Below are 45,899 nucleotides of genomic sequence, written 5' to 3' on the forward strand. Positions count from 1 at the left end.
CGTCGGCGACCTCTTCAACGTCGCCCCGCAGCTCACCGAGGCCGTGAAGGCTCACAAGGGCTGAAACCCCCTCGGCGAGTAGCTGTTACGAACGACCCCGGCTGGAAACAGCCGGGGTCGTTCGCGTTTCGCTGCGGTGTTGGTGCGGGCTCCGCGATGCGCTACCGTGTGCCGGTCCGGTTCGGCGGGTGCAGGGGGTGCACGGCAATCGATGACAATGGCGGTCTGCCGACCGCGTTCATGACTGAAATGCCCGACGACGGCGGGCTTCCGGTCAACGCCCGGCAGGAACAGTTCAGTCTCGCATTCGTGCGTATGATCGCCGCTGCCGCAGGGTGTTCGATCAAAAGCCACGAAACCGACTACGACGGTGTCGATATCACGATCGTGGCCTCGCGGGAGTATGAGAGATTCTATTGCCCTGAGTTCGAGCTGCAACTGAAGTGCACTACGCAACACAGCCGGCTCAAGGCAGATCATTTGGCTTGGCCTCTGGAAAAAGGTCCGTTCCTGAAACTGGTGAGCCCGAAGCGGTTCGTTCCTGCCCTGCTCGGCGTCCTGCTCATACCGGAGGAGCCTGACGAACTGCTCGATCTGTCCGAGGCTGGCTTGACCAGCTCGAGCCGCATGTATTGGGAGTACGCGGCGAAGCTGGGCGGTATAGCGGACGGCAAGTCCAGCACGACAGTCCACCTACCCAGAAGTAACCTGTTCGATGTAGCCGGGCTCCAAGAGATCATGCACAGAATCGGCGAAGGAGGTCAGTGGTGAAGGAGATTCCTGTCGGCGACCTTCGCGACATCGCGCTCGCCTTGTCGCCGCCAGCGGTATCGCAATACCTTGCCGCGCACGATTGGGAACTCGAGGCTCGCGTTCAGGATGTGAAAGAGATCTGGCGGCTGCCGGGCGAAGACGGTCCACTGGGTCGAATAATGTTGCCGCTCGCCACTGATTACGTGGACTTTCCCAGGCGCTTCCGAGAAACGATGCAAACACTCGCGACCATCTACGACTGGGACCCGGCGCAACTGGTCGAACGCATCGCCGCCGCACGTGCCGACCTGTTCTTCGTGCGACTCGACCAGGAAATGATCGACGGCACGATTCCCTTCCGGCAGGCGGAAACAACCTTGGAAGCTTTGTTCCGGATGATGAAGGCGGCCGCGACCACCGCGGACGATCCGACCCATTCGCACCGAGGTCGTCGATCGGCCACCGTGACGGAATTCCTCGAGGAGAATATTCGTCTGGGGCATACCAAACGGGGCAGCTTCGTGTTCACGGTCGTCTCCCGCCTCGGTGATGGGATGTCCACGGAGACAGATGGAAAGCCGCAGGTGTCATTCCCCCGGGCGGCGATGGCGACGCTCGCCAAGGGCTTGCAATCGACGCGCACGCTGGCGTTGCAGTGGGACGATCGCGCTCTGGAGCGCTCCGGCGAGTTGGGATTGAGTGCCAACTTGGTGGAGTCGGTCTGGGACCTCACTCAGTCGCCGGACTTACGGGCGTTGGACCTGTCGTTCGATTGGGCAGCGGGCGAGCCGGCGCCGACGCTGGAAAGTTCACGGATCGTCATCGATCGTGACGCGATGGCTGGATTGCCGCGGGTGCGTGAGCGCTTGGTTCGCAGTGAGGAACCGCCGCGGTACGAATCATTACTGGGTATCGTCCGAACGTTGAACCGTGACGACCTTGGGGACGGGGGCGAGGAGGCCACCAGCATTGTCCTGTCCACACACGTAGACGGACGCTCGCGGAAGGTCCATGTTCCGCTGGCCGGTACCGACTACGAATGGGCGATCGCCGCACACCAGTCCAAGAGGCCGCTCGTGGTTTCCGGGAATCTGTCGTTCGAACGGGGGGCTTGGCGTCTGACCGGCGATATCACTGTGGACCGCAGGCTTTCGGAGCGTTCCAGCTGACACCTCACCGCATTCGGTCAGCTGCTGTGCAACGTGGTGAGCAAGGTGGTGAGGATGGGGGAGCGGCGGGTGTCGTCGCGGAGGACGGCGCAGACGGGGATGCGGAGGCGGTGTTCGGCGAGTTGGAGGACGACGAGTCCTTCGGTGGGGCTCTGGGCGTAGAGGACGGTCCACGCTTCGGGGCGGTTGATCAGTTCCATGGTCGCGGTGTGGTCGGGCGGGATCGGCGGGCCGAAGGTGGGGCCGACGGGCAGGTCGGCGAAGGCGCTGCGAATGATGTTGTGCAGCAGCACCTGTTCCTGTTCGGGCGGCAGCAGCAGCGGGTAGGAACTGAGGTCGTTGAGGGTGACGGTGTCGCGGGTGGCCAGCGGATGATTGCTCGAGGTGGCGATCACGAGATCCTCGACCCAGAGCTGTTCCACCATCAGCCCCGGCTGGTCGACGCGCCCGCGGATCAGCGCGAGATCGCAGTCTCCGTCCGCGACGGCCGTGATGCGTTGGCGGAAGGGCTTGATCACGAACTCGATCTCCGCGTCCGGGTGCGCGGCGCGCGCGGCCGCGATGGCGGACAGCGAGCGGCTCGCGAAGGACATGTTGGCCGCCAGCCGGATTCGCGGCCCGGAGGCCCGAACCGCCGCGCGGATGGCGGATTCCAGGCTCAGCATCTGCTTAGCGAGGGGAAGTAGCCGGGTGGTCGCGTCGGTGGGGACGACGGCCCTGGTAGAGCGCTCGAACAGCGGCACGCCGAGGTCGCGTTCGAGCCGGGCGATCTGATGACTGATCGCCGACTGCGAGATGAAACATCGGGCCGCGGCCCTGCTGAAGCTCAGTTCTTCGCAGACCGCGACGAAGTACGCCAGCTGCCGAAGCTCCACGACTAGCTCCTACTCATGAGCAATCCAGATAAGAGTCATCTTCATTATGCGCCGTAACGGCTGAAATATCTGCGTTCCCGATGACGGTTGGTAATGAGAGAAGGAGGCTGTCATGGAACACGCAGATGTGGTCGTCGTCGGATCGGGATTCGGGGGGCTGGCCGCCGCCAAGCAACTCGCCAAGTCGGGAATCGACTTCGTACTCATTTCGAGCACGCCGGAGCACCTGTTCCAGCCGTTGCTCTACCAGGTCGCGACGGGTGTGCTGGCATCGCACGAGATCGCGCCGCCGATCAAGTCGGTGCTGCGCAGGCACAAGGAAGCCGATGTGCGCCTCGGCAAGGTCGTCGCCATCGATCCGGACCAGGCGATCATCACCTACGAGAACGATGGTGTGCCGCATCACATTCGGTACGGCTCGCTGATCGCGGCCACCGGCGCCTCGCAGTCCTATTTCGGCCGTGACGATTTCGCCGAGAAGACCTTCGCCCTCAAGACCATCGACGACGCGAAACTGCTTCGCGCCCAGATCGAACGCGTCTTCGCCGAGGCCGCGACCGCGGACCCCGAGACCAAGAACAGGCTGCTCAGCTTCGTGGTGGTCGGCGCGGGCGCGACCGGTGTCGAGGTGGCGGGCCAGCTGAAGGAGCTCGCGAAAAGGTACTACCACCAGGAGGTTTCGGTCACCCTGGTGGAGGGTGCAGGAGAGGTGTTGCCGCCCTTCGGTGGTGGGCTCTCGGAGTACGCGAAGAAGTCGTTGACCGGAAGCGGCGTCGAGGTGCTCGTCGACACGTTCGTCACCGACATCGAACCGGGCAAGGTCACCGTCAAGGACAAGGCGGGCGTGGAGCGCAAGATCGGCGCCGAGACCGTGGTCTGGTCGGCGGGTGTGCAGGCGGGCGGGTTCGCGAAGATCCTGGCCGAGGCCACCGGCGTCGAGACCGACCGCGCCGGACGGCTGCTGGTCAACCCCGACCTCACCGTCGCGGGCTACGCCGACATCTACGCCATCGGCGACATGACCTCGCTCAACGGCTACCCCGGCCAGTCGCCGGTGGCCATGCAGGAGGGCAGGCACGCCGCCGACATCATCCGCCGCAAGAAGCAGCCCGGCACCCCGTTCAAGTACTGGGACAAGGGCAGCATGGCGGTGATCAGCCGGTTCAGCGCGGTGGTGAAGCTCAACGAGAAGATCACCTTCCGCGGCGTGATCGCCTGGGTCATGTGGCTCGCGGTGCACCTGCTCTACCTGGTCGGCTTCCGCAACCGCTTCGCGGCGGTGGCCTCGTGGCTGGTCGCCTTCATCGGCAGCGGCCGCCCCGGTTTCGACGAGGTGGAATCGAGCCCGACGCAGGCCCGCGCACCGGAACGCGTCGCAGCCTGAGCGCACCCGAACCGATCGCACCGATGCGCGCGCATCGGTGCGATCGCCGTTTCCGGGCGCTGAAAGGTTGCGTAAGCAGGGGAAAGGCGACTCCACGACGCGTCGATGCTAACGCTGTGCGTCGGGTCGGTGAACCTTGGGTGTGACCGGCGTCTCGTTAACCTAGCCTGCATCGCCACGCAACTTCGAGGTTGCCCCGACGCAGTGTCGGACTGGCTTCATCACGGATATGACTATTTCGTCCGTGCTGACAGCCCCGGCTCCGACGGACTCGGGGGTGGAACGGTCGCGCTATTCGCTGGTCGTCTCGTCCGACGCCGAGCACAGGGAGGCGGCGCAGCGTCTGCGCTACGGCGTGTTCGCCAACGAGCCGGGCTTCCGCATCCCCGACAACGGCACCGGACTCGACGCCGACCGCTTCGACGAGCACTGCGACCACCTGCTGGTTCGCGACGACGTCACCGAGCAGTTCGTCGGCTGCTACCGGATGCTGCCGCCGGACAAGGTCGCCGCGGCGGGCGGGTACTACACGGCCACCGAATTCGACCTCGCCCAGCTCGATCCCGAGGGTCAGCGGATCGTCGAGATGGGCCGGGCGTGTGTGGTGCCCGACCACCGCAACGGCTCGGTGCTCACCCTCATGTGGGCGGGCATCCTGCACTACATCCAGCTCACCGGATACGAGTGGGTGATGGGCTGCGTGTCGGTGCCGATGCAGGACTCCCCTGCGGATCCGGCGGGCGTCAACGTGCGCGGCGTGCGGGACATGCTGCTCGGACGGCACGCCTCCGACCCGGAGCGACGGGTGCACCCGCACCGTCCGGTGGTCGTCGACGGCAAGACGCTCGACGAGCTCACCCCGCCCTCGCGGCCCAAGCTCCCGCCACTGCTGCGCGGCTACCTGCGCCTCGGCGCGGAGATCTGCGGCGAGCCCGCGCACGATCCCGATTTCGCGGTCGCCGACTTCGTCGCGCTGCTCGGCCTGGACACCATCAACACGCGATACCTGGACCGACTACAGGGCGCTGCCGCGGCCTTCGACGGGGGGCGGTGAGGACCGTGGTCTTCGAGGCGCCGCCCGCACAGGCCGTGCACGCGTGGATGCCGTCGAGCCCCTGCGGGCCCGGCTGCATCGAGCCGATCGGTGAGATCGGCACGGCGCGGGTGGTCGCCCGCGCGCTCGGCGTCGCCGGGCTGCTGCTGACCTATCCGATGTGCCACCTCGCGACACCCGCGGGACGGCGCGAAAACCTACAGCGCGAATACGCGCGGATGCTGCTGCGCTGTCTCGGGATGCGACTGCGCGTGGTGGACAAGCGGATTCCCACCGATCCGGTGCCCGCCGAGCGCGCTATCGCCTCCCGCGTCGGCGCCGAACGCGCCGCGTCCGCGGCCGCCACCGCCGACGTCCGCTACGCCGATCGCGGCACCGGCGTGCTCGTGGTGACCGGGCACATCGGCTGGACCGACGTCGTCGCGCTGGCCGCCGTGCAGCCGCTCGGATTCGTCGCGCGCGCCGATCTGATCGACTGGCCGCTGCTCGGCGGGTTGGCGAAGCTGATGCGCGTCATCCCGATCGAACGCGAGCGGCTGCGCCAGCTGCCCGGCATCGTCGCCCAGCTCGGCGAGCGCCTCGCCGCGGGCGAGCGCGTCGCCGTCTTCCCGGAGGGCACCACCTGGTGCGGCCGCGCCTACGGCACCATGCGGCCCGCCCTCTTCCAGGCCGCGATCGACACCGGCACTTTCGTGCAGCCCGTGCGCCTGCGCTACCTGGACGGGCACGGCGACCGCTGCACCGTCCCCGGCTTCGTCGGCGAGGACTCCTTCGGTGACTCGGCGATGCGCGTCTTGCGTTCCCGCGGCATGATCGCCGAGATCGTCCTCGAGCCGCCGGAGTACCCGGGCCTTGACCGCAAGGATCTGGCCCGCCGTTGCGAGCTGGCCGTGCGCGGCGACGAATTGTCCTGCCACGGAATGAACGACACCCGGTGGATCGAGGCCACCGCGACCCGGGTGGAGGACCCGGCGCCCGCCGAACCGACGGCGCCCGCGGTCACGCACAGCGGCGTGGACCGGCGCGGACTGCGCAGCCGCGCGGTCGCGGTCTTCCGCGGTCGGGGTCGTGCACCGGAGCACGCGCCGCGCACCGAGGCGGCATCCGACAGCGCCCGCGCCTAACGCGGTCGACCGCCGCTACGACCTCGGTGGGACTACCGAAAGGCGGCAAACGGCATGCGGATCGTCGGCGAAACATAGCGGCCCGGCTGCCCTGCTGCCAGAGTCGATCAGCGATTCCGGCAACCCAGCGCACACCTCGGCGGCGCTGCCGGAGCTGGCCACCCGCATCTCGGGCCGACCGTCGGTGTGGAGGGTCGGCGGCACGCTCGCCACCGTCGATCGAGCCAGCCCACGCGCCACACTCGATGACGATGAGCCGCCGACCCGGGGTAAGCCGTGTGTCAGTGTTCGTCCGGCACGGCGGCAAGCGCTGCTCGTGCCGCCTGCTCGAAGGGAGCCGTGTCGGCGCTGGCACGGCACAGCACTTGCGCGCCTTCGAGGAGCGCGATCAGCAACTGGGCCAGCTCGGCCGCCTTGTCCGAGCGCATTCCGGCACCCTCGAGAGCTGCGGTGAGCCGGGCGTTCCAGGAGGCGAAGACCGTTGCGGCGATATGGTGCAGCTCCTTGCCCTCGTCGCTGTTCGCAACCGTGATCGCCGCGATCGCACAACCGCAGCCGCGGGCGGCGTCCTCGACAACGGGCTGCGCGAATCCCAGGAATGCTTCGACCACCGCACGAGGGGTGGCGCCGGACAGGTTCGCGAGCCGGTCGGTCACTTCTTGCCCGTGCAGACGCGCGGCCTCGGCCACGAGTTCGGTTTTTCCCGCCGGAAAGTGGTGATATATCGCTCCGCGCGCGGCACCGCTGTGAGCAAGTACCTCGGTGAAGGACAGTGCCGCCATGCCATGCCTGCGCAGGCCGTCCACGGCGGCATCGATCATGCGGGCACGAGTGGGTTTGGTCATCGATTGGGGCTCCTCCACTTGACTAGTACGACCATCCTAGTAGATGATCCTCTCGCTAGTACGTACATACTAGTGGCCGTATCCGCCGTAGAGACAAGGACACATCTGCCGTGCCTTTCACCGTCATCGCCCCTCGTGGAGTACTCACCGAAACCGGTGAGACACAACTCCTGCCACAACTCGTCGAGGCCCTGATCGAGACCAGCGGGCTGACCGGCAACACCTTCTTCACTCCCGTGGTCGGTGCTCATCTGCACATCCTCGAGCCCGACCACGTCTACACCGGCGGGAAGAATCGCCCTGTCCTGCTGATCGAACTCAAATTGCCCGGCATCGGACTGCCCACCGTGTCCGACCGCGCGAGCTTCATCACCACGGTCACCGCGATCGCGGCCGAGCACACCGTGCCGGGCCACCCTCTCGACGACATCTGGGTCAACATCAGCTATGCCGCCGACGGCGGCTGGGGTATCGCAGGCGTCGCCTATACCAACGACGCCCTCGTCACCGCCATCACCTCCGCTGAAACCGCTTCGGCTTCCTGACCGATCCGCCCTTCGTGCCGTCTGCCGACCCTGGGGGCGGCACGAAGGGTTTCGACACGAAAGAAAGCTTGTGACAACAACTCTCGACGGACGGTCGGTCGCCTTTCTCGTCGCCAACGAAGGGGTGGAACAGGACGAACTCGTTCACCCGTGGAACGCCCTGCGCGCTTTGGGGGCCCATGTGGTCCTGATCGCACCCGAACTCGGATTCGTGCAGGCATTTCATCACCTCGACCGCGCCGATCGATTCACCGTGGATCTGCGCACCCTCGACGCCACCGCCGCCGCCTACGATGCTTTCGTCCTGCCCGGCGGTGTGGCCAATCCCGACATCCTGCGCCGCGACAAGGCAACTCATCGAATCCTGCGCGCCGCTGATCGTGCGGGATTGCCCATCGCCGCGATATGCCACGGCCCGTGGACACTCATCGACGCAGAACTGGTCGCCGGCCGTACGCTGGCCGCCTGGCCGAGCCTGGCTACCGACCTCGTCAACGCGGGCGCACGGTGGACACCCGACCGCGTCCATGTCGACGGCACGCTCATCACCGCCCAAGGACTCGACGACGTCGAGCAATTCACCCGGCGGCTGGTCGAGTCACTCACCCGCACGACCTCGCCGACATCGACGGAGCTCGCCCCTGAACCCTGAACGGCAGAACTCTGTTGGGTCGTGTTGTCCAGCGAAACGGATTCGGCGGCGTTGCGCCCGGCCGTGCCGTAGCCGATCAAAATGATGCGCGCGCTCAGCGGCGCTCTCCTGGTCACGTGGCGATAGGTGTTCCTACGCCGACCAGGCTTTCCGGCACTCGGCGCGCAACAGTAACAGCCGAGTCGGTGCCGAAGCTCGATCTCCAGCGGTCGTCGTGGCGTTGATTGCTTGGATGCGGCTTTCGCAGTAGTTTCCGGCGAGTTGTCCAACCAGGCACGTTTGGGCAGCATGCGACGATCGACCGCCACGCCCAAAGACAGGAACCGCACGTGACCGATGCCCTGGCGAGACGTAAGCGGTGGAATACCGTTGCCTCGAGGCTGACTCCCAATCCTCGCCACCCGGCGCGGCTGGTTGTCATGGGTTTCGGGGCCGCAACTATCGTCGGGACGCTGTTGCTGATGCTGCCGATCGCTGCGGAGTCGCGGGTGGCCACCGGCCCGGTGGACGCCCTGTTCACGGCGGTGTCGGCGGTATGCGTCACCGGCCTTGTGGTCGTCGACACCGAAAGTCATTGGTCGCTGTTCGGGGAGTTGGTCATCCTGGGCCTGATCCAGGTCGGTGGCCTGGGGATCATGACGCTGGCGTCGTTGTTCGGGCTGCTGGTGGCACGCCGGATGGGTTTGCGGATGCAGTTGATCGCGCAGTCGGAAACCAAAACCCTGCGACTGGGCGAGAGTCGCCGAGTGGTGATCGGCGTAATCCGGATGAGTCTGGCGGTCGAGCTCGTCACCGCGATCGCGTTGTCAGCGCGTTTTCTGGTCGGCTACGACCAAGGTGGTTGGCGCAGCGTCTATTTGGGAATTTTTCACGCGGTCTCGGCATACAACAATGCCGGCTTCGCGTTATATGCGGACAGCCTGATGGGTTATGCGAGCGACCCGTGGATCATCGTGCCCATCTCGATGGCATTCGTCATCGGTGGGCTCGGCTTCCCGGTGGTCTTCGAGGTCTCGAAATCGCTGCGCCGAGCGTGGTTTCGGCATTCTCCGGTGCGCAGGTTGTCACTGCACACCAGAATTACGCTGATTACGTACTCCGCGCTGGCAGCGGTGGGAGTGGTGGCGGTGGTCGCGCTCGAATGGACAAATCCGGGAACCCTGGGTCCGATGAATGTTGTGCACAAGCTGCTGGCGGGTGGTTTCCACGGTCTGTCACCGCGCACCGCGGGGTTCAACTCCGTCGATGTCGGTGCGATGAATTCCTCGACCCTGCTGATCAATGACACCTTGATGTTCATCGGAGGCGGAAGCGCGGGAACCGCGGGCGGGATCAAGGTCACGACCTTCGCGCTGTTGGCCTTCGTGATCATGGCCGAGGTGCGCGGTGAACCGACCGTCCATGTGATGGGACGCCGCTTGGCGGCGCCGGTGCAGCGGCAGGCTTTGACAGTCGCGTTGCTCAGTGTCGGTGCCGTGGTGACCGGGACGATCACCTTGCTGACCATCACCGGTATGGACTTGGACGCGGTCCTGTTCGAAGTGGTGTCGGCGTTCGGCACGGTCGGTCTGTCGACGGGGATCACCGCAGACATCCCCGATCTTGGGCTTATCGTTTTGATCGTGCTGATGTTCATCGGACGATTGGGTCCGATCACGCTGGCCACCGCCTTGGCTTTGCGTGATCGAGGCCGTCGTTACGAACTGCCAGAGGAGCGACCCATTGTCGGCTAGGAAATCACGCAGGCTCGGCACCCGAGTGGTGGTCATCGGGCTGGGTCGCTTCGGTAGCGCCTTGGCTCGTGAGCTGGTCACGCACGGTTCAGAGGTGCTGGCGATTGATTCGAATCCGCATCTGGTTCAGCAGTATTCCGACGAGTTCACCCATGTGGCGGTTGCCGACACCACCGATATGGAGGTCCTTCGGCAGCTTGGTGTGCCGGACTTCCCGCATGCAGTTGTCGGGATCGGGAGCAATATGGAGGCGAGCATTCTCACCACCTCGCTGCTCGCCGATTTCGAGATCCCGAGGATTTGGGCAAAGGCGACCAGTCGGCGCCACGGCCAGATTCTTGAACGTGTCGGTGCCCACCACGTCGTCCTTCCCGAACACGATATGGGCGAGCGGGTGGCTCACCTGGTGACTGGGCGAATGATCGATTACATCGAGTTCGACGCCGACTACGCCATGGCCAAGACTGCCGCGCCCACCTCGAGTATCGGCAAGACGCTCACGGCCAGTGGATTGCGCCAGCACTACGACATCACCGTCGTCGCCATCAAACACCGTGGTGCCGAATTCACCTACGCCACCGCCGATACGGTCGTCGCCGAGGGAGATGTGCTGATCGTGTCGGGACGCATCGAAGAGGTCGAGCGGTTCGCCGAGTTGACCTGAGGTCCGGACCAAGACGCCGGTCGGGCGCACGGGCTAGACCTGGGCGGACGACATGTCGATGGAATCGTGCCCGTGCCTTCGTCGTCCGGCCATCACGGCCGACCCGCTGGCGCTTCCGATGCGAGTCGACCGCGGCGACACCGGCCGATCGAGCCGCCACCTGTCAGCCCAAGGGCCATGCATGTGCGCCTTGACGCTGCAGGAGGCTGATCAACGCATCGCGTGGTGCGCGATTTCCGCTCAAATGATCAACCGACGGCACCGCGACATGGTGGGCGTTGGCGCGGCGCAGCTCGGCCGGCATGGCGAAGAACGCTCCGCCGTCTGGCCCGGTCTCATGGAACACGGCAGCGAGATCGAAACCGTGTTCGTGTGCGAACTGCTGGAAGCGTTCATCCGAAAAGCCGGGACGCTCATCTATGAGGTGCAGTCGAAGGTACCCATACAACAACGGATGCAGAGCACTAGACATCAGCAGAGGTCTCCTGGTGCCCCTCGATGGTGCCGCTCAATAGTTCCCGCGTGAGTCGAGCCGAATTTCCGCTTCGGTCTGGTGCGCGCAGGGCGGTACGGCGGCCGTGCGCGATCCGGCACGCAGAAACTCCCCACCGATGCCGGGTCGTGTCTGAGTTGTGTCGTTCCGGTCGTTGCGGTCCAGGACGCCGAAGCGGAGACGACCGCGAGGCGTCAGGCGGCCCATAGGATTGCTGGTGCTGCGTTGAAACGAGGACTGCCGTACTCCGAAACGGACTGCCGCACAGCAGTTTTGGCGTGTCGTCCGCGCGGCTCAGTGATGGTCGCGAGTTGCCCAGTCGGATGACCGTTCGGAGCGCCGGACTCGCCGTATCAGCGCCGATCAAGAGCTACATGTAGAATCATGTATTACATGTATTTCATTCAGAGATAGGGGCGAGTGGTGGCAACGGACGAGACAGCCTCATACGGCCCTGCAGGGCGCGGGTTCTACGGAGCGGTGACAGTCGGCGCGCGAGGCCAGATTGCGATTCCAGCCCAGGCACGTCGTGATCACGGCATTTCACCCGGTGACAAACTGTTGGTACTCGGCGATCCCGAGCAAGGGCTGGCACTGATGAAGCTCGAGGTGCTGCTGCGGAATCTCCAAGGTTCCTCCGAACTGCTCCAGCAGATCCTCGACCATTCGAGAAGCGACTCGACCGGCGATGAGGGCGGCAATGCGTGAGACCGCGCCTGGCACACGGCACTCGGCGCCCTGGCATCTCTGGGTCGTCGGCACCCTGTTCGTCCTGCTGAATCTCGGCGGCGTCTACGACTACGTCATGGCGCTCAGCGAGAACGCCGACTACTTCCGATCCCAGAACTACAACGGCGAACAGATCCAGTACTTCACCGACTATCCAGTCCTACCGGCCATCTTCTGGACCATCGGTGTCTGGGGCGGACTGCTCGCTGCGATCCTGCTGTTCCTGCGGACCCGGTGGGCGCTGCTGGCCGCCCTCGCCGGGCTGCTGGGCCAAGTGATCCTCGACATCCTCACCTTCGGTTTCCGCGACCGATGGCAGGTCCTTGGACCGCGCCTGGCTCTGTTCGATCTCGGGGTTCTCCTGCTGACAGCAGGGTTCGTCATCTACTGCCGGACGCTCGTGTCCAGAGGGATGATGGCGAGGCGCTGACGGAGTCCGCCCTGCTTCCACAACCATCACGCGTCACCGCCGTCACCTTCGCGTCGGCGCTTTCGAGCACGGTCACCCCGAGTGTGGCCAGCCGCTTGGCCACCGAGCGCCGACCCGAGGGTGCAGGTACGGCCAAGCACCGCACCACACACCAGGGTGACCCGGCGGCCCTGCTCCGCCAGCTCGGCAGCGACCTCGATGCCGGTCGGACCGGCACCGACCACCGTCACCGCGGCGTTGGCGGGCGCGGCGTCGAAGCCGACACAGGATGCCGCGAACGGCATCGTCCGGCAGCCCGTCGGCGACGAGCGGCTCGGCCGAAATCGTGGACGAGCCCGACTCGCGCTGCGGCCGCCTTCGTGGCCTTGGGCCGCTTCGGCCCCGAGTCCTTCACCGGCTGATGCTCATCGGTCAACTCAATCCCTCGCACCACAACGCGACATCAAAGCAGACCAACACCAGCCACAAAGCAGATCAGCCACAACAACTTTGAGCACGCACCCTAGGGCCGCGTAGGTTCGTTCGAAATACTGGATGGTCGGCGTTTCGGGGGCATTCGGTTCTGTGGCACTGGTTTTCGAGGTTGTCGGCGCGGATGTGTCGTCAGTGGTTGGTCAGGAACTTCAGGCGGCCGTCGGTTTGGCCCACGGTGAGCTCGATGATGTCGGCGGCGACGACGTCGGCGGCGACGAAGGGGTCTTCGGCGACGCGCTGCTGGAGGTCTTCGGCGGTGGTGTTGTGTGCGAGAACGGCCCCGCCCACACCGGGTTCGATGCTGCCGACCAGGAGAAACACGTCGTCGTCGAAACCGCGTTGGATCCATTGCTGGTGGCCGGCCATGTGCTGCGGGGCTGCGGCCTTGTTGCTGGAGAATTGGAGCTGGACTACGAACACTGTTGTCTCGCTTCTGTTTTCGTTAGCGTTGTTCGATGGTGGCGTCGAGCCATTCGTGCAGTCGCCCGACTTCGCGGCGGATGAACGCTTCGTCGCGGAAGGCGTTGGCCAGGGTGGCCACGCCTTGGCTGGCGGCGAGTACGTGCATGGCCAATTCGTCGGCGTCATCTCGATGCCCGAGGTGGGCGAATTGCGTGCCCAGCCAGTCCCGGAACAGTGTGAACAGGCCGCTGGCGGCGTCGAGGGCGCTGTGGTCGAGTTTGGCCAGCTCGGTGGTGAGGGTGCCGACGGGACAGCCGTGGTCTTGAATGTCGGCTCGGTTGACCAGCAGGATGTCGATGAACTTTCGAATCCGCGCGACGGGGTCCGGCGCCTCGGATTCCCACTGGGTCAGCATCTCCCGGGTGCGCGCGCGGCGGGCGGTAATGACGGCGTCGAGAAGGTCGTCTTTGGCCTTGAAGTGGTAGTAGAAGTTGCCGCGTGAGAGCCGCACGGCCTCGGCGATGGACGCGAACGAGGTGTGCTCGAATCCATGGTGGTAGAACAGTTCGTCCGCGGCGGCGACGATGTGTTCACGAGTTGCCTTGCCGCTCGACGTGTTACCGCGTGCGTCTGGTCGAGCGATTCGTGGATCAGGCACTGAGCGCCTCCTCGTACGGATGGAACGGATAGTCGATGTAGCCGGTGTCGCCGCCGGTGTAGAAGGTGTCCCGATCGGGTAGCGCTAGCGGCAGACCTTCGCGATAGCGGCGCACCAGGTCCGGATTGGCCACGAACGGCGTCCCGAAGGCGACCAGATCGGCGTGTCCGGCACGGATGGCGTGCTGGGCGCGTTCGAGGTCGTAGCCGTTGTTGGCGATGTAGGTTCCGGCGAACGCCGCGCGCAGCGCGTGATAATCGACGGTGCGTGCCGTAGTCGTCATGTCGCCCTCGAGGACGTGGAGGTAGGCCAGCCCCCGTGGATTCAGCTGGTCGGCAATGTATTCGAAGTGTCGCTGCGGGTCGGAGTCCGACATGGAATTAAAGCCGTTCTCCGGTGTCAATCGCACACCCACTCGCCTCGCCGGCCAGACGGTGCACACGGCGTCGAGGATCTCGTTCAGCAGCCGCATCCGGTTGCCTGCACTGCCTCCGTAGGAGTCGGTGCGGTGATTGGTCCCGTCTCGCAGAAACTGATCGATGAGATAGCCATTGCCCGCGTGCACCTCGATGCCGTCGAACCCGGCCCGCTTCGCCTGCTGCGCGGCGTCGCGGAACTGCGCCACAATCGCCGGAATTTCCTCGATATCCAGCGGCCAGGGCGTCACGAAGTCCTGCATCCCGGCGTAGGTCACCGCCTGCCCGTCCGGCCGCACCGGCGACGGGGCGACCGGCAGAGCCCCGCCGGGTTGCAGGCTTGGATGTGAGACGCGCCCACAGTGCTGCAACTGCGCGAACATGCGCCCCTGTCCGGCGTGAACCAGATCGGTCACCCGCCGCCAGCTCGCCGCCTGCGCATCGGTGTACACCCCAGGCGTGAACGGATAGCCCACACCTTGCGCTGACACCGGGACCGATTCCGACACAATCAATCCCGCGCTCGCCCGCTGCCCGTAGTGGACCACCATCGCAGATGGCACCACGCCGTCGGCATCGGCGCGGTTGCGCGTCATCGGTGCCATCACCATCCGATTCGCCAATGTCAGCTCACCCAAACGAAACGGGCCGAACAAATCAGCAGACACGCCATCCTCCGGAACTCAGCTCACACACACCATATAGGTCATGCGTCCTAGACGGTAGGCTAGGACACCCGACCTAGAGGGTCAAGGTGTGCAGCTCCACGGATGGCGACATGGCCCTTGGAACGTCCCCGGCGGAGCAGGGCCTACATCGGCGCGAAGATCGCCAAGCTCGACGCCGCCGAGATCGAGGCCAGCCGCCACGGCGAACCCGCCGACGCGAAAGCGGCTGCGGTGCCGACATTCGCGACCGCGATGGTACGCACGCGCGGTGGCGTCGAGGAGGCCGGCATCAAGACCGCCCAGGCAGTCGGCCTGACGGACGGTGAGAGCACCGAGGTCATTGCCAACGTCGCGCTCGATGTGTTCACCAACTACCTGAACAAGGCCGTCGACACCGACACCGACTGGCCGGTCGTACGCCACCATGAGCACTGACCTTGCGCGAAAGGCGATGAACCATCGCTGGTTTCGCGAAACTGACGGAATCCGCGCCACCATCGCCTACCACCGCCACTGGCTGACCGGACTGTTCCCCTCGATCCTGGGCGAGCGCTGCGATCGCGACCTCACCGCGGCACTGGTGCAACTCATCGACGGCGCCGTCAGCGCCGCCCACCTCGACCGCGACCGCGTCGCCGCCCGCCGCGCCCGCGCGACCGCCGACCTGCTCCTGGAAACCATCGAACTCGAAGCACCGCAAAGGAACTCGCGCAGATCCACACAGAATTGACCTGTCCGCTACCGAACATGAAGCCCTCGTTCACGCCGTCACGCCGTTGCGATTCGAGGCGCGCCGCACCGCCACCGATCGCGCTGACCGCAACCGGTCGCATGGGAGTGGAAGTACGGTCGCCGTCACGCAGCGGGCGGTAGGCATAGGCGGAAGGGATGCCCAGCCGGATCGAAGAGAACCCGGCACTGGCTGGGCGCAGGCTGATGATCGGCAAGTCGGCCACCAGTCCGATGGCCTGCAGTTGCGCCTCATCGAGGTCGGTAGCCACGAGGTCGAGATGAATTTGCTTGGGAATTCCCTCATCCGGCCAGGACAGTGCCCGGTGGTTTGGCACGCGAATCGCCGTGAGAATCAGATGCGAAAGCTTGACACTCACGAATTGCTCTGTGCGCGTTGCGATCACACCACCCAGCAACTCTGCCCAGAAGGACGCCGGGGTGGTCGGATCGTCGCAGCGCTGCTGTCAAGCGGCGAACATGGCTGCGACGGCCGACTCGTCGCCATCGATCTCGACCAGCCCGTAGCGGCGTGCATCGCTGAGGGTCAAAGCCCCGGCGGCGAGCCCGAGCACATAGGCGGGTTCGGCGCGGACGGTGGCGTCGAGATCGCGGCCGTCGGGCGCGCCGACCTCGAACCCGGCGCTGGTCGCCCGGAGCTGGAAGCGTGGGCCGCCGATCTCGAGGCCGATCGTCGCCGAGGGGCGAGCCTCGACCCGGGTGGCGAGCAGTGCGGGAACCGCGAGGGCGAGCCACTCCGGGCGGAAGGCGTCGCCGCCGGGGCCGGAGACCATCAACGGGGTGGACCAGCGGATCAGGCTCTCGATCGGCTCGCGCAATTCGGCACCCCACGGTGTGAGGGCGTATTCGACCACGCTGCCCTGCCCTGTCAGCCGCCGCTCGACCACGCCTGAAGTTTCCAAGTCACGGAGGCGATCGGCGAGCAGGTTGGTCGCGATACCGGGCAGACCCTCGAGTAGCTCCCGGTAGCGCGCTGGTGTGATGAGCAGCTGGCGGATGATGAGCAGATTCCACCGGTCGCCCACCACTTCGAGGGACCGGGCGAGCCCGCAGTACTGGCCGTAGCTCCGCATCATTTCCTTCGATCGCTTGAGAAATACAAGTGCGCTTGAGAAGATCAATCATATCTTGATGCCGAGCCGAAGAGGGGGCCGCCATGGCCGAGATCACCGAGAGTGTGCGACCCGGCTGGGTCGACGACAATCAGTTCCCGTTCCAGTGTCGCTTCGTCGAAATCGACGGGCACACAGTGCATTACGTCGATGAGGGTTCAGGTCCCACGCTTTTGTTCCTGCACGGCAACCCGACTTGGTCGTTTCTCTGGCGCGACGTGATCCGGGCGCTGCGTGACGACTTCCGCTGTATCGCACTGGACTATCCGGGTTTCGGGCTCTCGACTCCGAAACCCGGCTACCGCTACCTGCCCGAGGAACACGCCGACGTGGTCACCGGGTTCGTCGACGCGCTCGGCCTGCAAAGAGCCACCCTGGTGGGCCAGGATTGGGGTGGCCTGATCGGCCTGGCGGCCGCGCAGCGGCGACCGGGTGTGTTCGAGCGGCTGGTGCTCGCCAATACGTGGGCCTGGCCGGTCAACGGCGTCCTGCACTTCGAAGCCTTCGGCCACATCGTCGGCAACCCGGCAAGTCGCTTCCTGGTCCGACGGTTCAACCTGCTCGTCAACGCGTTCATCCCCACCGGCCATCGCAGGCGCAAGCCCACCGAGGCCGAGATGGACCACTACCGCCGGGCGTTGGACACCCCCGAACGGCGTCAAGCCTCGGCGGTGTTGCCCGGACGGGTCCTCGCCAGCCGCGACTTCTTCGCCGAGGTCGAGGCCGGCCTGCCCGAAATAGCCCAGCTCCCAACACTGATCGTGTGGGGCGATGCCGACATCGCCTTCCGTCCACAAGAACGCAAGCGACTGGAAGCAACCTTCGCCAATCACAAGACGGTCATCGTCGAAGGTGCCGGCACCTACGTGGAATCCGATGCACCCGAGGAGTTCGTCGCCGCGATCCGCGACTGGACGGCGACACCCGATGGAGTCACCACCTAACGCGCGCAATTGCCGCTGATCGAGCGGTCCGGACTGAGTACACCCTCCGGAAAGATGCTCTGAGCTGGGGTGCTGGCTGTCAGCAACCCCGCAGGGTTAGAACCTGCGACACGCGACCTGCGGTTTCTTGGTCGCGCAGGTCTACCTGCGAATCTGAACCATCACCTGACCTGGGCGAATGATGGTCCGGGAGCGCCTTCGGCAGGGCACACCGAACATGGGAACGGGGACGGCCTGCGGCTATCGAGTGGGCAGTGGTGATCCAAGCCGATTACGCGTTGAGCGGACATCCAGGCCAGGTGATCACGAATTCTGTTCTCGGCCACTGAGACCGACCCGCACAGCACCGCTGGGCATGCCACTGCGATCAGCCGGTTCGCGGTGTCGAACTCGGCGCGGTCGGGCGCAGGGCTGTTGTGCCGCGTGGTCGTCTCGAGGACCCAGGTCCGGTTCAACTTGGACCGGACCCGGTTTGCTCGTTTCAGGGGCCTCGACCTCGCCGTCCCTGCGCAGGTCGACGACGACGCGGGCATCAGCGCAGCCTTCGCCGAGAGGGCGTCGTTCCACCGGTAGGACTCACCCGAGGCCGTGGTCGCATCGGGTTCCGCGGTCACTCCGCGTTGAAACATCGGCGAGAGCGGCCTGTTGGAAAGCAGGGTCGCCGCGCCGGAACCGGTCGTGGCGAGCAATCGGTCGAAGACCTCGCGGGTGTCGGCTGGTTGCAGAGGGTAGGCCTCGGGGTCGGTGGAGACCTTCACCTGCACCCGGTCGACCTCGGCACCGTCGACGGAGATTGAGAAGTCGACGATGTCGTCACCCTTGCCTGTCGCGGTGGTGCGAGCGACAGGCTCGATCGACAACGCGACGCGGGCGGTGATCAGCGCCGAGGTTGTTTGGGGGTCGTGATCATGTGGCTTCTCCTATGGGGTGGTCCCGGCATCGTCATAGCGAGGTGCGCGACCGGTTCGGATTGCTCATGGCGATCAGGAAGCTGGGTCACGCGAAGGGCTCGATGCCGAAACGGCCCCAGGCGACGAAGACGGCCATGGCCAGGTAGAGCACCTCGGCAACGGCTGTCGCCCACAACCCGCGCCGGATCCGCACGACGATCGCCCCGGCGAAAAGCAGGGCAGTGCCGGTCGCGGCCACCGGCACCAGGATCGGCGCGATGCCGAGCACGGCGGGCAGGATCAGCCCCGCCGCACCCAGGAGATCTACGACCCCAAGCGCTTTCAGGGCTGTCGGGCTGAAATCCTCGGCCCATGAAGCGTATTCACCTGCGGCCAGAATCTTCTCTTTCGGGATCACCAGCTTGGCGCTGCTGGCCAGGAGCACGGCCGCCAGCACTCCGGCGATGATCCACAGAGCGACGTTCATGATTGACTACCTCCACATACTCGTGTCGGAACGGCTTCCTGCTTCTCTGACGGGTGACGGCGAGGAAACCAGACACATGAACGGAAACGAACTGCTCGCGAAGCACTTCGAAGAACATCGGAGCCATTTGCGGGCGGTGGCCTACCGGATGCTGGGGTCGCTCAGCGAGGCCGACGACGCCGTCCAGGTGACCTGGCTCAAGGCCGCCGGGGCCGACACCGGCGGCGTCGCGAACATGGCGGGTTGGCTGACGACCGTGGTGAGCCGGGTCTGCCTGGACATGCTCAGGTCCCGTGAGTCGCGTCGCGAGGACTTCCTCGACGAACACGGCGCAGCCCCCGGCGCGCGGCTTCGAACCGATCCCGAGGAGGAGGCCCTGCTGGCGGACTCCGTCGGCCTGGCGCTGCTCGTGGTGCTGGACAAGCTCGCGCCGACCGAACGTATCGCCTTCGTCCTGCACGACCTGTTCGCCGTGCCGTTCGCCGACATCGCCCCGATCCTCGACCGCAGCCCCGAGACGACGCAGCGGATCGCCAGCCGGGCGCGGCGTCGGGTGCGAGGTCGGTCCGGATCGGGCAGCGACGACCGGACGCGGCGATACCGCGCTGTAGAGGCGTTTCTGCGGGCCGCGCAGAACGGCGAATTCGAGGCGCTGCTGGCGATGCTCGACCCGGATGTGACCTACCGCCCGGACGAGGTCGCACGCCTGCTGGGAGCAGGGACCGACCTCGACGGAGGCCGAGTCCTCGCCGAAGCGTTCTGCGGAAGGGCGCAGCCGGCCCGCGCGATCATGCTCGACGGCGAGCCGGGCATGGTGCTTGCGCCACGCGGCACGCTGATGCTGGTCATGACCTTCCGATTCACCGGAGAGCGCATCGCCGAGATCGATGCGGTCGCCGACGACGACCGGTTGTCGAAAATGGAACTCACGGTGCCCTGGTCCGAGCTCGAACCTGCCCCGTGAGTGGTCACTGTCCGCAGCCGAAGTCGGCACGGTGGACAGGCCGCCCCCATCAGCGGTTGGACGAGACCACTCGATTCGGGTGAGCGTACGTTCGTGGGACAGGCCCAAGCCGCCGGATGAGCTTATCGACGGCGTCAGATTTCACCGATGCCAGCAGATCTCGGCCGCGCCATTCGACGTCGGAGTTCACCGATAACCGCCGTCAGGCTTCACCAGCGTAGCCATCGTGATCGATTACGGGTATCGGTGAGCTACGCCGGTTCGTGGACGGTGCTGGCGGCGGGGACGTGGTCGACGAGGGATTTCAGATCACGAAGCCGCGCATCGAACCCTTATGTGGCACACATCACGCCGTTGTCGTGTCACAAGAGCCGAGTAAGTGGCGTCTCGTGTCAGCCCAGGGAATTCGACGCTGGTTCGAGAAGGGACGCGATTGATGACGACGGAGCAGGGAATCGTTTCGCTCGCAGGGAAGGTGGCGGTCGTGACCGGGGCCGGGTCCGGCATCGGTGCGGCGACCGCAACCGCGCTCGCGGCGCTGGGAGCGCGGGTGTGCTGCGCCGGACACAACGTCGAGAATGTCGAGCGGACGGCCGCGGAGATCAGGGCCGCTGGTGGAGAAGCGTTCGGCCTGCGGGTCGATGTCGCATCCCCTGAGGACAACGATGAAATGGTCAGCGAGACCGTTGCCCGTTACGGCGCTGTGCACATCGCGCATCTCAATGCTGGAACCGGACATTGGGCCGGTGTTCTGGAATACCCACTAGAGGAGTGGGACAGGACAATGGCGGTGAACCTGCGCGGTGTCCTGCTCGGTCTGCAGGCCGCGGGCCGGGCGATGCGCGACGTCGGTGGCGGCTCAGTGGTGGTCACCGCGTCGGCGGCCGGGCTCACCGGCGGCCGGATGTCATCGGCGTACTCCGCGTCCAAGCACGGTGTGCTCGGTTTGGTCAAATCCGCTGCCCTGGAGCTGGGTCCGATCGGCATCCGAGTCAACGCCATCTGCCCGGGGTTTATCGCCAGTAACGACCTCATGCAGCAGATGGGGCAGGAACTCGACCTTGCCAGCCGATTTCCATTGCGCCGACCAGGGCGTCGTGAGGAGGTCGCCGACCTGGTCACGTTTCTGGCAAGTGATCGCGCGTCGTTCATCACCGGAAGTGTGTTCACCATCGATGGCGGCTGGCTGGCCGGCGGCATCGACCTCCGAGACGATTCCGTGGATCAAGCGACCAGCGACGCCCGGGTCACCGCCCTTGCCAACACGCACTCCCCGAACGGTGACGTCCGGAGCCCGGTGTAGATCGGTGGGTGCAGGTCCCGGTTTCGCTGGGTGATGCTATGCGGAGCGAGTTCCTAGGTCGAGCACGGCCGCCCAGGTGTGCAGGTCGTAATAGAAGCTGCGGAGACCGATGAGGATCACGTCCTGGCCGGTTCTGGGTTTGCCGTCCTCGCGGGTTTGATCGCCTCCCGCCACCGGGTGGAGGTGTCGGTGCTGATGCGCAAGTCGGCCTGGCCGGGGTTGATCTATTCGATCGGGCCCAGAAGTGGTGCGCGATCATGAGAATCAGATTCTTCAGGCTCGAATAGTCGGTGTCGGCGGTGCGCCGGCGGAAGTACTCCATCAGCTGGTCACGGACAGAGAGACGAGGCGCCGAGCGGGTCGCGGGAATACCGATTGGTGATCCACGTGTTGAGAATCCTGGGTAAATCGTAGAAAAATCGTAGAAAGCAGGGGTGGACCCGAAAAATGCCCAGGTCAGCGGTGGTATAGGCTTTGTCGGTCATGAAGTCGGCTTTTTCGGGTCCGGTCACCGGTGCTGCGCCCCAGACGGTCTACCTCGATCACGCGGCGACCACACCGATGCTGCCCGCGGCGATCGAGGCGATGACGGCTGCCATGGCACGGCCGGGGAACGCCTCGTCGGTGCACGGATCGGGGCGGGCTGCGCGCCGGTTGCTGGAGGAGGCGCGGGAGTCGATCGCCGCGAATCTGGGCGCCCGGCCGTCCGAGGTGATCTTCACTTCTGGCGGAACCGAGAGCGACAATCTCGCTGTCAAGGGCATCTACTGGGCGCGCAGGGACGCCGAGCCGCGCCGCACCAGGATCATCGCCAGCTCGATCGAGCACCACGCGGTCATCGACACGGTGGAATGGCTCGAGCAGCACGAGGGCGCGCGGGCCACCTGGCTGCCGGTGGACGCCGACGGCGTGGTGTCGCCGCGCTCGCTGCGTGCGGCGCTGGCCGAGAACCCCGACGAGGTCGCCCTCGTCACCGTCATGTGGGCGAACAACGAGGTCGGCGCGATCCAGCCGATCGCCGAATTGGCGGCGGTGGCACAGGAATTCGGTGTGCCCATGCACAGCGACGCGATCCAGGCCGCGGCCCAGCTGCCCATCGATTTCGCCGCGAGTGGTCTGTCCGCGGCGAGCTTCGCGGGTCACAAGGTCGGCGGACCGCACGGTGCCGGCGTGCTGCTGCTCGGCAGGCAGGTCGGGTGCGTGCCGCTGCTGCACGGCGGCGGACATGAGCGCGATCTGCGCTCCGGCACCTCGGACACCGCGGCCGCGGTCGGCCTTGCCACCGCGCTCGACGCGACGGTCGCCGAATTGCCCACGCGCACGGCCGAGTTGGTCGCGCTGCGGGACGCGCTCATCGCGGGCGTGACGGCGGCGGTGCCGGAGGCCGTGCTGAACGGCCCGGTCGGCGCGCAGCGCTTGCCGGGCAACGCGCACTTCACGTTCCCCGGCTGCGAAGGCGATTCGCTGCTGATGCTGCTGGACGCCGCGGGGATCGAATGCTCGACCGGCTCCGCCTGCAACGCGGGCGTGGCCACGCCGAGCCACGTGCTGATCGCCATGGGCGTCGAACCATGGGTGGCGCGCGGCTCGCTGCGATTCTCCCTCGGGCACACGTCGACCCGCGCCGACGTGGACGCCCTCCTCGATGTCTTGCCCCAAGTGGTGGAGCGGGCCAGGGCCGCTGGTCTTGCCGGTGCGAAAGGTGGTGTGTGATGCGGGTACTCGCGGCGATGAGCGGTGGTGTCGACTCCGCCGTTGCGGCGGCGCGCGCCGTCGACGCCGGGCACGAGGTGGTCGGCGTGCACCTCGCGCTCTCGGCCACACCCGGCACGCTGCGCACCGGTTCGCGCGGCTGCTGCTCGAAGGAGGACGCGGGCGATGCCCGCCGCGCGGCGGACGTGCTCGGAATCCCCTTCTACGTCTGGGATTTCGCGGACCGCTTCAAGGAAGATGTGATCGACGACTTCGTCGCGGCCTACGCGGCGGGCGAGACGCCCAACCCGTGCCTGCGCTGCAACGAGAAGATCAAGTTCTCGGCGCTGGCCGACCGCGCGGTGGCGCTCGGCTTCGACGCCGTCGTCACCGGCCACTACGCCCGGCTCGAGGACGGCGTGCTGCGCCGCGCGGTGGACGCGGACAAGGACCAGTCCTACGTCCTCGCCGTGCTCACCGCCGAGCAGCTCTCGCGCGCCATGTTCCCGGTCGGTGACACCCCGAAGCCACAGATCAGGGCCGAGGCCGCCGAGCGTGGACTCGCCGTGGCGAACAAGCCCGACAGCCACGACATCTGCTTCATCCCCTCCGGCGACACCCGCGCCTTCCTCGGCGCGAAGATCGGCGTCCGGCCGGGCGCGGTCGTGGACGCCGACGGCCAGGTGCTCGCGAAGCACGAGGGCGTGCACGGCTTCACCATCGGCCAGCGCAAGGGCCTCGGACTCGCGGGACCCGCGGCCGACGGCAAGCCGCGCTACGTCACCGGCATCGATCCCGACTCCGGCACCGTGCGCGTCGGCTCGGCCGAGGACCTGCGGGTCTGGACGGTGCGCGCCGAGCGCGCGATCTGGACTTCCGGCACGACGCCGGAAGGGCCGATCGAGTGCGTCGCGCAGGTGCGCGCGCACGGCGGCACCGCGCCCGCGATCGCCGAGGCGGTCGGGGACGGCCTCGAGGTGCGGTTGCGCGAACCGCTGACCGGCGTCGCCCGCGGACAGGCCGTCGTGCTGTACCGGCCCGACGCCCAGGGCGACGAGGTGATCGGCAGCGGCACCATCAGCGACACCTCGCGCGAGCCGCACGCCGCCGACGACGCGGCGCGGGTCGAGGCGCGGTAGCGAAGCCGATCGCCCGTCCCGAGTGGCCACGTACCCGCCGCCGTGCCGAGGCGCGGTGGCGGAGCCGACCGTCGTCCCACCGACCGACGTACCCGCCGCACCGCGCAGCCCCGACAGCCATACGCCGTGATCGCCCCGGCTTCGGTGCGGGGTAATGTCACGATGCCGCGGCCGGGCGGGACAGGACGGATCTCGGCATCAGGCGTCGAGCCACCGGTGCACGCGGCGGCATCCATCACACATCGACATGGGTAGGACGTGGTGAGCGAAACCGGTACTGACGCTGCGGATTCCGTCGAACCCGGCGCGTCCGAGCCGCTGCCCGGCGGTATCGCGACGGCCGTCGGCTCCTGGCCGGGCGCCGATCCGCGCGAAGCGGCGAACACCGTGCTCGGCGAGCTGGCCGAGCTGACCCACCTGCCCGAGTTGCCGGGCCGCGGCCTCGGTGCCGACATGATCGGCCGCGTCTCGGCCCTGCTGGTGGACATGCGCTTCGACACGAGCACCCGTGGCTACCGGCTCGCCGCGCGTCCCGGCGCGGTCTCCCGCCGCGCCCGCGATCTGCTGCGCGCCGACCTGGACGCGCTCGAAGAGGCATGGGAGACATCGGGTTCGGCGGGCACCGGACGGGTCGTCAAGGTGCAGGCCGCCGGTCCGCTCACGCTGGCCGCCGAGGTCGAGCTGCCCGGCGGGCACCGCGCGCTCACCGATTCCGGTGCGCTGCGCGATCTTTCGGAGTCTTTGGCGGAGGGCCTCGCCGAGCACGTCGCCGAAGTGGGCAAACGGCTCGGCGCGCGGGTCGTGCTGCAACTCGACGAGCCGTCGCTGACCGACGTGCTGAACGGTTCGCTGCGCGGTGTCAGCGTGCTGGACACCGTGCGCGCGATGCCCGACCCGGAGGCGCTCGCGGTGCTCGACGCCGTCATCGAGGCGCAAGCCGCGCCGGTGCTGGTGCACAGCTGCGCCGAGCCGCCCGCGCTGGACTTTCTGCGTCGTAGCGCGGCCGCCGCGGTCGGCTTCGACGTCGCGACGATCCGCACCCGCGATCTCGACAGCATCGGCGAGACGCTCGACGCCGGGAAGCGGCTGGTGCTCGGATTGGTGCCGACCACCGACCCGGTGAGCAGAACCGCCGCGCAGGCGACCATGCCGCAGGCGCCGGTCACCTGGCGCGATATCGCGGAACCGGGCGTGCGTCTCGTCGACCGCCTCGGCTTCCCGCGCGCCGCGCTCGCCGACCGCGTGCTCGTCGCACCGGCGTGCGGGCTCGCGGGCGCGCCGATGTCCTGGGCCCGGCGCGCGCTGAAACTGGCGAACGAGGTGGCCCGCGCCTTCGCCGAGGACCCGGAGTCGCTGACCTTCTCCTGACCGGTCCCGGCCCGGCGACAGGGCGTCGACGTGCGGGAATGTGTCGGTGTCCTCGACTATCGTGCCTTTCGTGAGTGAGAGCGAGAGTGTGGCGGTTCCGGCGACGGCAGAGCAGCGGGTGGAGTGGCAGCGGCTCGCGGACGAGGTTCGCGAACACCAGTTCCGCTACTACGTGCGCGACGCGCCGATCATCTCCGACGGTGAGTTCGACGTGCTGCTGCGGCGGCTCGAAGCCATGGAAGAGGAGCATCCGGATCTGCGGACGCCCGATTCCCCGACCCAGCTGGTCGGCGGCGGCTTCGCGACCGACTTCACCGCGGTCGACCACCTGGAGCGGATGCTCTCGCTGGACAACGTGTTCAGCTACGACGAGCTGCGCGCCTGGGCCGCGCGGGTGGAGGCCGAGACCGGCCCGAACCTGCACTACTTGTGCGAGGTGAAGATCGACGGCGTCGCGCTCAACCTGGTCTACGAGAAGGGCAGGCTGGTGCGCGCCGCGACCCGCGGCGACGGTCGCACCGGTGAGGACGTCACGCTCAACGCGCGCACCATCGACGACGTTCCGGCCGTGCTGACCGCCACCGACGAGTTCCCCATCCCCGACCTGCTCGAGGTGCGCGGCGAGGTGTACATGCGGCTGGAGGACTTCGAGACCCTCAACGCGTCCATCGTCGCCGAGGGCAAGCCGCCCTACGCCAACCCGCGCAACACCGCGGCCGGTTCGCTGCGGCAGAAGGACCCGTCGGTCACCGCGCGCAGGCGGCTGCGGATGATCTGTCACGGCTTCGGCCGCATCGAGGGCTATACGCCGACCTCGCAACACGACGCCTACCTCGCGCTGGCGGCCTGGGGGCTGCCGGTCTCCGAGCACACCAGGCGGGTGCAGGGCATCGACGCGGTGATCGAGCGGGTGGCCTACTGGGGCGAGCACCGCCACGACATCGAGCACGAGATCGACGGCCAGGTCATCAAGATCGACGAGATGTCGTTGCAGCGTCGCCTCGGTTCCACCTCCCGCGCGCCGCGCTGGGCGATCGCCTACAAGTACCCGCCCGAGGAGGCCACGACCAAGCTGCGCGACATCCAGGTCAACGTGGGCCGCACCGGGCGCGTCACGCCGTTCGCGGTGATGGAGCCGGTGTCCGTCGCGGGCTCGACCGTCGCGATGGCGACGCTGCACAACGCCTCGGAGGTCAAGCGCAAGGGCGTGCTCATCGGCGACACCGTCACCATCCGCAAGGCGGGCGACGTGATTCCCGAGGTACTCGGCCCGGTGGTGGACGCGCGCACCGGCGAGGAACGCGAGTTCGTCATGCCGACGCGCTGTCCGGAGTGCGGCACCGAGCTGGCGCCCGAGAAGGAGGGCGACGCGGACATCCGCTGCCCGAACCAGCGTTCCTGCCCCGCGCAGCTGCGGGAGCGGGTGTATCACGTGGCCAGCCGCAACGCCTTCGACATCGAGGCGCTCGGCTACGAGGCCGCCATCGACCTGCTCAAGTCCGGCGCCATCGCCGACGAGGGCGATCTGTTCGACCTCGACGAGCCGCGCCTGCTCACCACCTCGCTGTTCGCCAACAAGAACGGCACCCTCTCGGCGAACGGCAAACGGCTGCTCGACAACCTCGACTCCGCCAAGGACCGTCCGCTGTGGCGGGTGCTGGTCGGCCTGTCGATCCGGCACGTCGGCCCGACCGCGGCCAGGGCGCTGGCCGCCGAGTTCGGCAGCATGGAGCGGATCGAGTCGGCCACCGCCGAGGAGCTCGGCGCCGCCGACGGCGTCGGCCCGACCATCGCCGCCGCGGCGGCCGAGTGGTTCACCGTCGACTGGCACCGCGCGATCGTCGACAAATGGCGGGCGGCCGGTGTGCGGATGGAAGACGAGCGCGACGAGTCGATCCAGCGCACGCTCGAGGGCCTGTCGATCGTCGTCACCGGTTCGCTGCAAGGCTTTTCGCGCGACGGCGCCAAAGAGGCCATCCTGATGCGCGGCGGCAAGGCGGCGGGCTCGGTCTCCAAGAAGACGGCGTTCGTCGTGATCGGCGAGTCGCCCGGTTCCAAGGCGGCCAAGGCCGAAGAGCTCGGTGTGCCGATTCTGGACGAGGACGGATTCCGATTGCTGTTGGCGGGTGGGCCGGAGGCGGTGAATCCGGCGGCGTCCGACGCCGAGGAGTAGAACCGGCGGCGGTGATTTGCCCGCGAGGGTGAACGGCACTTGACCTGAACCTTGCTTCAGGTATGACGATCGGTGGGGTAGGCGTACCTCCGCATTCGCTCCGGCCATGCGCGGCGTACCTCCGCATTCGCTGCGGCCGTGAGCGGTATGCGGACGAACCGAGTCCGACAGCGCCTACTAGGCAACTAGCAGGAGGCCGTCATGACCCACCGTCCCACCGCCCTCATCACCGGCGCTTCGGCCGGGCTCGGTCGCGCGCTGGCACGCGCGTTGGTCGAGCGCGGCTGGCGGGTGATCGGTACCGCCCGCCGTGGCGACCGGCTCGACGCGGTGCGCGCCGAGCTGGGCGCCGCGTTCGTCGCCGTCACCGGCGATGTCACCGATCCGGCGCACCGCGCGCGGCTGGCCGAAATCGCCGATGGCGCAGGACCTCTCGACCTCGTGGTGAACAACGCCAGCACGCTCGGGCCGAGCCCGATGCCCCGGCTGGCCGACTTCCCGCTCGACGAGCTCGAGGCCGTGTATCGCACGAACGTGGTAGCGCCGCTGGCCGTCCTGCAAGCGACGCTGCCCCTGCTCGGCCCCGACGGGGTGATCGTCGACATCAGTTCCGACGCCGCCGTGGAGCCGTACCCGGGGTGGGGTGGATACGGTCCGGCCAAGGCGGCGCTGGACCAGCTCACCGCGATCCTCGCTGCCGAGCATCCGGAGCTGGCCGTCTACTCCTTCGATCCGGGCGATATGCGCACCGAGATGCACCAGGCCGCGTTCCCCGGCGAGGACATCTCCGATCGGCCGGAGCCGGAGAGCGTGGTGCCCGCGCTGCTGCGGATGCTCGACGAACGTCCGAAGAGCGGCCGCTACACCGCGGCGGATTTCGCGGTGGCGCGATGAGTACCGGGGCGTCGAGCGCTAGCGAGGTGCGGGCGTGAGTGGCGGGGCGTCGCGCAGGTCCGCGAAAGACAGATCCTCGGGAAGCGCGGTGCCGTTCCTTGACGGGTCGCGGCATCGCTCGTTGTCGAAGCACGGGAATGTCAGGGCGGCAACGGAATCCGCCGGGTGGGCGCGATCCTTCGAGCTTCCGGATCGACACAACGCCGATTCGCCGCCGGAGGCGCGCGGGTTGGCGCGAGACGAAGTCCGGCTGTTGGTTGCCGGAGACCGGTTGACACACGCGCGGTTTCGGGAGCTGCCACGGTACCTACGGCCGGGCGATCTAGTGGTGGTGAACAATTCGGCGACGACCTCCGCGGCCGTCGACGCCACCCTCGTCGATCTGCCGATCACCCTGCACTTCGCCACCTGGTTGGACGACGGCGGTTGGGTGGTCGAGGCGCGCACCCGCGACCGCACGCCGCTGCCCGACCGCGAACTGCGCGGCGGCACCGTGTTCGAGCTGACGGGCGGAGCGCGCGCGACGCTGCGCGAGCCGTGGCTGCCGGCGGCGCGCAGGTTGTGGATCGCCGACGTCACCGTGGATCCGCGCGTTCTGATGAGTGAGCACGGACGGCCCATCACCTACTCCTACGTGCCGCGGCGATGGTCGCCGTCGTACTACACGACGGTGTTCGGACGGATTCCGGGCAGCGCGGAAATGCCCAGTGCCGCACGACCGTTCACGCAGGACGTGGTGCTGGACCTGGTGACCTCGGGCGTCTCCCTCGCGCCGATCACGTTGCACACCGGCGTTTCGTCACCGGAAGCCGGGGAGCCGCCGAGCCCTGAGCGTTTCGCGGTGCCCGCCGCGACGGCCCGGCTGGTGAACGACACCAAAAACGCGGGAGGGCGGGTCGTCGCGGTCGGCACCACGGTCACTCGGGCGCTGGAATCCGCCGCCGACGAGGACGGCCGGGTACGGCCCGCCGGCGGGTGGACCGAATTGGTCCTCGGCGCGAACCGTCCGGCGCGCGTGGTCGACGGCCTGATCACCGGCTGGCACGCCCCCGGCGCCTCCCACCTCGATCTGCTCGTCGCGGTCGCGGGGGAGACCACCGTGCGCCGCGCCTACGCCGAGGCGCTCGACACCGGATATCTATGGCACGAATTCGGCGACAGCGCACTGCTTTTCCGCGACGAAGGCCACGACTAGACGCACCTCCGCCTTCACTCCGGCCGGGCGCAGTCTTCGGAGGGACTTCGTCCGGCGGCGTTTATGTACCTTCGCGTCGGCCGTGCGCAGTCTTCGGCGGGACTTCGTCCGGCGGCGTTTATGTACCTTCGCGTCGGCCGTGCGCAGTCTTCGGCGGGACTCCGTCCGGCTGCGTCTAGGCGTACCTTCGCTCCGGCGCCCGTGCGCGGCTTATGGAGGGATCTCCGTCCGGGCTGTGCCTATCTGGCGTACCTCCGACCCCGGCCATGGGCGGTCCCACGGAGGGATCTCCGTCCGACTGCGCCCACTGGGCGGGAGGAGTCGGACTATGCGAAACCGTCGAACGCGAACCTCGCCCAGCGGCAGCGCGGGTCAGGCGGGGGTGACCGTGACGGTCGCGCTCTCCTGGCCCTCGATCTCGAAGCGCGCGCAGTGCCCGCCCGGCTCGAGTTCGACGTGGCGCCGGTTGACGCGGCGCGGGCCGGTGGTGTCCACGACGACCTTGGTGCCGCTCGTCGAGCACACCTTCGAGATCGCGGGGCGCGCGTTGTACGTCGCGGTGCCGCTCTGGCACAGGTTGGTGGCGTTGTTCAAGAACACCCGCGCGGTACCGTCCTGGCACGGCGCCTCGGCGATCGCCGTCTGCGGCACCGCGACCACCGCTCCCGCGGCGATCGCCCCGATCACCGCACCGCGAATCGCGAGCCGACGAAGCATCCGTGTCATCGCTGCACCTCATCCCTGGGAGACGTTCCGAAAAGCCATGCCCCCACAGGGCCTAGCGCCAGCATGCTAACCCTGATCGTCCCCGCTGTCCGCGCGTTCGTTGGTGCGGTCCCGGCACCGATGGCTAGTCCGGGTACAGCAGATCGTCCACAGCCAAGGCCGTATCGGCGTAGTGGACTGGGATGAGCTCGCCCGGGCGAAACTCTCGTTTGGTTTCGTAACCGCCCGGAGTCGGATCGGTGTGCTCGTAGATCGCGTCCCCGGTGACCACCCAATAGACCGGATATCCGGCGCTCCCGTACAGCTTGGCCTTGATGCGCAGGTCATGCATGACGGTCTCGTCGGAGACCTCGACGATCAGGGCGACGTCCTCGGGATCCCATATGAACAGCTTGGCGCCGACCTCGGCGATCGGCTGGGCATCTGCTCGCCGCGCCCAACAGTCGGGATCGGGCAGGGACTCACCGGTCGGTAACGTGGCCGTGGAGATCCTGAAACCGTCGCGTGGCAGCAGGCGCACTATCTGGCCCACTGTCTCACCGTGCCAGTTCCCGATGACCACCGGCCAGACCTCCCCCTCCACGAGTTCGACTCGGCGATCGAACGCGCCGGCGGCCCACGCGCGCAGAAATTCGTCGCGGGTCCATCGCTCGGCGTTCGAAGCCTCGGTCATAGCGACAGGCTACCTTGTCATCGCGGTCGCGGTCTCCGCGATCAGTGGTATTTCCACAGGTGGCAATGCCTTTCGTGGAGTTATCCACAGGCTGCTGGCGCGTATTGGCGCTGTCGTCCCCGAGGACGGCACGTCGGGTCACGATGCGGGTTGGTGTCGCCTCCCGGCGGGCGGGACGGAAGTATGGCGGCATGCTGCGGAGTTTTCAGGTGACGAACCACAGATCGCTGGCCGAACGGCAGGAGTTGCGGCTGACCAAGGGGAGCGGGCCGGTGGCGGTGCCGGTGACCGCGGTGCACGGGGGAACGGCGGCGGGGAAGACGAGCCTGATCGACGCGCTCGGGCACATGCGCGAGGCGGTGCTGCATTCGGTCACGGGGTGGGATCCGTACGCGGGTCCGGTTCGCGCGCCGCACTTGGGTTTTCCGGATCGGCCGTCGGAGTTCGTCGCGGGCTTCGTCGCGGAGGGCTGCCCGTTCACCTACGGCTTCCGGTTGGACAACGCCGAGGTGACCGCCGAATGGCTGTACAGCCATCCGCGCTCACGCAAGCGAATCGTGTTCGAGCGCAACGGCGAACAGATCAAGATCGGGCCCATGTTCGAGGCCGCACGCTACGGCATCGCCGCGCTGGTGCCATTGGTGCGCCCGAACGCGTTGCTGCTCAGCCTCGCCGGGCAGATGTACGCCGAGGCGCTGGTGCCCGCGTACCGCTGGTTCTCCTCGATGCTGGAGGTACAGCGCGGCGCCGCCGAGCCGAACGAGATCGCGCACCGGCTCGGCGGCCACATCTCCCGCTCCCCGGACAACGCGGCCCGGCTGCTGCTGTTGCTGCGCGCCGCGGAACTGGGCATCTCGGATCTGCTGATCGCCGAGAACGACCCGCTCTACGCCGACTACCTGCGCGAACTCGACGCCGACATCGAGGGCGCCGCCAAGCAGGTCGAGTTGTGCGCCACCTCGCCAGCGCACGCCGACCGACTACTACAGGACACCGGCCTCACACCGCTGCTGCTGGAACGCGAGCTGACCAACCTGCGCGCCGCCCGTGACGCGCTCTACACCCGCATGGTTGCCCGGCGCGGGGTCGGTCTGAGCCTCGTGCACGCGGGCATCGACGCCCCGTTCGACATCACCGACGAATCCGCCGCGACCCTCTCGCTGCTTCGCGTGCTGCCCACCATGCTCGACGCGCTCGACAACGGCAGGGTGCTCGCGGTCGACGACATCGGCGCGCAACTGCCCGCCGAACAGGCCGACCGGCTGATCCAGCTGTTCCAGAACCCGGAGACCAATGCCCATGGCGCCCAACTGGTTTTCACCACGGACAACCGCTCGCTGATCGATCGGGGCAACGGGCGATCGCAACGCACCCGCACGGCGGTCTGGCAGGTCCGCCGCACAGACCGTGGAACAAGCGAACTAGCCGCGCTCTGACCCCCGCGAACACCTACCGCCAACCCGTCCTCGCAGGTCGTTCGTACGCTTCGCAGGCCAAGCAACCTTGGCGAAGCGGGTGGACGGTCCGCGAGGACGGAGCTGGCGGGGACGCGCGGGGCGGAGGGTGTGCTCGTGTGGGCCATACGATGGGCTCATGCTGGAAATCGCGATGCTGCTGATCATGGTCACCCTGCTCGTGGCACTGCTGGTCTCCTACCGCCGGGGACGGCGCGGCTTCCAGCTGGCCGAACCGGAGTCCGGCACGCTGTACGTGACCGGTGTGAGCCCGCGCCCGGACGCCGAGGGCGAGCAGTACGTCACGATCACCGGCAATGTGACCGGCCCTTCGGTGCCGGGCACCGTGGTCTACGGCCGCTTCGCCTGGGACGTGAACCGGTGGCCCGCGATCGGCGACTACATCCCCGTGGTCTACCCCCCGGGGAAGCCCGAGCGGTGGCAGATCGCTCACCCGGGGAGCCGTCCGGGGCTGGGTTCCTGAACTGGTCAAATGTCAAGGTCGCTCTCGGCGGTGGCAGGATGCCGGTATGGGCGCGAGCGAGCTGATCATCCGGACGGCGACCCCGGAGGAATACGCCGCGGTCGGTGAGCTGACCGTCGACGTGTACGTGGGCGAGGGTTATGTCCATCCGGACAGTCCGTACGTCGCCGAGCTGGCAGGCACCGAGCGCAGGGCCGCCGCGGCGCAGGTCTTGGTCGCGGTGCACGACGACCGCGTGATCGGCTCGCTCACCGTCGCCCGCTACGGCACGCCCTACGCGGAGATCGCGCGCCCCGGCGAACTGGAGTTCCGCATGCTCGCGGTCGCCAAGCGGGCAAGGGGCCTCGGCGCGGGAACGGCGTTGGTGCGCACCGTGATCGAGATGGCGACCAAGGAGTCGTGCGAGGCGGTCGCGCTGACCACCATGTCCGCGATGGCCGACGCCCGCCGCATCTACGACCGTTTCGGTTTCGTCGCTGTGCCGGAACGGGATTGGACGACGCAGGCGGGGGAGCTGCTCACCGTCCTGCGCTTACCGCTGATTGCGCACTGACGCCGTTCGCGTACGCGGCAAGGGACGGGCCGGAGCTCGCCTCCGCCATGCCGGAAAGCGTCGCTGTGCCGGGAAACCCTCGGCGAGCTTCAGCCGAGCACGGTGGCGACGATGCCCGCCAGATACCCGAGCCGCGCCACCTCCGACGGCCGGAAGTCCGGCCCGCCCGGCCTGCCGAGCAGCAGCACCTTGCCGGTGTTGCCCAGCGGCGCCGCCGCCAGCTTGGTGTCCATGTCGCGCCAGATCTGCGGCACCCACTCGGCCTCCGGATCGAGCACCGCGGGCTTCTCCAGCGGCATCCACGGCGCCGAACCGGCCTGGGTCTGCGGCGCGCTCTGGCTGCCGACGAGCCGGTAGGCGCCGTGCGGACCGAGATCGATCACGGTGCTCCAGCCGACGCGCAGCACCCGGGGGACGCCGTCGACGAGCACTTGCAGCCGGTCGTCGCGGGCGCTGGCCACCTGGTCGATGAGCTCGAGCTCGCGGTGCGTGTCCAGCACGCCCGAATAGGGGCGGATCGAGTCCACGTGCACGTCGCCGATCGACTCCGCCGCGGTGATCAGCGTGTCGGGGAGTGCGTTGGGTGGAACTTCCACGACGAGATCGTCCACGGCGAAGCCTGCCCCTCGTTCCACCACATCCAGCGAGAGGATGTCGGCGCCGACGGAACCCAATGCGAGCGCGAGTGCGCCGAGGCTTCCCGGGCGATCCGGAAGTTGCACGCGGAGCAGGTAAGACACGCGCGTTCCTTTCCTCTGGCCGGCCGAGCCTGGTGGTCGGATACCCGGGTCTGGCAATACTTACACCCCTTGCGGCCCGTTATCGACTCGAAGCGCGGCCAGTGACGAACGCCACACGGCAATTTCGCGCCACTCCGGCGTGTCGCCCTAGATTCGGTGGTGTGTCGTCGGAGTTCTTGCTGTCGGAGGGGCGGTGAGTCGCTCGGCGTAGTGTCTATCTGTCCACCGCAGCCCCGGCAGCGACCGGGTGGGCGGAGCGATCCCGGTCGCGGACTAACATCTGCCGTGCACGATGTGAGCCGAGCGCCAGCGCGGTCGTCGTGCACGGCCACCCATGCACAACCATGCCGAAAGGGGTCCCGCGGTGCCCGCCATCTCCCGCGACGAGGTCGCACACCTCGCCCGGCTGTCCCGGCTCGCGCTGACCGACGCCGAACTGGATCAGTTCGCCGGTCAGCTGGATTCGATCCTGAGCCACGTGCGGACCATCTCCGAGGTCGCCGCCGCCGACGTCCCGGCTACGGCCTCGCCGAATCCGGCGACCAATGTGACGCGCCCCGACGAGCTCGTGCCCGGCCTGACGCCGCACGAGGCGCTGGCGGCCGCACCGGCGGTCGAGGAGCAGCGGTTCATGGTGCCGCAGATTCTGGGAGAGGGCGAATGAGTACAGCATCGCAGGGCGATTCCATGAGGGGCGGCGGCCGGGAGACGGGTGGGCCCGACCTGACCACCCTGAGTGCGGCCGAGCTGGCCGCGAAGATCCACGCCCGCGAGGTGTCCTCGGCCGAGGTCACCCAGGCGCATCTGGATCGGATCGCCGAGGTGGACGGCGAGCTCAACGCGTTCCTGCACGTCGCGGGCGAGCAGGCGCTCGCGGCGGCGAACGCGGTGGACGCGGCGCTGGCCGACGGCCAGGCGCCCGCCTCGCCGCTTGCCGGAGTTCCGTTGGCGCTCAAGGACGTGTTCACCACCACGGACATGCCGACCACCTGCGCCTCGAAGATCCTCGAGGGCTGGATGTCGCCGTACGACGCGACGCTGACCACCAAGCTGCGCGCGGCGGGCATCCCGATCCTCGGCAAGACCAACATGGACGAGTTCGCCATGGGCTCGTCCACCGAGAACTCCGCCTACGGCCCGACCCGCAACCCGTGGGACACCAGCCGAATCCCGGGCGGCTCCGGCGGCGGCTCGGCGGCCGCGCTGGCGTCGTACCAGGCGCCGCTGGCCATCGGCACCGACACCGGCGGCTCGATCCGGCAGCCCGCCGCGGTGACCGCGACCGTCGGCACCAAGCCCACCTACGGCACGGTCTCCCGTTTCGGCCTCGTCGCCTGCGCGTCCTCGCTGGACCAGGGCGGCCCCTGCGGCCGCACGGTGCTCGACACCGCGCTGCTGCACGAGGTGATCGCCGGGTACGACCCGCGCGACTCCACCTCCCGCGACGTGCCGGTGCCGCCGGTGGTGGCCGCCGCGCGCGCGGGCGCCGAGGGCGATCTGCGCGGCGTGAAGATCGGCGTGGTCAAGGAGCTGCACTCCGACAGCTACCAGCCGGGCGTGCTCGCCTCCTTCGACGCCGCGGTCGGCGTGCTGAAGGAGCTGGGCGCGGAGGTCGTCGAGGTGTCGTGCCCGCACTTCGAGTACGGCCTGCCGTCCTACTACCTGGTGATGCCGTCGGAGGTGTCGTCGAACCTGGCGCGCTTCGACGCCATGCGCTACGGCCTGCGCGTCGGCGACGACGGCACGCACAGCGCCGAACAGGTCATGGCGCTGACCCGCGCCGCGGGTTTCGGTCCGGAGGTCAAGCGCCGCATCATGATCGGCACCTACGCGCTCTCGGCGGGCTACTACGACGAGTACTACGGTCAGGCGCTCAAGGTCCGCACTCTGATCGCGCGCGATTTCGACGCCGCCTACGAGAAGGTCGACGTGCTCGTCTCGCCGACCAGCCCGTTCACCCCGTGGAAGCTGGGCGAGAAGGTCGACGACCCGCTGGCCATGTACCTGTCGGACCTGTGCACGCTGCCGACCAACCTGGCGGGCCACCCGGCCATGTCGGTGCCGTCCGGGCTGAGCAAGGACGACGGCATGCCGGTCGGCTTGCAGATCATGGCGCCCGCGCTGGCCGACGACCGCCTGTACCGGGTCGGCGCGGCCTATGAGGCCGCCCGCGGACCCGTCGCCTGACGGACCGGACAACGGCGAGCGGGCCGGGGCGCGATGCCCCGGCCCGCTCGCCGTTTCGGTGCGTGAGTTCTCAGCGCAGATCGGCGAGATTCACGGCCTGCGCCATCGCGCGGAAGCCCGCGTCGTTGGGGTGTAAGCGATCTCCGCTGTCGAAGGCCGGGTTCAACCGGCTCGGGTTCGCAGGATCGGCGAGCACGGCGGCGGTGTCGACGACCGCGTCGTATTCGCCGGAGGTGCGAATCCACTCGTTGACGGCCGTGCGCTTGGCCTCGCCTTCCGGCGTGTCGTACGGCGAACCGCCGAACGGCAGGATGGTCGCCCCGATGACGCGCAGTCCGGCGGCCCTGGCCCGGCCGATCAGCTCGCGGTGCGCGGCGATCAGCTGCTCCGCGGAGACCGGCGTCGGCGGCTCGCTCAGGTTGGCAGCGCCAGCGCTGAGACCGATGTCGTTCGCGCCCTCCAGGATGATCACCGTGCCGACGCCGGGCTGGTCGAGGACGTCGCGCTGGAAGCGGTGCAGCGCGCTCTCACCGAGCCAGTCGGAGTCGACGGTCACCCGGTTGCCGCCGATGCCCTGGTTCAGCACCGCGCGCGGGGTGCCCGCCGCGGCGAGGCGTTCGGCGAGTTCGTCGGGGAAGCGGTTGTCCGCGTCGGTGGTCGATCCGACGCCGTCGGTGATGGAGTCGCCGAAGGCCACGATGGCGGGCGGGTTCGGCAGGAGATCGGCCACCTCGACGCCCGCCAGGTAGTACCAGGTCGGGGTGGTCGCGGTGAACGCGGCGGCGGTCGGGTCGGCGCGGTGATCGCCCGCGGCGCGGTAGGTGGTGGCGATGGACTGCGCGTGCTGCGTCGCGGGGCCGGTCGGTTCGGCGAAGTACAGCGTGATGCTGATGGTGTCGAAGGCGTTGAGCGGCAAGGCGACCGGATCGGTGACGAGGTCGGCGCCCGGCGCGATGACGAATGCCGGCGACAGGCCGACGGTCAAGTGCGACAGGCTCTCCGGCTGGATGCCGCCCGCTCCCTCGGTGCGGGCGATGGTCGCGCCCGCGATCTTCAGCGGTGTCGCGCCGTAGCGGTTGGTCAGCCGGACACGTGTGGAGAGTCCGCCTTCGCTGACCCGAATCTCTTGGCGCAGTGTCTGATTCGCGAACCCTTCCAGCGCCCAGTTGGACACGAAGGCGCGGCTCGGTTGGTGCGGAGACGTCGCCCACGCCGCGGTCCACCCCGGCGGATCCGCTGGACGGGCCGCCGCGCCCGCGGCGGTGAACGGTAGCAGGATCAGCAGCAGCGCCAGCAGGGCGCGGAGGATGCGCACGACGGAATCCGTTCTCTCGTGGTCGAACTCGGCGAAGCGCCGAACAGGACGGCACAACCACGAAAGCCGCGCGACGATTCCCGGCGCGAAATCAGCCGGTGCGCAACATCTCGGCGCGGCGCTGAACGCCCGCGGTCATGCCCTCGAAACCGCGGCGCAGATTCGCGCCGAGCGCCGCGGCCACCACGGGGTGGAACCAGCCGCCGAGCTCGAAATGCGATTCGTAGCGTGTGCGTTCGGGACTCACCGCGGTGACGGTGTGCGAGCGCAGGCTGTGCAGCGCGCCGAGCGGCACCGGCTTCATCGAGTAGCTCAGCTCACGGCCCGGGGTGTGGCTGCGAATCCATTCGCGCTGCCGCCGCGGGGTGGAGCCGTAGACCTGCACGAGCATGTCGATCGGGTCGCCGGGCGTGAGCGTGCTCTCGCATTCGGTGACGAAGGGATTCCACTCGCCGTAGCGGGGGAGGTCCGTGATCACTTGCCACACCAGATCGGCCGGTGCGTCGATGTACACGGCCACGTCGATGACAAAGCCCATGCGAGCAAACTAGAACAAGTTCTACTGCCGCGTCAACGGAAACCCCAGCCGGGAACCCCGCGGTACCGGGGGCCTCGCAGACCTTCTCTACCCTTCGCAGAGGTTTTGTTTAAGCCCTGCGAGGCGTGCGAAGCCTCTGCGAGGTCACCGGTCTCGGGGTGGGGGTCAGCAGGAGCCGAGGGCTGTGCCCTGGTCGGTGCCGTAGCGGTGGCCGTGGCCAGGGGGCGCGTCGAGGGCGGCGAGCAGGTCCGCGGTGGTTTGCAGGAAGGTGACCACCGGAAGCCAGCGCGGAATCGGGGCATCGACTCGCACGCCGGTCAGGTCGGGCGCGCGCCACAGCAGGGCGGGCGACCAGTGCACGACCGGATCGGAGCTGTTGGCCAGCACGGTCGCGCCCGCGCGGTGCACGTCGCCCGCGGGCGGACCGGCCCAGAGCGCGGCGCAGGTGCGGCGGTCCTGCTCGGCGTCGTCGGCGAAGATCGCGCTGCCGCCGAGGGCGCCGAGGCTCTGGCCGTAGACGAACAGCCGGGGCGGTCGGTCCATGGCGCTCAGGCGACGCTCCACGGCGTCGAAGAGGGCGCGGGCGGCCCGCACCGCCTCGGCGCGGCCGAAGACGAACGTCACCCAGCTCGGCGCGTAGGAGTACTGGAGACCGACCACCGCGACGTCACCGCCGAAGCGTTCGGCGAACCCGGTCACCGCGTTGGCGTCGATCCAGCCGGAGCCCGTCGGCAGGGCGACGACGAGATTGGACCGGTACAGCCCGCCCGAGCGCTCCAGCTCCCGGATGGCCAGTGCCACACGGGAATCCAGATCCGGCGCGGAATCCACCCCGACGTACACCCGGACCGGTCCCTCGGGCGTTCCGCTGACGAACTTGCGGCCCTGAGCGCCGAGCGACGGCCAGCTGACCGCGGATCCGGCGCTGCCCGATCTGGTGTGCGAAACGGGTTGTGTCAGCGCGGGATCCATCGCGACGTTGGCCGCCGCGTACACCTGCTGCCGCCACCCCACCACCGCGGGCGCCAGCACGACGTAGCCCACCGCCGCTGTGACCAGGCCCAGCACGAGTCCGCGGAGCAAGCCGAGTTTGCGCAGCGCCCAGCCGAGCGCCTTGGTGATCCCGATGACGATGCCGGTGAGCAGTGCGGTGGCGAGCGCGCAGTGCAGCCAGTAGCCGGGGCCGATGGCCGGGGTTCCCATGGCGGCACGCAGATCGTTCTGCCAGTGCCCGGCGCGCCAAGCGGCGACCGTCACGGCCAGGGCCACCACCACCAACAGCGGTCGGCGGTAGCGAGCGAAGCGCCGATCGCCGTCGAAGTCCCACCGGCCGAACAAGAAACGCAATACGCCCGCGAACCCGAGTGCACAGCAGATCAGCAGTGCGGTGAGCACGGCTTGGGCACCGGGCGTGCGGGGTAGTAGACCCGGCGCGAGCGAGAGGAGTGTTCCCGCACCGACCGCCGCCGTCGTCCCGATGCGCGGTGCGGTCCGCGAGGCGGCGATGGCGGCCCAGCTCCGGTGGTCCGGGAGCGGTGTTTCCGGGTCCGTGCGAGGGCTTTCGGGGAATCGCCGCGTCGTCGTGGTCATGCCGAAACCTCTGCCGCGACGGCGTTGTACCGGATCGGCACCGACCCGGCCAACGTCGTCACGCTGCGGCTCGAAGTTCTCGGCGTGCCAGGACTTCGGGTCGCTGACGCATCGGTGATGCCGCTGGGCGCGGCATCCTCGGATCGACCGCCGGACGCTCGACGCAGCGCGCCGAGAAGGAGAGCGAGCAGCGTACCGAGCCCGAGCGCGCCGAGTCCGGCGAGACCAACCTGCCAGCCACTCCATCCGGTCGCCGCGCCGCCCGCGCCCAGCATCGTCTCGACGACGGGAGCGCCGTAGTGCTGGCGGCGCGAGTTCAGATCCACCACGGTGTCGGCGATATCGGCCATCGCGTAGCACCTGGCCCGACCCCACGGCTCGGTGCGTGCGTCGCACGCCTCCCGCATCCGGCGGTCCAGGGCCGCGTCCACGGCCTGGCGAGCCCACGGGCCGAGCGGTTCGCCGCGCCGATCCGCGTAGCGCAGCAGGTCGTAGCCGAGATCGTGTGCCTTGCATGCGGTTTCGAACTCGGTGGGCAGCGGGACGGGGGAGGAACAGTCGCCGCCGGGGTTGGTCAGCAGGCCGTGCACCGGGACCGGTCGATAACCGAGCACCGTGGCGAAGTCGTCGGGAAGCGCTGCGGCCGAGACGGTTTCGTTCGCGGTCAGCGCGGCGACCGCGGTGGCGGCCGCGACATTCTCGACGACGGGTGGTGCGACGGTGGCCGCCTGCGCGGCGGGGGCCATGGCGACGGTGGCCGACATCGTGGTCAGCGCCGCGGCCGTCAGCGCGGCGACCCGGCGCAGCCCGAGCGGTGCGGTCGGGTGACGGTCGGTGGCGGCGGTGGTCTCGGTCCTCATGGGCCTTGACGCTAGGAACGGCGCACACTCACCGACCTCCCGCCGAGGTGGGGTTTGCGCCGCCGTGCTGCCGGGGGATCGGGCGGGTCGGCTCACCCCGGAGTACGGGGTAGGAATTCACCCGTGGGTATGAGGCACGTGCCGGGCCCGGGTTTCTAGGGTCGTAGCCATGAAGGAGAAGACCCGTGACCTGGCGAAGCGGCTGGACGCGCGTGGCTGGTTCGACGTGTCCGTCGTGCTGACCTCGCTGATCCTCTACGCGGTCGCGTGGCCGACGCTGCACCTGACGCACGCCGTGTCGCCGGGGGCACAGCCGTTCATCGCCGCGTTCGCCGCGTTCCCGATCCTGCTCGTGCGGGTCAACCCGGCGCTGGGCTGGTCCATCTCCGCCGGCTCGGCGCTGCTCATCGCGCTGGCCATCCCGCATCAGCCGAACAACGATCTGCCGTTCCAGGTGGTGCAGGTGATCGCGCTGATCGCGCTGCTGTTCGCCGTGGGATTGCGGGCGCCGGTGCAGATCGTCGCCGTCGCGTGGGGCGCGACCTCGTTGCTGTTCGGCACGACCATGCCGGGCGAGGGCGAGGCGTTCGCCAACGCGGCGTGGGGCTGGCCCATCGCGCTGGCGGCGGTGGTGCTGTTCGCCCTGCTGGTCCGGTGGCTGGTGCTTTCGCGCCGGGCACTGGTGCGCCAAGAGGAGGAGAACGAGCTCGAACGGGCCCGCCGCGCGATCCTCGAGGAGAAGGCGCGCATCGCCCGAGACCTGCACGACGTGGTGGCCCACCACATGTCCCTCGTGGTGGTGCAGGCGCAGACCGCGCCCTACCGGGTCGAGGGCGGACCCCGGCCGCCCGCGCCGAGTTCGAATCGATCGGCGCCACCGCGCGCGAGGCGCTCAACGAGATCCGCGGCATGCTCGGCGTCCTGCGCAGCGACGGCCAGCTGCCCGAACACGCGCCCCAGCCGAAGGCCGAGGACGTGCTCGCGCTGTTCGACGGCGCCCGGCGCGCAGGCGTCACGATCGACTGGACCATCGAGGGCGACCTGGGATCGGTGCCCGAGACCACCGGGCTCGCGTTGTACCGGATCGCGCAGGAATCGCTGTCGAACGCGTCACGGCACGCGCCGGGTGCGCCGGTGCGGGTGGAGATCGTCCGCGGGTTGGAGCTGCACCTGCGGGTGGTCAACGGTCCGGGGGCGACGCCCGCGCGGCCGGTCGGCAACGGCGGACACGGCATCGCGGGAATGCGGGCAAGGGCGTTGGCCGCGGGCGGCGAGGTGACGGCCGGTCCGAGCGACGACGGCGGGTTCGAGGTGAAGGCCCGGCTCCCGCTGGGCCCGGTGCTCGCGACGACTGCGGCGGTGCCGATCGCGACGCCGACAGTGCAATAAGGCGTACCTCCGCATGCGCTGCGGCCGTGCGCAGGCTTCGTACGGCAGCGTCTGTTGTGCGTACCTCCGCATCAGGTCTGGCCATGCTCGGGACTTGGTCCGGCGGCGTCCATCGAGGCATACCTCCGCGGTCGAACCGGTGCGGGGGGCGGCAATTAGGGTGGGCGCGTGGCAATAACGGTTTTGATCGCCGACGACCAGGCGATGGTGCGCCAGGGTTTCGGCGCGCTGCTCGCCGCCCAACCGGACATCAGCGTCGTCGGCGACGCCCCCGACGGCAAGGTCGCGGTGGCCGAGGCCAAGCGGCTGCGCCCGGATGTCGTGCTGATGGACGTGCGCATGCCCGAGATGAACGGGCTCGACGCGGCGCGCGCCATCCTCGCTGCGGGCTTCGACCCGCCGGTGCGGGTGCTGATGCTGACCACCTTCGACATCGACGACTACGTGTACGAGGCGCTGAGCCTCGGCGCCAGCGGGTTCCTGCTCAAGGACGCGCCCGCCGAGGAGTTGGTGCGCGCGGTGCGGGTGGTCGCCGAGGGGCAGGCGCTGCTCGCGCCGACCGTCACCCGCAGGCTCATCGCCGACGTCACCAGCCGCCGCGCCGCCGCCCGCGCCAAACCCGCGCCGCAACTGGCCGCCCTCACCCCACGGGAACGGGAAGTGCTGGAGCTGATCGCGAAGGGCATGTCCAACACTGAGATCGCCGAGGCGCTGTTCGTGGCCGAGCAGACCGTGAAAACCCACGTCTCCAAGGTCTTCTCGAAGCTGAACCTGCGCGACCGCGCGCAGGCCGTCGTGCTCGCCTACGAATCCGGGCTTGTCACGCCCGGCTGATCAGGCCGGGCACTTGCCGCCGCGCAGCTCGTCGACGTGGCGGCCGAGCAGCGCGGCCAAGCTGTCCAGCAGCGCGGTCGCGTCCGTGAAGGTTCCCGAATCCGCCTGTGCCGCAAGGGCGACCGCGACCAGGCCGGAGCGGGACGGCAGCAGACCGAATTGGCGCACCGTGTAGATGCCGGTCTCGTCGTCCGGGCCCCAGCCGCCCTTGAACTCGGCGCCCTCCAGCGTGCCGAGTCCCCAACCCTGGTCGGGGGTGATCTCACCCATCAGCCGGGTCACCGTCTCGGTCTGCGGCAGGCACGGCAGGCGCGAGGCGAAGCGGACCTGATCGGTCAGCGACCACTCGGTCGCGCCGAACGCCTTGTAGTCCAGCCGGGTACGCGGGCCCGCCACGCCGGTGACCGCGTCGCCCGCCTCGTCGAGCACCTGCTGCACGGCCTGCGCCGCCTCCAGCCCGTCTCCGAGCGAATTCCACAGCGCGTCGGCGGCGTCGTTGTCGGACCACGTGATGGCCGCCTCCGCGTCGTGCATGGCGCCCTCGGGGTCGTGGCGCAGCGCGGCGATGGCCAGCGGAACCTTGATCGTGGACCACGCGATGCCGGTGGTCCAGTCCCCGAAGACGGTGATCCGGTTGCCGCCGACCGGCATGATCGCCAGGCCGACCTGGCCGTGCAGGCCGGGCTGCAACTGGGTGAAATCGGCGGCGAGCGAATCAGGCAGGCTCACCGTGCGCCCCGCCTTCCAGGTACCCACTGTCTGCGCCGTCACCGTCGCCGCGGCGGGCCGCTCCGCCCGCTCGGGAATCAGACCGCACGAAACCATGGCCAGCATCGTCGCCGCGACGGCTCCGCGCAGCACCGGACGACACGCGGAAGCGATTCGAGCCGACTTCACCACCGTCAACCTCCCCACCGCCCCGCGCATGTCGCGGCCCTCGGCGGTGCCATCTACCCGTCCAACCCGTCCGGGTGATTCACCGGCCGAGAACCCACCACCGTGCTCGCTCGTGGGAAGTGACGCGATGATGATGTGCTGTACATAGTTTGCCGATCCCGGCGCGGAACGCGAAACCACGGAGATCTCGGCGATGTAGCTGCGCATTCGCTGCGGCCCGTGGCGGGCTTCCGGCGCACCGTGTCGATTACGCTTGCTGTCCTGGACCGGAAGGGGGTCGCCTTTGCTCACCAGCGGTGAGGTGTTCGCGGGATTCACCGTGGAACGGCTGCTCGGGCAGGGCGGTATGGGCTCGGTCTACCTGGCCCGCCATCCGAGGTTGTCCCGGCTCACCGCGCTCAAGCTGCTCAACCGCGATCTGTTCCTGGACAACGAGGTGCGGGCCCGCTTCGAGCGCGAGGCCGACCTGGCCGCGCAGCTGGATCACCCGAGCATCGTGGCGGTCTACGATCGCGGCTCCGAGGACGGTCAGCTGTGGATCTCCATGCAGTACGTCGACGGCGTCGACGCGGCCGCGGTGAACCCGATGACGTTGCCGCCCGAGCGGGCCGTGCAGATCGTCGAAGGGGTCGCGGACGCACTGGATTACGCGCACGGCATGGGTGTGCTGCACCGTGATGTCAAGCCCGCCAACATCATGCTGGCCAGGTCGAGCGGCGGCCAGGGGGAGCGGGTCTTCCTGACCGACTTCGGCATCGCGCGCCTGCGCGAGGACTCCACCCACCTGACCCAGACCGGCATGTTCACCGCCACCCTTGCCTACGCCTCGCCGGAACAGATGACCGGCGCGCCGCTGGGCAACCGCTCCGACCAGTACTCGCTGGCCTGCGCGCTGTATTGGTTGCTGGCCGGGGTCGGGCCGTTCGACTCCGCCAACCCCGCCGACATCATCAACGGCCACCTCCAGCTACCGCTGCCCTCGATCCGCCTGCGCCGACCGAACCTCAACCCCGCGCTGGACGCCGTGCTCGCCGCGGGCATGGCGAAACGCCCGGAACACCGCTACCGCTCCTGCACCGAGTTCGCCGCCGCCGCCCGCAAGGCGCTGACCGCGGTGGGCCCACCCCCGCTGCCCGTCCTCCCACCACCTACGTACGCGCCTCAGCCGTATCCCGCACCGCGCGGCTACCCCCAACCGGTGCCGCCCGCACCGGTACGACCGATGCCGCCGCAACCCGTTCCGCCGCAGCCGATTCCGATGCAGGCGCCACACGGGCTTACCCCGCCTCCGCCTGCCCCGCCTGCCCCGCCTGCGCCGCAGCACGTGGCCCAGCCTGCGGTGCCTCCGCCCGGGGCGGCCCCGTTGCCGTCGAATGCGCCGCACTCGGCAGTCCCGCCCGTCGCGCCGCCGTGGCAAGTGGTCTCGGTGCCCCCGAGCGCGTCGCAGTCGGCAGCTTCGTCCGGCGGGTCGCCGCAGCAGGCGGTCTCGGTGCCTCCGACTGCGTCGCAGTCGGCAGTCCCGCCCGCCGCACCGCAAGCGGTCTCGGTGCCCGCGAATGCGCCGCAGTCGGCAGCTTCGCCCGCCGCACCGCCGTGGCAAGTGGTCTCGGTGCCCCCGAGTGCGTCGCGGTCGGCAGCTTCGCCCGGCGGGTCGCCGCAGCAAGTGGTCCCGTTGCCTCC

General features: G+C 68.4%; 48 protein-coding genes and 3 pseudogenes (1 of these 51 cut by a window edge). 33 read left to right on the forward strand and 18 right to left on the reverse strand.

All coding sequences use genetic code 11. The annotated features are described in order from the left end of the window. The 3 genes from NAM01S_RS07860 to NAM01S_RS07870 all read left to right on the forward strand — a co-directional run. A protein-coding gene (locus NAM01S_RS07860; RefSeq protein ID WP_067781616.1) for an electron transfer flavoprotein subunit alpha/FixB family protein crosses the window boundary here: on the forward strand, window positions 1-64 show its end. 893 nt of this gene lie to the left of the window's left edge; the window shows 64 of its 957 coding nt (coding positions 894-957); its start codon lies beyond the left edge, outside the window; the stop codon is at window positions 62-64. Between the two features lie 92 nt (window positions 65-156). Further along, complete coding sequence (locus tag NAM01S_RS07865; protein WP_084482629.1) at window positions 157-771, forward strand: DUF4365 domain-containing protein; 615 nt, start codon at window positions 157-159, stop codon at window positions 769-771. Beyond that, window positions 768-1,922 carry a hypothetical protein gene (locus NAM01S_RS07870; protein ID WP_067781776.1) on the forward strand — a complete coding sequence of 385 codons (1,155 nt, stop codon included), beginning with the start codon at window positions 768-770 and terminating at the stop codon, window positions 1,920-1,922. The genes NAM01S_RS07865 and NAM01S_RS07870 overlap by 4 nt, the downstream gene beginning before the upstream one ends. 17 nt (window positions 1,923-1,939) lie before the next feature. Here the strand turns inward: NAM01S_RS07870 and NAM01S_RS07875 are convergent, their stop codons facing one another. Beyond that, window positions 1,940-2,797, reverse strand: coding sequence for a LysR family transcriptional regulator (locus NAM01S_RS07875; RefSeq protein ID WP_067781618.1), 858 nt, complete (start codon window positions 2,795-2,797; stop codon window positions 1,940-1,942). Window positions 2,798-2,909: 112 nt separating this feature from the next. Between NAM01S_RS07875 and NAM01S_RS07880 the strand changes: the two genes are divergently transcribed. The 3 genes from NAM01S_RS07880 (at window position 2,910) to NAM01S_RS07890 (ending at window position 6,359) form a co-directional block, all read left to right on the forward strand. Then, the gene (locus tag NAM01S_RS07880) at window positions 2,910-4,181 is read left to right on the forward strand and encodes an NAD(P)/FAD-dependent oxidoreductase (protein ID WP_067781621.1); all 1,272 of its coding nucleotides are present in this window, start codon (window positions 2,910-2,912) and stop codon (window positions 4,179-4,181) included. 229 nt (window positions 4,182-4,410) lie between these two features. Next, window positions 4,411-5,235 carry a GNAT family N-acetyltransferase gene (locus tag NAM01S_RS07885; protein WP_067781623.1) on the forward strand — a complete coding sequence of 275 codons (825 nt, stop codon included), beginning with the start codon at window positions 4,411-4,413 and terminating at the stop codon, window positions 5,233-5,235. Next, a complete protein-coding gene (locus NAM01S_RS07890; protein ID WP_253798558.1) occupies window positions 5,232-6,359 on the forward strand; it encodes a lysophospholipid acyltransferase family protein in 1,128 nt (375 codons plus the stop codon). The genes NAM01S_RS07885 and NAM01S_RS07890 overlap by 4 nt, the downstream gene beginning before the upstream one ends. 281 nt (window positions 6,360-6,640) lie before the next feature. Here the strand turns inward: NAM01S_RS07890 and NAM01S_RS07895 are convergent, their stop codons facing one another. Continuing rightward, the gene (locus NAM01S_RS07895) at window positions 6,641-7,180 is read right to left on the reverse strand and encodes a TetR/AcrR family transcriptional regulator (RefSeq protein ID WP_253798556.1); all 540 of its coding nucleotides are present in this window, start codon (window positions 7,178-7,180) and stop codon (window positions 6,641-6,643) included. Between the two features lie 134 nt (window positions 7,181-7,314). On the opposite strand from NAM01S_RS07895, the gene NAM01S_RS07900 reads away from it, so the two are divergent. The 4 genes from NAM01S_RS07900 (at window position 7,315) to NAM01S_RS07915 (ending at window position 10,798) form a co-directional block, all read left to right on the forward strand. Next, a complete protein-coding gene (locus NAM01S_RS07900) occupies window positions 7,315-7,749 on the forward strand; it encodes a tautomerase family protein (RefSeq protein WP_067781629.1) in 435 nt (144 codons plus the stop codon). A 70-nt stretch (window positions 7,750-7,819) separates the two neighbouring features. After that, window positions 7,820-8,401, forward strand: coding sequence for a type 1 glutamine amidotransferase domain-containing protein (locus tag NAM01S_RS07905; RefSeq protein ID WP_067781632.1), 582 nt, complete (start codon window positions 7,820-7,822; stop codon window positions 8,399-8,401). Window positions 8,402-8,730: 329 nt separating this feature from the next. Beyond that, on the forward strand, window positions 8,731-10,134 hold the full coding sequence (locus tag NAM01S_RS07910) for a TrkH family potassium uptake protein (RefSeq protein WP_255284295.1): 1,404 nt from the start codon (window positions 8,731-8,733) through the stop codon (window positions 10,132-10,134). A 25-nt stretch (window positions 10,135-10,159) separates the two neighbouring features. Further along, window positions 10,160-10,798: a potassium channel family protein gene (locus NAM01S_RS07915; protein ID WP_067781635.1), complete on the forward strand. Its 639-nt coding sequence runs from the start codon at window positions 10,160-10,162 to the stop codon at window positions 10,796-10,798. A gap of 163 nt (window positions 10,799-10,961) precedes the next feature. Here NAM01S_RS07915 and NAM01S_RS34815 read toward each other — a convergent pair whose 3' ends face one another. Further along, the gene (locus NAM01S_RS34815; protein ID WP_157107636.1) at window positions 10,962-11,270 is read right to left on the reverse strand and encodes a hypothetical protein; all 309 of its coding nucleotides are present in this window, start codon (window positions 11,268-11,270) and stop codon (window positions 10,962-10,964) included. A gap of 444 nt (window positions 11,271-11,714) precedes the next feature. On the opposite strand from NAM01S_RS34815, the gene NAM01S_RS33800 reads away from it, so the two are divergent. Further along, window positions 11,715-11,999 carry an AbrB/MazE/SpoVT family DNA-binding domain-containing protein gene (locus NAM01S_RS33800; RefSeq protein WP_157107637.1) on the forward strand — a complete coding sequence of 95 codons (285 nt, stop codon included), beginning with the start codon at window positions 11,715-11,717 and terminating at the stop codon, window positions 11,997-11,999. After that, window positions 11,992-12,450, forward strand: coding sequence for a hypothetical protein (locus NAM01S_RS07925; protein ID WP_084482635.1), 459 nt, complete (start codon window positions 11,992-11,994; stop codon window positions 12,448-12,450). The genes NAM01S_RS33800 and NAM01S_RS07925 overlap by 8 nt, the downstream gene beginning before the upstream one ends. Window positions 12,451-12,476: 26 nt before the next feature. Here the strand turns inward: NAM01S_RS07925 and NAM01S_RS36425 are convergent, their stop codons facing one another. From NAM01S_RS36425 to NAM01S_RS07945, 4 genes are all read right to left on the reverse strand, one after another. Next, the gene (locus NAM01S_RS36425; protein WP_067781644.1) at window positions 12,477-12,734 is read right to left on the reverse strand and encodes an FAD-dependent oxidoreductase; all 258 of its coding nucleotides are present in this window, start codon (window positions 12,732-12,734) and stop codon (window positions 12,477-12,479) included. 319 nt (window positions 12,735-13,053) lie between these two features. Then, the gene (locus tag NAM01S_RS07935; RefSeq protein ID WP_067781648.1) at window positions 13,054-13,344 is read right to left on the reverse strand and encodes a YciI family protein; all 291 of its coding nucleotides are present in this window, start codon (window positions 13,342-13,344) and stop codon (window positions 13,054-13,056) included. A gap of 22 nt (window positions 13,345-13,366) precedes the next feature. Beyond that, window positions 13,367-13,984 (reverse strand): TetR/AcrR family transcriptional regulator, encoded by a 618-nt coding sequence (locus NAM01S_RS07940; protein WP_218018353.1) that lies wholly within the window; start codon window positions 13,982-13,984, stop codon window positions 13,367-13,369. Continuing rightward, window positions 13,977-15,068 (reverse strand): alkene reductase, encoded by a 1,092-nt coding sequence (locus tag NAM01S_RS07945; RefSeq protein ID WP_067781651.1) that lies wholly within the window; start codon window positions 15,066-15,068, stop codon window positions 13,977-13,979. Before NAM01S_RS07945 ends, NAM01S_RS07940 begins: the two co-directional genes overlap by 8 nt. A 117-nt stretch (window positions 15,069-15,185) precedes the next feature. Between NAM01S_RS07945 and NAM01S_RS07950 the strand changes: the two genes are divergently transcribed. Further along, window positions 15,186-15,503, forward strand: a complete 318-nt coding sequence (locus NAM01S_RS07950) for a carboxymuconolactone decarboxylase family protein (protein ID WP_218018354.1) — start codon at window positions 15,186-15,188, stop codon at window positions 15,501-15,503. Continuing rightward, window positions 15,493-15,798: a hypothetical protein gene (locus NAM01S_RS07955; protein WP_157107638.1), complete on the forward strand. Its 306-nt coding sequence runs from the start codon at window positions 15,493-15,495 to the stop codon at window positions 15,796-15,798. Before NAM01S_RS07950 ends, NAM01S_RS07955 begins: the two co-directional genes overlap by 11 nt. A 286-nt stretch (window positions 15,799-16,084) precedes the next feature. Here NAM01S_RS07955 and NAM01S_RS37190 read toward each other — a convergent pair. Next, window positions 16,085-16,204 (reverse strand): annotated as a pseudogene (locus NAM01S_RS37190) (VOC family protein); the annotation flags it as partial. 60 nt (window positions 16,205-16,264) lie between these two features. Continuing rightward, window positions 16,265-16,891: a winged helix-turn-helix transcriptional regulator gene (locus tag NAM01S_RS07960; RefSeq protein ID WP_067781786.1), complete on the reverse strand. Its 627-nt coding sequence runs from the start codon at window positions 16,889-16,891 to the stop codon at window positions 16,265-16,267. A gap of 83 nt (window positions 16,892-16,974) precedes the next feature. Between NAM01S_RS07960 and NAM01S_RS07965 the strand changes: the two genes are divergently transcribed. Further along, a complete protein-coding gene (locus tag NAM01S_RS07965) occupies window positions 16,975-17,874 on the forward strand; it encodes an alpha/beta fold hydrolase (RefSeq protein WP_067781660.1) in 900 nt (299 codons plus the stop codon). 996 nt (window positions 17,875-18,870) lie between these two features. Here NAM01S_RS07965 and NAM01S_RS07975 read toward each other — a convergent pair. Then, window positions 18,871-19,221, reverse strand: a complete 351-nt coding sequence (locus NAM01S_RS07975) for a DoxX family protein (RefSeq protein WP_253798553.1) — start codon at window positions 19,219-19,221, stop codon at window positions 18,871-18,873. Between the two features lie 106 nt (window positions 19,222-19,327). Here NAM01S_RS07975 and NAM01S_RS07980 point away from each other — a divergent pair, with 106 nt between their 5' ends. Together NAM01S_RS07980 and NAM01S_RS07985 are read left to right on the forward strand one after the other, a co-directional pair. Continuing rightward, window positions 19,328-20,215: a sigma-70 family RNA polymerase sigma factor gene (locus NAM01S_RS07980; protein WP_067781669.1), complete on the forward strand. Its 888-nt coding sequence runs from the start codon at window positions 19,328-19,330 to the stop codon at window positions 20,213-20,215. Between the two features lie 436 nt (window positions 20,216-20,651). Next, entirely contained in the window at window positions 20,652-21,518 is an 867-nt protein-coding gene (locus NAM01S_RS07985; protein ID WP_067781672.1) for an SDR family NAD(P)-dependent oxidoreductase, read from the forward strand. Window positions 21,519-21,554: 36 nt separating this feature from the next. On the opposite strand, the gene NAM01S_RS34820 is transcribed toward NAM01S_RS07985, so the two are convergent. Beyond that, window positions 21,555-21,692: a hypothetical protein gene (locus tag NAM01S_RS34820; protein ID WP_157107639.1), complete on the reverse strand. Its 138-nt coding sequence runs from the start codon at window positions 21,690-21,692 to the stop codon at window positions 21,555-21,557. 309 nt (window positions 21,693-22,001) lie between these two features. Here NAM01S_RS34820 and NAM01S_RS07990 point away from each other — a divergent pair, with 309 nt between their 5' ends. The 6 genes from NAM01S_RS07990 (at window position 22,002) to NAM01S_RS08015 (ending at window position 29,979) form a co-directional block, all read left to right on the forward strand. Next, on the forward strand, window positions 22,002-23,231 hold the full coding sequence (locus NAM01S_RS07990; RefSeq protein ID WP_067781674.1) for a cysteine desulfurase family protein: 1,230 nt from the start codon (window positions 22,002-22,004) through the stop codon (window positions 23,229-23,231). Next, the gene (gene mnmA / locus NAM01S_RS07995; protein ID WP_067781677.1) at window positions 23,231-24,349 is read left to right on the forward strand and encodes a tRNA 2-thiouridine(34) synthase MnmA; all 1,119 of its coding nucleotides are present in this window, start codon (window positions 23,231-23,233) and stop codon (window positions 24,347-24,349) included. Before NAM01S_RS07990 ends, mnmA begins: the two co-directional genes overlap by 1 nt. A 318-nt stretch (window positions 24,350-24,667) precedes the next feature. After that, window positions 24,668-25,717, forward strand: coding sequence for a methionine synthase (locus NAM01S_RS08000; protein WP_067781789.1), 1,050 nt, complete (start codon window positions 24,668-24,670; stop codon window positions 25,715-25,717). Window positions 25,718-25,787: 70 nt separating this feature from the next. After that, window positions 25,788-27,890 (forward strand): NAD-dependent DNA ligase LigA, encoded by a 2,103-nt coding sequence (gene ligA, locus NAM01S_RS08005; protein WP_084482656.1) that lies wholly within the window; start codon window positions 25,788-25,790, stop codon window positions 27,888-27,890. 201 nt (window positions 27,891-28,091) lie between these two features. After that, window positions 28,092-28,784 (forward strand): SDR family NAD(P)-dependent oxidoreductase, encoded by a 693-nt coding sequence (locus NAM01S_RS08010; protein WP_067781683.1) that lies wholly within the window; start codon window positions 28,092-28,094, stop codon window positions 28,782-28,784. Between the two features lie 121 nt (window positions 28,785-28,905). Beyond that, entirely contained in the window at window positions 28,906-29,979 is a 1,074-nt protein-coding gene (locus NAM01S_RS08015; RefSeq protein ID WP_067781686.1) for an S-adenosylmethionine:tRNA ribosyltransferase-isomerase, read from the forward strand. 372 nt (window positions 29,980-30,351) lie between these two features. Here the strand turns inward: NAM01S_RS08015 and NAM01S_RS08020 are convergent, their stop codons facing one another. Together NAM01S_RS08020 and NAM01S_RS08025 are read right to left on the reverse strand one after the other, a co-directional pair. Next, entirely contained in the window at window positions 30,352-30,705 is a 354-nt protein-coding gene (locus NAM01S_RS08020; protein ID WP_067781689.1) for a hypothetical protein, read from the reverse strand. A 124-nt stretch (window positions 30,706-30,829) separates the two neighbouring features. Continuing rightward, window positions 30,830-31,378, reverse strand: coding sequence for a Uma2 family endonuclease (locus tag NAM01S_RS08025; RefSeq protein WP_067781694.1), 549 nt, complete (start codon window positions 31,376-31,378; stop codon window positions 30,830-30,832). A gap of 191 nt (window positions 31,379-31,569) precedes the next feature. Between NAM01S_RS08025 and NAM01S_RS08030 the strand changes: the two genes are divergently transcribed. From NAM01S_RS08030 to NAM01S_RS08040, 3 genes are all read left to right on the forward strand, one after another. Next, the gene (locus NAM01S_RS08030; protein ID WP_067781697.1) at window positions 31,570-32,814 is read left to right on the forward strand and encodes an AAA family ATPase; all 1,245 of its coding nucleotides are present in this window, start codon (window positions 31,570-31,572) and stop codon (window positions 32,812-32,814) included. A gap of 157 nt (window positions 32,815-32,971) precedes the next feature. Continuing rightward, complete coding sequence (locus NAM01S_RS08035; RefSeq protein WP_067781700.1) at window positions 32,972-33,316, forward strand: hypothetical protein; 345 nt, start codon at window positions 32,972-32,974, stop codon at window positions 33,314-33,316. Window positions 33,317-33,362: 46 nt separating this feature from the next. Beyond that, window positions 33,363-33,869 (forward strand): GNAT family N-acetyltransferase, encoded by a 507-nt coding sequence (locus tag NAM01S_RS08040; RefSeq protein WP_067781702.1) that lies wholly within the window; start codon window positions 33,363-33,365, stop codon window positions 33,867-33,869. A gap of 89 nt (window positions 33,870-33,958) precedes the next feature. Here the strand turns inward: NAM01S_RS08040 and NAM01S_RS08045 are convergent, their stop codons facing one another. After that, window positions 33,959-34,609 carry an ACT domain-containing protein gene (locus NAM01S_RS08045; protein ID WP_067781705.1) on the reverse strand — a complete coding sequence of 217 codons (651 nt, stop codon included), beginning with the start codon at window positions 34,607-34,609 and terminating at the stop codon, window positions 33,959-33,961. A 364-nt stretch (window positions 34,610-34,973) separates the two neighbouring features. On the opposite strand from NAM01S_RS08045, the gene gatC reads away from it, so the two are divergent. Beyond that, a complete protein-coding gene (gene gatC, locus NAM01S_RS08050; protein ID WP_067781792.1) occupies window positions 34,974-35,273 on the forward strand; it encodes an Asp-tRNA(Asn)/Glu-tRNA(Gln) amidotransferase subunit GatC in 300 nt (99 codons plus the stop codon). Continuing rightward, a complete protein-coding gene (gene gatA, locus NAM01S_RS08055; RefSeq protein ID WP_084482637.1) occupies window positions 35,270-36,796 on the forward strand; it encodes an Asp-tRNA(Asn)/Glu-tRNA(Gln) amidotransferase subunit GatA in 1,527 nt (508 codons plus the stop codon). The genes gatC and gatA overlap by 4 nt, the downstream gene beginning before the upstream one ends. A 70-nt stretch (window positions 36,797-36,866) precedes the next feature. On the opposite strand, the gene NAM01S_RS08060 is transcribed toward gatA, so the two are convergent. The 3 genes from NAM01S_RS08060 to NAM01S_RS08070 form a co-directional block, all read right to left on the reverse strand. After that, complete coding sequence (locus tag NAM01S_RS08060) at window positions 36,867-38,111, reverse strand: SGNH/GDSL hydrolase family protein (RefSeq protein ID WP_084482639.1); 1,245 nt, start codon at window positions 38,109-38,111, stop codon at window positions 36,867-36,869. Between the two features lie 91 nt (window positions 38,112-38,202). After that, complete coding sequence (locus NAM01S_RS08065; RefSeq protein ID WP_067781711.1) at window positions 38,203-38,649, reverse strand: SRPBCC domain-containing protein; 447 nt, start codon at window positions 38,647-38,649, stop codon at window positions 38,203-38,205. 165 nt (window positions 38,650-38,814) lie between these two features. After that, entirely contained in the window at window positions 38,815-40,239 is a 1,425-nt protein-coding gene (locus NAM01S_RS08070; protein WP_084482641.1) for an alpha/beta-hydrolase family protein, read from the reverse strand. Window positions 40,240-40,269: 30 nt separating this feature from the next. Here NAM01S_RS08070 and NAM01S_RS37500 point away from each other — a divergent pair. The 4 genes and pseudogenes from NAM01S_RS37500 to NAM01S_RS08085 all read left to right on the forward strand — a co-directional run. Then, a pseudogene (locus NAM01S_RS37500) lies at window positions 40,270-40,362 on the forward strand (GMC oxidoreductase); the annotation flags it as partial. A gap of 492 nt (window positions 40,363-40,854) precedes the next feature. Then, a complete protein-coding gene (locus NAM01S_RS35925) occupies window positions 40,855-41,067 on the forward strand; it encodes a hypothetical protein (protein WP_174554782.1) in 213 nt (70 codons plus the stop codon). 201 nt (window positions 41,068-41,268) lie between these two features. Continuing rightward, window positions 41,269-42,488, forward strand: a pseudogene (locus NAM01S_RS37200) (sensor histidine kinase). A gap of 168 nt (window positions 42,489-42,656) precedes the next feature. Next, the gene (locus tag NAM01S_RS08085; protein WP_067781715.1) at window positions 42,657-43,322 is read left to right on the forward strand and encodes a response regulator; all 666 of its coding nucleotides are present in this window, start codon (window positions 42,657-42,659) and stop codon (window positions 43,320-43,322) included. Here NAM01S_RS08085 and NAM01S_RS08090 read toward each other — a convergent pair whose 3' ends face one another. Next, window positions 43,323-44,219, reverse strand: coding sequence for a serine hydrolase (locus NAM01S_RS08090; protein ID WP_245910430.1), 897 nt, complete (start codon window positions 44,217-44,219; stop codon window positions 43,323-43,325). A 283-nt stretch (window positions 44,220-44,502) separates the two neighbouring features. Here NAM01S_RS08090 and NAM01S_RS33815 point away from each other — a divergent pair. Then, the coding region (locus NAM01S_RS33815; RefSeq protein WP_084482643.1) for a serine/threonine-protein kinase at window positions 44,503-45,899 on the forward strand (1,397 nt) is incomplete at its 3' end.

Source organism: Nocardia amikacinitolerans NBRC 108937, assembly GCF_001612615.1.
Taxonomy (GTDB): Bacteria; Actinomycetota; Actinomycetes; order Mycobacteriales; family Mycobacteriaceae; genus Nocardia; species Nocardia amikacinitolerans.

What these genes read in the sequence shown, in the direction of transcription:
- NAM01S_RS07865 (WP_084482629.1), top strand. Translation starts at nt 157, where the DNA reads ATGCGCTACCGTGTGCCGGTCCGGTTCGGCGGGTGCAGGGGGTGCACG.
- NAM01S_RS07880 (WP_067781621.1), top strand. Translation starts at nt 2,910, where the DNA reads ATGGAACACGCAGATGTGGTCGTCGTCGGATCGGGATTCGGGGGGCTG.
- NAM01S_RS07885 (WP_067781623.1), top strand. Translation starts at nt 4,411, where the DNA reads ATGACTATTTCGTCCGTGCTGACAGCCCCGGCTCCGACGGACTCGGGG.
- NAM01S_RS07895 (WP_253798556.1), bottom strand. Translation starts at nt 7,180, where the DNA reads ATGATCGATGCCGCCGTGGACGGCCTGCGCAGGCATGGCATGGCGGCA.
- NAM01S_RS34815 (WP_157107636.1), bottom strand. Translation starts at nt 11,270, where the DNA reads ATGTCTAGTGCTCTGCATCCGTTGTTGTATGGGTACCTTCGACTGCAC.
- NAM01S_RS07925 (WP_084482635.1), top strand. Translation starts at nt 11,992, where the DNA reads ATGCGTGAGACCGCGCCTGGCACACGGCACTCGGCGCCCTGGCATCTC.
- NAM01S_RS36425 (WP_067781644.1), bottom strand. Translation starts at nt 12,734, where the DNA reads ATGCCGTTCGCGGCATCCTGTGTCGGCTTCGACGCCGCGCCCGCCAAC.
- NAM01S_RS07955 (WP_157107638.1), top strand. Translation starts at nt 15,493, where the DNA reads ATGAGCACTGACCTTGCGCGAAAGGCGATGAACCATCGCTGGTTTCGC.
- NAM01S_RS07960 (WP_067781786.1), bottom strand. Translation starts at nt 16,891, where the DNA reads ATGCGGAGCTACGGCCAGTACTGCGGGCTCGCCCGGTCCCTCGAAGTG.
- NAM01S_RS07965 (WP_067781660.1), top strand. Translation starts at nt 16,975, where the DNA reads ATGGCCGAGATCACCGAGAGTGTGCGACCCGGCTGGGTCGACGACAAT.
- NAM01S_RS07980 (WP_067781669.1), top strand. Translation starts at nt 19,328, where the DNA reads ATGAACGGAAACGAACTGCTCGCGAAGCACTTCGAAGAACATCGGAGC.
- NAM01S_RS07985 (WP_067781672.1), top strand. Translation starts at nt 20,652, where the DNA reads ATGACGACGGAGCAGGGAATCGTTTCGCTCGCAGGGAAGGTGGCGGTC.
- NAM01S_RS07990 (WP_067781674.1), top strand. Translation starts at nt 22,002, where the DNA reads ATGAAGTCGGCTTTTTCGGGTCCGGTCACCGGTGCTGCGCCCCAGACG.
- mnmA (WP_067781677.1), top strand. Translation starts at nt 23,231, where the DNA reads ATGCGGGTACTCGCGGCGATGAGCGGTGGTGTCGACTCCGCCGTTGCG.
- NAM01S_RS08010 (WP_067781683.1), top strand. Translation starts at nt 28,092, where the DNA reads ATGACCCACCGTCCCACCGCCCTCATCACCGGCGCTTCGGCCGGGCTC.
- NAM01S_RS08020 (WP_067781689.1), bottom strand. Translation starts at nt 30,705, where the DNA reads ATGACACGGATGCTTCGTCGGCTCGCGATTCGCGGTGCGGTGATCGGG.
- NAM01S_RS08025 (WP_067781694.1), bottom strand. Translation starts at nt 31,378, where the DNA reads ATGACCGAGGCTTCGAACGCCGAGCGATGGACCCGCGACGAATTTCTG.
- NAM01S_RS08030 (WP_067781697.1), top strand. Translation starts at nt 31,570, where the DNA reads ATGCTGCGGAGTTTTCAGGTGACGAACCACAGATCGCTGGCCGAACGG.
- NAM01S_RS08035 (WP_067781700.1), top strand. Translation starts at nt 32,972, where the DNA reads ATGCTGGAAATCGCGATGCTGCTGATCATGGTCACCCTGCTCGTGGCA.
- NAM01S_RS08040 (WP_067781702.1), top strand. Translation starts at nt 33,363, where the DNA reads ATGGGCGCGAGCGAGCTGATCATCCGGACGGCGACCCCGGAGGAATAC.
- gatA (WP_084482637.1), top strand. Translation starts at nt 35,270, where the DNA reads ATGAGTACAGCATCGCAGGGCGATTCCATGAGGGGCGGCGGCCGGGAG.
- NAM01S_RS08065 (WP_067781711.1), bottom strand. Translation starts at nt 38,649, where the DNA reads ATGGGCTTTGTCATCGACGTGGCCGTGTACATCGACGCACCGGCCGAT.
- NAM01S_RS08070 (WP_084482641.1), bottom strand. Translation starts at nt 40,239, where the DNA reads ATGACCACGACGACGCGGCGATTCCCCGAAAGCCCTCGCACGGACCCG.